At 65.6% G+C, this 42,959-nt stretch carries 38 protein-coding genes; 24 read left to right on the forward strand and 14 right to left on the reverse strand.

From position 1 onward, the window contains the following. Positions 1-331: 331 nt before the first annotated feature. The 3 genes from ACIBW7_RS42415 to argH all read left to right on the forward strand — a co-directional run bounded on the left by ACIBW7_RS42415 (position 332) and on the right by argH (position 3,978). A complete protein-coding gene (locus ACIBW7_RS42415; protein ID WP_397056702.1) occupies positions 332-1,534 on the forward strand; it encodes an argininosuccinate synthase in 1,203 nt (400 codons plus the stop codon). A 120-nt stretch (positions 1,535-1,654) separates the two neighbouring features. Further along, the gene (locus ACIBW7_RS42420) at positions 1,655-2,560 is read left to right on the forward strand and encodes a class I SAM-dependent methyltransferase (protein WP_397056704.1); all 906 of its coding nucleotides are present in this window, start codon (positions 1,655-1,657) and stop codon (positions 2,558-2,560) included. Then, on the forward strand, positions 2,557-3,978 hold the full coding sequence (gene argH, locus ACIBW7_RS42425; protein ID WP_397056706.1) for an argininosuccinate lyase: 1,422 nt from the start codon (positions 2,557-2,559) through the stop codon (positions 3,976-3,978). The genes ACIBW7_RS42420 and argH overlap by 4 nt, the downstream gene beginning before the upstream one ends. 148 nt (positions 3,979-4,126) lie before the next feature. Here the strand turns inward: argH and ACIBW7_RS42430 are convergent, their stop codons facing one another. Beyond that, positions 4,127-4,801 carry a hypothetical protein gene (locus ACIBW7_RS42430; RefSeq protein ID WP_397056708.1) on the reverse strand — a complete coding sequence of 225 codons (675 nt, stop codon included), beginning with the start codon at positions 4,799-4,801 and terminating at the stop codon, positions 4,127-4,129. Positions 4,802-4,911: 110 nt separating this feature from the next. Between ACIBW7_RS42430 and ACIBW7_RS42435 the strand changes: the two genes are divergently transcribed. The 5 genes from ACIBW7_RS42435 to ACIBW7_RS42455 all read left to right on the forward strand — a co-directional run bounded on the left by ACIBW7_RS42435 (position 4,912) and on the right by ACIBW7_RS42455 (position 9,080). Then, a complete protein-coding gene (locus tag ACIBW7_RS42435) occupies positions 4,912-5,235 on the forward strand; it encodes a DMT family transporter (RefSeq protein ID WP_397056709.1) in 324 nt (107 codons plus the stop codon). 47 nt (positions 5,236-5,282) lie between these two features. After that, positions 5,283-6,128, forward strand: a complete 846-nt coding sequence (locus ACIBW7_RS42440; protein ID WP_397056711.1) for a DUF4253 domain-containing protein — start codon at positions 5,283-5,285, stop codon at positions 6,126-6,128. A 115-nt stretch (positions 6,129-6,243) separates the two neighbouring features. Next, positions 6,244-7,020, forward strand: a complete 777-nt coding sequence (locus ACIBW7_RS42445; RefSeq protein ID WP_397056713.1) for an ATP-binding cassette domain-containing protein — start codon at positions 6,244-6,246, stop codon at positions 7,018-7,020. Then, complete coding sequence (locus ACIBW7_RS42450; RefSeq protein ID WP_397056715.1) at positions 7,017-8,051, forward strand: ABC transporter permease; 1,035 nt, start codon at positions 7,017-7,019, stop codon at positions 8,049-8,051. Before ACIBW7_RS42445 ends, ACIBW7_RS42450 begins: the two co-directional genes overlap by 4 nt. A gap of 54 nt (positions 8,052-8,105) precedes the next feature. Next, on the forward strand, positions 8,106-9,080 hold the full coding sequence (locus ACIBW7_RS42455) for an ABC transporter substrate-binding protein (RefSeq protein WP_397056717.1): 975 nt from the start codon (positions 8,106-8,108) through the stop codon (positions 9,078-9,080). 37 nt (positions 9,081-9,117) lie between these two features. Here ACIBW7_RS42455 and ilvA read toward each other — a convergent pair whose 3' ends face one another. Then, on the reverse strand, positions 9,118-10,338 hold the full coding sequence (ilvA, locus tag ACIBW7_RS42460) for a threonine ammonia-lyase (RefSeq protein WP_397056719.1): 1,221 nt from the start codon (positions 10,336-10,338) through the stop codon (positions 9,118-9,120). A gap of 87 nt (positions 10,339-10,425) precedes the next feature. Beyond that, on the reverse strand, positions 10,426-11,601 hold the full coding sequence (locus ACIBW7_RS42465; RefSeq protein ID WP_397056721.1) for a serine hydrolase domain-containing protein: 1,176 nt from the start codon (positions 11,599-11,601) through the stop codon (positions 10,426-10,428). A gap of 163 nt (positions 11,602-11,764) precedes the next feature. Between ACIBW7_RS42465 and ACIBW7_RS42470 the strand changes: the two genes are divergently transcribed. From ACIBW7_RS42470 to ACIBW7_RS42480, 3 genes are all read left to right on the forward strand, one after another. Continuing rightward, positions 11,765-12,487, forward strand: a complete 723-nt coding sequence (locus tag ACIBW7_RS42470; protein WP_397056723.1) for a GntR family transcriptional regulator — start codon at positions 11,765-11,767, stop codon at positions 12,485-12,487. A gap of 85 nt (positions 12,488-12,572) precedes the next feature. Further along, on the forward strand, positions 12,573-14,057 hold the full coding sequence (locus tag ACIBW7_RS42475) for an NCS1 family nucleobase:cation symporter-1 (RefSeq protein ID WP_397056725.1): 1,485 nt from the start codon (positions 12,573-12,575) through the stop codon (positions 14,055-14,057). Next, on the forward strand, positions 14,057-14,788 hold the full coding sequence (locus ACIBW7_RS42480) for an aspartate/glutamate racemase family protein (RefSeq protein WP_397056727.1): 732 nt from the start codon (positions 14,057-14,059) through the stop codon (positions 14,786-14,788). Before ACIBW7_RS42475 ends, ACIBW7_RS42480 begins: the two co-directional genes overlap by 1 nt. A 4-nt stretch (positions 14,789-14,792) precedes the next feature. On the opposite strand, the gene ACIBW7_RS42485 is transcribed toward ACIBW7_RS42480, so the two are convergent. The 5 genes from ACIBW7_RS42485 to ACIBW7_RS42505 form a co-directional block, all read right to left on the reverse strand. Continuing rightward, positions 14,793-15,134: a hypothetical protein gene (locus tag ACIBW7_RS42485; protein ID WP_040689289.1), complete on the reverse strand. Its 342-nt coding sequence runs from the start codon at positions 15,132-15,134 to the stop codon at positions 14,793-14,795. A 364-nt stretch (positions 15,135-15,498) separates the two neighbouring features. After that, on the reverse strand, positions 15,499-16,077 hold the full coding sequence (idi, locus tag ACIBW7_RS42490) for an isopentenyl-diphosphate Delta-isomerase (RefSeq protein ID WP_083897819.1): 579 nt from the start codon (positions 16,075-16,077) through the stop codon (positions 15,499-15,501). 67 nt (positions 16,078-16,144) lie between these two features. After that, positions 16,145-17,017 (reverse strand): geranyl diphosphate 2-C-methyltransferase, encoded by an 873-nt coding sequence (locus tag ACIBW7_RS42495; protein WP_397056730.1) that lies wholly within the window; start codon positions 17,015-17,017, stop codon positions 16,145-16,147. A gap of 51 nt (positions 17,018-17,068) precedes the next feature. Then, entirely contained in the window at positions 17,069-18,631 is a 1,563-nt protein-coding gene (locus tag ACIBW7_RS42500; protein WP_397056732.1) for a family 2 encapsulin nanocompartment cargo protein terpene cyclase, read from the reverse strand. 15 nt (positions 18,632-18,646) lie between these two features. Continuing rightward, positions 18,647-20,053 (reverse strand): family 2B encapsulin nanocompartment shell protein, encoded by a 1,407-nt coding sequence (locus ACIBW7_RS42505; protein WP_397056734.1) that lies wholly within the window; start codon positions 20,051-20,053, stop codon positions 18,647-18,649. A gap of 549 nt (positions 20,054-20,602) precedes the next feature. Here ACIBW7_RS42505 and ACIBW7_RS42510 point away from each other — a divergent pair. The 3 genes from ACIBW7_RS42510 (at position 20,603) to ACIBW7_RS42520 (ending at position 24,660) form a co-directional block, all read left to right on the forward strand. After that, positions 20,603-23,551, forward strand: coding sequence for an acyl-CoA synthetase (locus tag ACIBW7_RS42510; RefSeq protein WP_397056736.1), 2,949 nt, complete (start codon positions 20,603-20,605; stop codon positions 23,549-23,551). Positions 23,552-23,634: 83 nt separating this feature from the next. Continuing rightward, a complete protein-coding gene (locus ACIBW7_RS42515) occupies positions 23,635-23,928 on the forward strand; it encodes a hypothetical protein (protein ID WP_397056738.1) in 294 nt (97 codons plus the stop codon). A 132-nt stretch (positions 23,929-24,060) separates the two neighbouring features. Next, positions 24,061-24,660, forward strand: a complete 600-nt coding sequence (locus ACIBW7_RS42520; RefSeq protein ID WP_397056740.1) for a class I SAM-dependent methyltransferase — start codon at positions 24,061-24,063, stop codon at positions 24,658-24,660. 18 nt (positions 24,661-24,678) lie between these two features. Here ACIBW7_RS42520 and rffA read toward each other — a convergent pair whose 3' ends face one another. Together rffA and ACIBW7_RS42530 are read right to left on the reverse strand one after the other, a co-directional pair. After that, on the reverse strand, positions 24,679-25,818 hold the full coding sequence (gene rffA, locus ACIBW7_RS42525; RefSeq protein ID WP_397056742.1) for a dTDP-4-amino-4,6-dideoxygalactose transaminase: 1,140 nt from the start codon (positions 25,816-25,818) through the stop codon (positions 24,679-24,681). Beyond that, positions 25,808-26,908 (reverse strand): glycosyltransferase family 2 protein, encoded by a 1,101-nt coding sequence (locus tag ACIBW7_RS42530; RefSeq protein ID WP_397056744.1) that lies wholly within the window; start codon positions 26,906-26,908, stop codon positions 25,808-25,810. The genes rffA and ACIBW7_RS42530 overlap by 11 nt, the downstream gene beginning before the upstream one ends. A gap of 258 nt (positions 26,909-27,166) precedes the next feature. On the opposite strand from ACIBW7_RS42530, the gene ACIBW7_RS42535 reads away from it, so the two are divergent. The 4 genes from ACIBW7_RS42535 (at position 27,167) to ACIBW7_RS42550 (ending at position 32,443) form a co-directional block, all read left to right on the forward strand. Continuing rightward, the gene (locus ACIBW7_RS42535; protein WP_397056770.1) at positions 27,167-29,371 is read left to right on the forward strand and encodes a hypothetical protein; all 2,205 of its coding nucleotides are present in this window, start codon (positions 27,167-27,169) and stop codon (positions 29,369-29,371) included. A 70-nt stretch (positions 29,372-29,441) separates the two neighbouring features. Further along, entirely contained in the window at positions 29,442-31,682 is a 2,241-nt protein-coding gene (locus ACIBW7_RS42540; RefSeq protein WP_397056746.1) for a hypothetical protein, read from the forward strand. Then, a complete protein-coding gene (locus ACIBW7_RS42545) occupies positions 31,679-32,188 on the forward strand; it encodes a GtrA family protein (protein ID WP_397056748.1) in 510 nt (169 codons plus the stop codon). Before ACIBW7_RS42540 ends, ACIBW7_RS42545 begins: the two co-directional genes overlap by 4 nt. A 21-nt stretch (positions 32,189-32,209) precedes the next feature. Further along, positions 32,210-32,443 carry a Trm112 family protein gene (locus ACIBW7_RS42550; protein WP_397056750.1) on the forward strand — a complete coding sequence of 78 codons (234 nt, stop codon included), beginning with the start codon at positions 32,210-32,212 and terminating at the stop codon, positions 32,441-32,443. 42 nt (positions 32,444-32,485) lie between these two features. Here ACIBW7_RS42550 and ACIBW7_RS42555 read toward each other — a convergent pair whose 3' ends face one another. The 4 genes from ACIBW7_RS42555 to ACIBW7_RS42570 form a co-directional block, all read right to left on the reverse strand. Next, a complete protein-coding gene (locus ACIBW7_RS42555) occupies positions 32,486-33,133 on the reverse strand; it encodes a TetR family transcriptional regulator (protein ID WP_397056752.1) in 648 nt (215 codons plus the stop codon). Then, positions 33,130-33,921: an ABC transporter permease gene (locus ACIBW7_RS42560; protein WP_397056754.1), complete on the reverse strand. Its 792-nt coding sequence runs from the start codon at positions 33,919-33,921 to the stop codon at positions 33,130-33,132. Before ACIBW7_RS42560 ends, ACIBW7_RS42555 begins: the two co-directional genes overlap by 4 nt. Continuing rightward, the gene (locus tag ACIBW7_RS42565) at positions 33,918-34,649 is read right to left on the reverse strand and encodes an ABC transporter ATP-binding protein (protein WP_397056756.1); all 732 of its coding nucleotides are present in this window, start codon (positions 34,647-34,649) and stop codon (positions 33,918-33,920) included. The genes ACIBW7_RS42560 and ACIBW7_RS42565 overlap by 4 nt, the downstream gene beginning before the upstream one ends. A 77-nt stretch (positions 34,650-34,726) precedes the next feature. After that, positions 34,727-36,244: a multicopper oxidase family protein gene (locus ACIBW7_RS42570; RefSeq protein ID WP_397056758.1), complete on the reverse strand. Its 1,518-nt coding sequence runs from the start codon at positions 36,242-36,244 to the stop codon at positions 34,727-34,729. Positions 36,245-36,424: 180 nt separating this feature from the next. Here ACIBW7_RS42570 and ACIBW7_RS42575 point away from each other — a divergent pair, with 180 nt between their 5' ends. The 6 genes from ACIBW7_RS42575 to tyrS all read left to right on the forward strand — a co-directional run bounded on the left by ACIBW7_RS42575 (position 36,425) and on the right by tyrS (position 42,529). Next, positions 36,425-37,666 (forward strand): NAD(P)/FAD-dependent oxidoreductase, encoded by a 1,242-nt coding sequence (locus tag ACIBW7_RS42575; protein ID WP_397056760.1) that lies wholly within the window; start codon positions 36,425-36,427, stop codon positions 37,664-37,666. 101 nt (positions 37,667-37,767) lie between these two features. Continuing rightward, on the forward strand, positions 37,768-38,658 hold the full coding sequence (locus ACIBW7_RS42580) for an RNA polymerase sigma-70 factor (protein ID WP_397056772.1): 891 nt from the start codon (positions 37,768-37,770) through the stop codon (positions 38,656-38,658). A gap of 31 nt (positions 38,659-38,689) precedes the next feature. Then, positions 38,690-39,838, forward strand: coding sequence for a low temperature requirement protein A (locus ACIBW7_RS42585; RefSeq protein ID WP_397056762.1), 1,149 nt, complete (start codon positions 38,690-38,692; stop codon positions 39,836-39,838). Between the two features lie 22 nt (positions 39,839-39,860). Continuing rightward, positions 39,861-40,472 (forward strand): DNA-3-methyladenine glycosylase, encoded by a 612-nt coding sequence (locus ACIBW7_RS42590; RefSeq protein WP_397056764.1) that lies wholly within the window; start codon positions 39,861-39,863, stop codon positions 40,470-40,472. Positions 40,473-40,579: 107 nt separating this feature from the next. Further along, complete coding sequence (locus ACIBW7_RS42595) at positions 40,580-41,017, forward strand: DoxX family protein (RefSeq protein ID WP_397056766.1); 438 nt, start codon at positions 40,580-40,582, stop codon at positions 41,015-41,017. A 222-nt stretch (positions 41,018-41,239) separates the two neighbouring features. Further along, a complete protein-coding gene (tyrS, locus tag ACIBW7_RS42600; RefSeq protein WP_397056768.1) occupies positions 41,240-42,529 on the forward strand; it encodes a tyrosine--tRNA ligase in 1,290 nt (429 codons plus the stop codon). Positions 42,530-42,959 lie beyond the last annotated feature (430 nt).

The following is a 42,959-nucleotide window of genomic DNA, read 5'->3' on the forward strand; positions in this document are numbered from 1 at the left end:
CTGTGGGCACTGCTGCGAGACGGGCGCGAATTCAGCCTCGACACACCGACTCCCGCCACTGCTACGGCTTGACACGGTCATTGAGAGTCCTTCGCCCGCTCCGATAGTTACCGGATAAAGCGTGACATAGGTGGAAGGGGGTGCCAAGGTGCTACCGGAAGGTGGAACCCGGACCCAGTTGTGAATGGGCTTGCATCATCGTGCATAATCATTTGTATGACGGTACGGGCCGCCTGACGCGCGATTCGGTGCGTCGGTGGGCGCCGCACCTCGCCGCCCGCGGATGCGGGCACGACCTGCAGACAAGCACGAAACCGAGGAGCACAAAGACATGTCCGAGCGCGTCGTACTCGCCTACTCCGGTGGGCTCGATACCTCCGTTGCGATCAGCTGGATCGGCAAGGAGACCGGCGCCGAGGTCGTGGCGGTCGCCATCGATCTGGGCCAGGGCGGCGAGGACATGAATGTGGTGCGCCAGCGCGCGCTGGACTGCGGCGCCGTCGAGGCGATCGTGGTCGATGCGCGCGACGAATTCGCCACCGAGTACTGCCTGCCGACCATCCAGGCCAACGCCATGTACATGGGCCAGTACCCGCTGGTCTCGGCGATCAGCCGCCCGCTGATCGTCAAGCACCTCGTCGAGGCCGCCAAATTCCACGGCGCGAGCACCGTCGCGCACGGCTGCACGGGTAAGGGCAACGACCAGGTCCGCTTCGAGGTCGGCATCGGCGCGCTCGCCCCCGACCTGAATGTGATCGCCCCGGTCCGTGACTACGCCTGGACCCGCGAGAAGGCCATCGCCTTCGCCGAGGAGAACCAGCTCCCGATCAACGTCACCAAGAAGTCCCCGTTCTCGATCGACCAGAACGTGTGGGGCCGCGCGGTGGAGACCGGCTTCCTGGAGGACCTCTGGAACGCGCCGACCAAGGACGTCTACGACTACACCTCGGACCCGACGGTCAACTTCGAGGCGCCCGACGAACTCATCGTCACCTTCGACAAAGGTGTGCCGGTCGCCATCGACGGTCGCCAGGTCAGCGTGCTCGAGGCCATCGTCGAGCTGAACCATCGTGCGGGCCGCCAGGGTGTCGGCCGCCTCGATATGGTCGAGGACCGGCTCGTCGGCATCAAGAGCCGCGAGATCTACGAGGCCCCCGGCGCCATCGCGCTGATCACCGCGCACCAGGCCCTGGAAAACGTCACCATCGAGCGCGAACTGGGCCGCTACAAGCGGCAGGTCGAGCAGCGCTGGGGCGAGCTGGCCTACGACGGCCTCTGGTTCTCCCCGCTCAAGCGGGCGCTGGACGCCTTCGTCGCCGAAACCCAGCAGCACGTCACCGGCGAGATCCGGATGGTGCTGCACGGCGGTTCCGTCGTGGTCAACGGCCGCCGCTCCGAGCAGTCGCTCTACGACTTCAACCTGGCCACCTACGACGAGGGCGACACCTTCGACCAGTCCCTCGCCAAGGGCTTCGTGCAGATCCACGGCCTGTCCTCCAAGGTCGCGGCGCGTCGCGACCTCAATCAGAAGTAGGCGGTGGCCTCGCCTTCGCTCGGCCGAGCGCAAGAGATTCAGCGACGGACTTCGTCCGACTGCGCCTATTAGGCTCGATCGGGTCGGCGCGCAGTGCGTCGCCGACCCGAAAGGAGCGCTATGCGGACCGACGACGACAGTTGGGATATCGAATCCAGCGTGGGTGCCACCGCCCTCGGCGTCGCCGCCATGCGAGCCGCCGAGAGCCGCCGCCCGGACGCACTGTTCCATGACCCGTACGCCGAAGTTCTGGTGACCGCCGTCGGTTCGGAATCCTGGACGCGCATCGTGCGCGGCGAGATCCCGGATCTCGAGGAGGCCGCGACAGCGGCGATGGGCCCCATTATCTCGGCCCTCATCGCACGCACTTGCTACCTCGACGCCTACGTCCAGGAGGCGGGCGCCGACGGCATCCGGCAGCTCGTCATCCTCGCCGCGGGCCTGGACGCCAGGGCCTATCGGTTCGAATGGCCGGTCGGCACAACGGTTTTCGAACTGGATCTGCCGAAGGTTCTGGAGTTCAAGCAGAGCGCGCTGGCGGATTATCCGCCGGCGGCGGACCGCCGCGCGATCGCGGTGGATCTGCGCCAGGATTGGCCGGCGGCGTTGCGGGACAATGGATTCGATCCGGCCGCGCCGACCGCATGGCTGGTCGAAGGCCTCTTGCGTTACCTCCCCGCGGACGCTCAGGACCGGCTGTTCGACAACATCGTGGCAGCGAGCGCCCCGGGCAGTCGCGTCGCGATCTACCGCTCATCCGGTTCCGCGCCGGACTCGAAGGCGTTGCAGGAGGCACGATCGGCCGGGGTCGACGTGACGGTCGATGTCGGCGAACTGTGGTACTCCGACGAGGGCCGCAGCGATCCGATCGACTGGTTCACCGAACACGGCTGGACGGTGTCGCGCGCCGATCCGGCCGAGGTGCTGCGCAGCCGGGGCCGGGAGGTATCCGACGCGGCCGCCGCCCACCTGAAGACCGACATTTTGTTCACCGCCCGACGACCCGGAGGAGACAGCACACGATGACGCAGAGCCGCAGCACCAACGAAGGGGCGCTCTGGGGCGGACGTTTCGCGTCCGGACCGGCCGCGGCAATGGCCGCGCTGAGCAAGTCGACCCATTTCGACTGGGCGCTGGCTCCCTACGATATTCGCGCGTCGAAGGCACACGCGCGTGTGTTGCACAAGGCGGGACTGCTGTCGGAGAGCGACCTCGCCGCCATGCTGGCCGGACTGGATCACCTTGCGGCAGATGTGGATTCGGGTGCGTTCGCCCCCGCCGAGGCCGATGAGGACGTGCACGGCGCGTTGGAGCGCGGGCTGATCGATCGGGTCGGGGCCGAACTCGGTGGCCGACTGCGGGCCGGGCGCTCGCGTAATGACCAGGTGGCCACGCTGTTTCGGATGTGGCTGCGCGATGCGGCCCGCCGGGTCGCCGCCGGACTCCTCGATGTGGTCGACGCGCTGGTCGACCAGGCCGCCGCGCATCCGGATGCGGTAATGCCCGGCAAGACGCATCTGCAGGCCGCACAGCCGGTGCTGCTCGCGCACCATCTGCTCGCACACGCGCATCCGCTGCTGCGCGATATCGATCGGCTGCGCGACTTCGACAAGCGGGCGGCGTTGTCGCCCTACGGTTCCGGCGCGTTGGCCGGTTCCTCGCTCGGACTGGATCCGGAGGCCATTGCGGCCGAACTGGATTTCGATGCCGCAGCGGCGAATTCGATCGATGCCACCTCCGCACGTGATTTCGCGGCCGAGGCGGCCTTCGTGCTCGCCATGATCGGCGTCGATCTGAGCCGGATGGCCGAAGAGGTGATCATCTGGAGCACACCGGAATTCGGCTACATCACCCTCGCCGACGCCTGGTCCACCGGCTCGTCGATCATGCCGCAGAAGAAGAATCCGGACGTCTCCGAACTCACCCGCGGCAAGGCCGGTCGCCTCATCGGCAACCTGACCGGACTGCTGGCCACCTTGAAAGCCCAACCGCTGGCCTACAACCGGGACCTGCAGGAGGACAAGGAACCCCTGTTCGACTCGGTCGCCCAGCTCGAACTGCTGCTCCCGGCCATCGCTGGCCTGGTTTCGACGCTCACCTTCCACACCGACCGCATGGCCGAACTCGCCCCCGCTGGTTTCACTCTCGCCACCGATATCGCCGAATGGCTTGTCCGGCAGGGTGTTCCGTTCCGCGTCGCGCACGAGGCCGCGGGTGCCTGCGTGCGTGCCGCCGAGGCGCGCGGCGTCGGCCTCGACGAGCTGACCGACGAAGAATTCGCCGCCATCGATCCGGCATTGATCCCACAGGTCCGCGAAGTGCTCACCGTGCAGGGCTCGATCGCCTCCCGCAATGCCCGCGGCGGCACCGCGGGCGTACAGGTCGCAGCGCAACTCAACGACATCCGCAACACCGTCACCACCCTGCGCCCCCTCTTCCCGTAGCTCCCCCTCAACGCCCTCGCGCAGGCGCTCCGCCTCAGCGATCAAGATCAGGTGGAACTGGTGGCGGCATCGCCCGAGAAGTCCCCGCCATCAGTTCCACCTGATCTTGATTCAGACCGGTGCTGGGGCGGGGTCCTGTCCGAGAGCGTCAGTGGCCCAGTAGGTCCGCGACGTGTACCAGCGGCGCGGCGATTGCGGGGATCGCGGATGGGTCGCGCAGTTGGCCCGCCCGGTACGTCAGCAACTCCTGTCCGACAAGGCTCCAGTCCGGGACGGTTCCGGCGAGGTGTGCGTCGATCAGTGGTTTGCCGACGAGCCAGCGGGCGAAGTTCGGATCGACGGCATTGATTCGGAAGCGTGAGTCGAACGAGACACTGCCGGTGGCGGTGGGCTTGTCGCCGAACAGTGTGCGGCCCAGCTTGGACAGCACGCCGCGAGTCGACACGTTGACCGATGGAAAGGGGCGGTCCAGCAGCACCATGGTCGCGATGAGGTGGTGCGTTGTCGTCGACCTGTTCGATGAGGAACGTGAGCCGACCGTCGCAGCGACGGATTCCGTTTCGTATGCGTACTCCGCCACTGTCACCCAGCGGCCGCCGATCTGCCCTGTCAATGTCACGCCCAGATAGCGTCCACCCTGGGGCATGCGCGATACCCACCGAGCCCGCGAGCTGTCCGCGAACGTCCACCCGTGCTGGGCTGCCCACTGCCGCAAGATCCTTCGGCGCTCACGCTCGGCGCGAATCGTCAGCGGAACGAACACGACGAGCGCGACCAGTATCAGGATCGGCCCGGCCAGGACCAAGATCACCGCTGCGTCCATTGTCCCTCCTCGATCGACAACCGAATTGTGCGGTGTCGACCTTTCGATCGGGATGGTCGAATGCTTATGGCGCCGACCGCGCCCCATCCGCCCCGGTTTACGCTGCGCCGATGACCCTGCTGTTGCTGGCGCTGGCCATCGCCTCCGAAATCACCGCGACCGTATCGCTCAAAATCTCTGACGGTTTCACCAAATTGGTGCCTTCGATCATCGTGGTCATCGGCTACAGCGCGGCCTTCTTCTTCCTGTCCCGAGCACTGAAGCGCGGCATGCCGATCGGCGTCGCCTATGGCATCTGGTCGGCGGTCGGCGTCGCTGCCATCGCCGTCATCGGTGTCCTATTCCTCGACGAAAGACTCTCGTTGATCCAGGTCGGCGGCATCGCATTGGTGATTCTCGGTGTCCTCGCCCTGGAACTCGGTGGCGCACACTGACATCCGCGCTGCGAGATTGTCGGTGGGTGGCTGTTGAATGACGGCTCATGAAGAGAGATTTCGAGGCGGGGACCTTCACCGCAGATCGACCGGCGGCGCCGGCGGCGGTGCCCTTCGCGGGCAATGATCCGGCGGAAGCGTTGGCGGCGTACGGGATCGAGCTACCGGCGGCGTCGGTGGTCGAGCGGACGGTGTCGGGGGCGCCGGTGTGGGTGGTATCGACCGAGCCCGGTTATGCGGCGGCCGGGCTGTGGGAGCAGGTGCGGGAGGTGCATCCGAAGACCGGATTGTGGCCGGTGCTGACCAAGACCCATACCTGGTATCAGACCGGATCCGAGCGCGGCTGGGAGCAATCGCGTGAGTTGTCGATTCCGGAATTCCTCTCGGGAACCGATGCGGCGGACTGGTTGCGCGAGAGATATCGCGAGCGGTCGGGCGATGACTACGAGATTCCACGAGGCGGACCGGACTGGGCCGAGCTCGATCTCGAGCTCTACGACTACGACGGATTCGATTGGGGCGACGTCTGGAGTATTCGTGGCGATTGCGACGAATTCGATCAGCTCGCCCTGGTTCCCGCCGCGAATTCCTGGCTGGTTCCGCACGAACTGCAATGGTCGGGTGCGCTCAACTACGACCTCGACGGCGCCGACCACGCATTGATGCTGCGCCGGTGGGCGGCCTCGGAGCGCCGATGCGAACTCGTCGCATTGGATTTCGACACGTTGTGGCTCGCCGTCGCACACGAGCCGGAGCTGACCGAAGACGCCGCGCTCGCGCAGGCTTTGGAGGCGTACCTGTACTGCCCGGATGCGGCCGAACAGGATCGTGATTCACTCGATGAACTCGCCGAATCCCTGCTTCGGCAGCTGTGGCGCTTCTGGTGGGACTGACCGTCTCGTTGCGCCCTGCGCATTTTGTCGAATTCGTCCCATGGGAGGTGGCGGCGAACGTAGCATCGGCCGATGGATCGGACGTTTGCTCAGTTGAGTCGACGCGGGTGACGGTATGGCATCGGAACCGGGCGACGTAGTACTCGCGGCCGAGTCGTTGGTGAAACGCTACGGCGGTGTCGAGGCGTTGCGGGGAGCCAACTTTCAGGTGCGCGCCGGTGAGGTCGTCGCATTGATCGGCGATAACGGCGCGGGCAAGTCCACGCTGGTGAAGTGCCTTTCCGGGGCGGAACAACCGGATTCGGGGACCATTCTGCTGGGCGGTTCGAAAACGGTGCTCAGCTCACCGACCGCCGCACGCAGGCTCGGCATCGAAACCGTGTACCAGGACCTCGCCGTCGCACCCGATCTGGACCCGGCCGCCAACCTCTTCCTGGGCCGGGAGCTGGTTCGCCGCGGGTTGGCGGGCAGACTCGGCATGCTCGACAAGCGGGCGATGCGGACCCAGGCAGTCGAACACTTCCGACGCCTCGGCGTGACGCTGCAGAGCACCGATGTGCCGATCGGCGCTCTGTCGGGCGGACAGCGCCAGAGTGTCGCCGTGGCGCGTGCGGTGTTGTGGGCGAGCAAGGTCGTCTTCATGGACGAACCGACCGCGGCCCTCGGCGTTGTGCAGCGCGAAAGGGTGCTCGAGGTGATCCGCAATGTCCGCGACCAGGGCATTGCCGTCGTCCTGATCAGCCACAATATGCCCGAGGTGCTCGCCGTGGCGGACCGGATCGAGGTGCTGCGCCTGGGCAAGCGGGTGGCTCGATTCGTCGCCGCCGATGCGACGTTGGAGCAGTTGGTCGGTGCGATGACCGGAGCACTGTCACACGAGGACGCCGCATGACGAAAGCTGAGCCGAATGGTGGCCCTGATCTGCCGGAACGCACTGTGCTGCAACGACTTCTCGGCGCGAGCACGCTGTGGATCGGTGTGGTGCTCGTCGTATTGTGCGTCGTCTTCAGCATCATCCGCCCCGACGCCTTCCCGACCCGTTTCACCCTGCAGACCCTGCTGATCGAAACCTCGGTGCTGCTGGTGCTTTCGGTCGGCATGACCTTCGTGATCATCACCTCGGGCATCGACCTGTCGGTCGGCATGGTGCTGATCTTCGCCGGTGTGCTCGGCGCGAAAACGATGGAATGGCTGAGCCCCGACGAGAACGCCACCGGCGCGGGGTGGGGGATTATCGGTATCGGTCTCCTGATTTCCATTGCGGGCGGCGGTATCTGGGGATTGCTCAATGGAATTCTGGTGGCAAAGGCCAGGATTCCACCGCTGATCGTCACACTCGGCTCCTTCGGTGCGGCACTCGGTGCGGCACAACTGATCACCGGCGGTGTCGACACCAGGACGGTGCCCGATAAGCTGCGCAATTCCCTGGGTTTCGGGACGTCACTGGGCGGCGTACCGAATCTGGTGCTGGTCGCGGCGGCGGTGACGGTGCTCGCCGCCTGGGTGCTGCACACCACCCGATTCGGTCGCTACACCTTCGCGATCGGCTCCAATGAGGAGGCCGCGCGGCGCTCGGGCATCGCGGTCACTCGCCACCTCGTGCTGGTCTATCTGATGACCGGATTACTCGCCGGACTGGCCGGATTCATGAATCTGGCCTACTTCGGCACCACCACCATCGGCGGGCACGGCACCGACAATCTGGATGCTATTGCCGGTGTAGTCATCGGCGGAACAAGCCTTTTCGGCGGAATCGGCACCATTGTCGGCACGGTCATCGGCGTTTTCATTCCGTCGGTGCTGCGCAAGGGATTCGTCATCGCGGGGGTGCCGGTGTTCTGGCAGCCGATCGCGGTGAGCGCTGTTCTGGTGGGGGCGGTGTGGTTCGACCAACTGCGCCGCCGAGCCCGGGACCGCAAGTAGAGAGGTAAGCAGTTACAGCACTGCGCGATAAGAAAATAAGGCGGAGGTAGCCAAATGAGGGTGGCGAAGCGGACCGCGGTGATGATCGGCGCGATGGCGGCGGTCGGCACGCTGGTGGTGGGATGTGGTGGCTCGGTGAACAATTCCGGCGGCACTGATGCCAAGAAATTGGTGCTGATTCCCGGTGTCGCCGACGAACCGTTCTACATCTCCATGCAATGCGGCGCGCAAGACGAGGCGGGCAAACTCGGCTACAAGCTGGAGACGCAGGCGCCGACGAAATTCGATGCGGGCGCGCAGACTCCTGTGCTGACCGGTGTGGTGGCCAATAAGCCCGGCGGCATCCTGATCGCCCCGACACATGCGCAGGCGATGGCGAATCCGATCAAACAGGCCAAAGATGCCGGGATCAAAATCGTCGAGGTCGATACGGCACTGGACGACACCTCGATCGCGCTGTCGTCGATCGCATCCGATAACAAGAAGGGCGGCGAACTCGCCGCGCAGACGCTGGCCAAACTCATCGGCGACAAGGGACCCGTGCTGGTCATCAATACCAAGGCCGGAACCTCCACCACCGACGCGCGTGCACAGGGCTTCGAAGATGCGGTCAAGGCATTCCCGGGCATCACTTCGCTCGGCGTGCAGTACAACAACAATGAAGCGGCACAGGCGGCTTCGATCGTCACCGCGACGCTGGCCGCCCATCCCGACCTCGCCGGGATCTTCGCAACCAATCTGAGTTCGGCCGAGGGCGCGGCCACCGGATTGCGCAATGCCAACAAGCTCGGCCAGGTCAAACTGGTCGGCTTCGATGCGAGTCCGAAACAGGTCGAGGATCTGAAAGCCGGTACCGTGCAGGCACTTATCGCGCAGGATCCGGCCGGGATCGGCGCGAAGGGCGTCGACGAGGCCGCCGCCGCGCTGGAGGGTAAGCCCGTCACCCGCAATATCCAGACCGATATGGTGGCGATCACCCAGGCCGATATGGATGCCAATTCGAAGTACTTCTACAAGCGGAAGTGCTGACGGGGTCGACGTCGGGTCCGAGCACGCTCGGACCCGACTAATCCTCCACTCGCACCGTGTATCCCGAATTCTCCAGCGCGGCAAGCACATCATCTCGATGCGTGGGACCCCGGGTCTCCAACGTCAGCGACACCTCGACCTCGTCGACCGCGAGCCACCCACCGGTCCGTGAGTGCACCACATCCACCACGCTCGCACCGGTCTTCCCGACCACCGCGAGCAATCCGCTCAAGGCGCCCGGCCGATCCGAAATCGTCACGCGCACCGCCAGATAGCGCCCAGCGGCACCGAGGCCATGACCGATGATTCTGGTCAGCATCATCGGATCGATATTGCCGCCGGACAAGATCGCGCACACCGGCCCCTGCAATCCGAGTTCCGTCGGCTCGCAACTCATCAGGGCCGCCACCGCAGCGGCGCCGGCGGGCTCGACGATCAACTTCGCGCGTTCCAAACACAGCAGCAGCGCCTTGGACAGCGCATCCTCGTCGACCGTCACCACCGCGGGCACATGCGCCGCGACGTGTGCGAACGGCACCTCGCCCGGCAGCCCGACCGCAATACCGTCGGCCATTGTAGACATCCGCGCCACCCGAACCGGCTTACCCGCCGCCAGCGAATCCGGCCATGCCGCCGCCTCCGCCGCCTGCACTCCAACCACCCGTACCTGCGGTGCGACATGATGCAGGGCGATGGCGACCCCGGCGAGTAGCCCGCCGCCGCCGGTCGGCACGAGCACCGTCCCGACCTCGGGCATCTGCTCGATGATCTCCAGGGCCACCGTCGCCTGCCCGGCGACGATATCGGCGTGATCGAACGGATGGATCAGCGTCGCACCGGTCCGCTCGGCGAAATCCAGTGTGGCATCCAGCGAGTCGTCGATGGTCTCACCGACCTGTCGCACCTCGGCCCCATATGCCTTGGTGGCCACCAACTTCGGCAGCGAAGCGCCCACCGGCATGAATACCGTCGAGTGAATCCCGAGCGAAGCCGCGGCCCACGCCACCCCCTGCGCGTGATTGCCCGCACTGGCCGCCACCACCCCGCGCGCCCGATCTTCCGCCGGAAGGTTCGCGATCCGAAAGTACGCCCCGCGCGGCTTGAACGAGCCGGTCCGCTGCAGGTTCTCGCATTTCAGCCGCACTTCGGTCCCGGCGCGCTCGGATAACACCCGTGACGCGACCACCGGCGTCCGCCGTATCACCGGCGCCAATGCCGCCGCGGCCGCCTCGATCCGCTCCAGTCCCAGCAACTCCATGGCCCTATGCTGCCAGTTGCCGTGCACTCGGCGCCCCCCCATTTCGCAACAGCCCGGATCCAGCGGAATCTGCTCAGGAATGGGCGCTCAGGCCGATCCCTCCTTAGCCAAGTTATGCGCAATCGCACCGAGCCGCGCCAAGCGAGCATCGCCCAACGGCGTCAGCTTCCCACCGAGCCGATTGGTGACGAAGGCCAGCGACATACCGGTCGCCGGATCGGCGAACGCCCCCGAACCGCCGAGGCCGAAATGACCGAACGCGGACACGGGTTCGGCCTTCGACGGCTTCATCGGCACACCGTGGTAACCCAGCGCCCACGGAATGCGAAACGCCAGAACGTAATCGGGAGTGAAGACCTGACGCTGCGTGATCAGCTCGATAGTCTCCGGACGCAGCAACTGGAAATTCCCGAGTCGACCATCGGTCGCGAGCGCGCTGTACATCCTCGCCAGGGCACGCGCCGAGAAGACCCCGTTGACGCCGGGCATCACCGAATCATGCAGGCGCGGATCGGAAACCATATCCGCGAACCCGCGCGGCGTGGTTTCAGCTGCCGCCGCGAAACGGGTCCGGCCCATGAGCCGCGCACTGTTCTCCCAACTCATGCCCGCAACGGTGAGCCGAGGAAAGTTGGTGGCGATGCGGCCACGCTCGGATTCCGGCACCCGGAACCAGAGTTCTTCCGCCGCAATCGGTTCCGCGATTTCCGTGCGCAACAGCTCGGTGAAGTCCGAACCGGAGACCCGTCGGATCAGCTCGGCGACCAAATGACCGAAGGAGATACCGTGATAGCCACTGGTCACCAGGTGACGTGGATCGGCGGCGCCGGCCGCGAGCGCGGCGGTGACCTCGGCATCGTCGAAGAAACGCGCTACCGGCCCAGGCAGCAGATCGCGCAGCCGATGCAGACCCGCCCGGTGCGTGAGCATTTCCCGCACCGTAATGCGCTCCTTGCCCGCCGCCCCGAATTCGGGCCAGTAGGTGGCGACCGGCTCGTCGTAATCGAACAGTCCACGCTCGGCCAATCGGTGCGCCAGCGTCGAGACCACACCCTTACCGGTGGAATAGGCCATGGCCACGGTATCGGCGGCCCATGGCACGCCCGGATGCGCGAATCCGGCCCACACATCCACGACCGGTTCGCCGTGCTGATAGACCACGAGCGCTCCGCCGCCATCGCTCGGCCGGCGGAACAGCCTGTCGAATTCGGCGACCAGGCGCACATAGCGACGATCCACCGACTGCGTTGCCGTAAGTGTCATCGGATTACCTCTGTCGTTCGACCAACCAACAGCATGGCATGACGGCGATGCGGCCCCATCGCGGTGCCGAAATTCCAACAGTGAGACCAGTCGGTTCGGTGAACTTTTCCTGACCGTCACATCCGCGACCGAGATCGCAATACAGCTCGCATAGCGTGGCCGCATGCCCCCGAGACGACGATCGGCGCTACTGGCCAGGTTGGTTGTCGACGAACCAGGCCGACCGCAAGTGATCCTCGGCGAACTGCGCCGGGTGATTCTGGATGGGGCCGTGCCGCCGTGCACGGTGATCCCACTGCGCGAGGTCGCCGAATTGTTCGGCGTCAGCCACATCCCGGTGCGAGAGGCGCTCAAGACATTGATCGGGGAGGGACTGGTAACCCATCGGCCGCACGGCGGTTATGCGGTGGCCCAGCTGACCTCCAACGAGCTGCGCGAAATGTACATCGCGCGGGAGACCCTGGAAACCGCCTCGCTGGCGGCCGCGGCGCGCAATGCCACCGACGCCGACCGCGCCCGCTTACTCGAAGTGAATTCGCTACTGGAACAGGCGATTCGAGATGACGACCCGGTCGCATATCACCGCCAGTCGCGCCATTTCCACGTGGCGCTGACCAAACCGTCGCGGATGTTCCGGTTACTGCACATGCTCGAATCGGCGTGGAACGTCACCGAGCCGGTGCAGTCCATGGTGCATATCGGCCGCGGCGATCGGGTGCGCCTGCACACCGATCACGCGTTGATGCTCGATGCATTCATGGCCCGGGATGTGGATCGCCTGCTGCTGGTCGCCGAACGGCATCACCGCAGGTTGGAGACGGTAATCGCGACGCTGCCCACCGATACCGGACTGCTCGCGCCGGAAGATATATCGATCGCGCAATAGCCGGGCAATAACTGCGCAATGGCTGGGCAATGCGCAGTTTCTACCGTCGTTTCGATCACAGTTTCACCCTCGGATGGGAAACACCATGACCGAAACGCTCACCACCGCGGCCCCGCCCGTACCGACGCCACCCGCCTACGACCCACGGCTGACGAATGCGGATCTGGCCCCGCTGCGCAAGCAGACCTGGGGCTCCTACAACATCTTCGCGTTCTGGATGTCGGACGTGCACAGCGTCGGCGGCTACGTCACCGCGGGCAGTCTGTTCGCACTCGGACTAGCCAGCTGGCAGGTGCTCGCGGCGCTGCTGATCGGCATCACCATCGTCTATTTCTTCTGCAATCTGGTCGCCAAGCCGAGTCAGGTGACCGGTGTGCCGTATCCGGTCATGTGCCGCAGCGCATTCGGGGTGCTCGGCGCGAATATCCCGGCCATTATCCGTGGTCTGATCGCGGTTGCTTGGTACGGCATTCAGACTTTCCTCGCCTCGGCGGCACTGGATGTCGTACTGGTGAAACTGTTTCCGAGCCTGGCTCCGTATGCGGTCGTCGACGACTATGGGTTCCTTGGTCTTTCGCTGCTCGGGTGGGGCAGCTATCTATTGCTGTGGGTGGTGCAGGCCTGCGTGTTCTGGCGCGGGATGGAGTCGATTCGCAAATTCATCGACTTCTGCGGTCCCGCTGTGTATGTCGTGATGTTCCTGCTCTGCGGCTATCTGATCGCCAAGGCGGGCTGGAGTGCCATCGACCTGAAGCTCGGCGAGGTGAAGTACACCGGCTGGGCCTCGGTCCCGGTCATGCTCGGCGCGATCGCACTGGTCGTGTCCTATTTCTCCGGTCCGATGCTGAACTTCGGCGATTTCTCCCGCTACGGAAAGAGTTTCGCGGCGGTGCGGCGCGGCAACCTGCTCGGGCTGCCGGTCAACTTCCTGCTCTTCTCGCTGCTGGTCGTGATCACCGCATCGCTGACGGTCCCGGTCTACGGTGAGCTGATCACCGATCCCGTTGCGACGGTGGCCCGTATCGACAGCACGTTCGCGATCGTGCTGGGCGCGTTGACCTTCACCATCGCCACCATCGGCATCAATATCGTCGCCAACTTCATTTCACCGGCCTTCGACTTCTCGCACGTCAGCCCGCAGCGGATCAGCTGGCGTGCGGGCGGCATGATCGCCGCGGTCGGCTCGATCCTGATCACGCCGTGGAACCTCTACAACAATCCGGAGGTCATCCACTACACCCTGGAGGTGCTCGGCGCCTTCATCGGCCCGCTGTTCGGTGTCCTCATCGCCGACTACTACCTGGTGCGCAAACAGCAGGTAGTAGTCGACGAGTTGTTCACCCTGTCGCAGACCGGAACCTACTGGTACAGCAAGGGGTACAACCCGGCGGCGATCGTCGCCACCGCCGTCGGCGCGATCGTCGCGGTGATCCCGGTGCTCGCCAACGACGTCACCGGCATGTACACCGCCGCGCAGTACAGCTGGTTCATCGGCTGCGGCCTCGGCTTCGTCAGCTATTACCTGCTGGCAACCCGAACCCGGTTGGCAGTGAAGGGAGTTACTGCCTGATGCGCATCCGGGTCGTCAACCCGAACACCACCCGGGCGATGACCGATACGATCGAGCAGTGTGCCCAGGCCGTAGCGGGCCGGGGCACACGGCTCGACGCGGTCACCGCCGAAATGGGGCCCGCCTCGATCGAGAGTCACTACGACGAAGCCCTGAGTGTCCCGGGCATTCTCGCTGCCATCCGACGCGGCGAACAGGAGGGTATCGACGGCTACGTGATCGCCTGCTTCGGCGATCCGGGCCTGGATGCGGCCCGAGAGCTGGCACGCGGGCCGGTAATCGGCATCGCGGAGGCGGCAATGCATACCGCGAGTCATCTCGGCCGCGGCTTCAGCGTCGTCACGACGCTCAGCCGGACCATCGGCCGAGCGGACGAGCTGGTGTATCGCTATGGCATGCAACGTTTTTGCCGCGGCATCCACGCCTGCGAAATCCCGGTGCTCGCACTGGAAGATCCGGATGCCCGCAAAATCGTCACCGAGGCATGCGGCGATGCGGTCGACGCCGACGGCTCCGATGCGATCGTCCTCGGCTGCGCCGGCATGGCCGATCTCTGCAACCACATCCGCGACGAGATCGGTGTCCCGGTGATCGACGGCGTCGCCGCTGCCACCCTCACGGTCCAGTCGCTGATCACCCTCGGCCTGCGCAAATCGGGTAGGGGAGAGTTCGCCGCGCCACTACCGAAGCCGTATAGCGGCGTGCTGCGCTCCTTCGGCTCGAATTCCTGAGCTGTCAGGCGGCGGCCAGGGCTTCCATCGCCGCATCGGGATCGTCGACATCGACGACGAGACGGGTGAACCCGGGGCCTGCGAGATCGATGAGAATGGCATGACCGTCGAATCTGGTGTCCCAGAACTCTTTTCGCCCTTTGCCGCGGTAGGTACCCGCCGCGATCACGCCGGGAAAGAAGGTGCCCGGTGCGCGGACCCACGGTGGGCGCAGATCGACCGGGGCGGGGGTCACCTCTTTGATATCGGCCAGATCGAAGGTCACGTGCTCGCGCAAAGCCAGCAGTCGGTGCCCGCCGAGCACATGAACAGTCACCTTATCGTCCGTGACTTCGACTTCGACCATCGTGCACCTCGCTGAATTCAAGACCTCGTACGCGATCCAGGATCCGAGTCGCTCCTGTTCGCACCCTGTGCCGTTCCTGTGATTTCTCGAAGGCTTTGTCCGGTGTTACAAGTGCCGCATTCCTGCACTGAACACTTGCTGAAACGTAGATATGCGCATTGAAACATGTGACCACGGCTGGCAGTCCCGAGAGCTGGCCAAACATGTGTCGAACCAAAAACCAGCAAGGAGTTGGGGGGACTCGGCCGAGGCAGCCACCTACGGATCATCGCGGCGATTACGAGATGACACCGGAGATGATCGTCGGCTGACCCGGCCTACGTACCGAAACCGGCCGGGTCAGCGGGACGACCTTCGATGAGCCTCAGATGACCCGAACCGCTTCTTCCGCGATATCGAGCACACCGAGCAACCACGGGGTATAGCTCCCCGGATCGTCGGCGATCGCATCCCGCAGCGCCTCCGGTTGGATCCACGCGTAGTCGGCGACCTCCGCCGGATCCGGCCGCGGCGCCGCTGTCCGAAGGAACTCGGCGTCGAGCCGTCCGATGAGCACATGATCCCACTCGTGCTCCACCCGACCGGTCGCGGAATCCTGGGCGTGATACCGGAAGATTCCGACCTCGGTCAGCGCGGTGGCCAACCCCAACTCCTCGGCCAACCGGACCGCGGCGGCCGCCACCACCGGCTCATCCGGCGCGGGATGGCCGCAGGCCGTATTGGCCCAGAGCAGCGGGAACCGCGTCTTCACCGCGGCACGCTGCTGCAACAGCACCCGACCCGCATCGTCGTACAGCAGCACCGAGAACGCGCGGTGCAGCAACCCGGGAGCGGTATGTGCCTGCGCTACCGGGCACGCACCGACCGCGCGCCCGGCCGCGTCGACCAGCTCGACGGGCAGGGCCTCGCGATCGGTAATCGGCTTCGCCAGCGTTTCGGTCACAGCCCCGCCTCGCTGGCGCTGGGCTCCGGCACGAGCGAGTGCTCGGCTGTGTTCATTGTTCGCTCGCTCATCGCCCCACCTTATCGGCGGCGATCAGCAGGTATTGGAAGCTGCCCTCCTTGTAGGCGGTCAGGAACGGCTTCTCCACGCCCGTCGCCAGCTCGGATTCGGTGCGCAGCTCCCAGTAGGGAATCGTGGCGGCGGTCAGATCGATGACGTTGACCGGCACCAGATTGTTGTCCGCCAAGGCCCGGAAATACTCGCTGCGCGGATGGATCATGCAACCGTAATGGGCGTCGATCCAGCTGACCGAGGCCGAGCGCCCACCATTGACGTCATTGGAGCAGCCGGTGATGCAGACGTAGCGACCGCCGGGTTCGAGCAGCCGGGCGAACTCCTCGAACAGCTCGCCGAGATCCACATACATGGTGGTTTCGTTGGTCCAGATGCCGCGCCTGGATCCGGTATCGAAACCGGTATCGAGCATATTCCGGAAATGGAAGCGCACCTTGTCCGCGACACCGCGATGGGCGGCCTGATCATTGGCGAAGCCGACCTGATATTCGGAAATGGTGACACCGTCGACCTGACAGCCGAAGCGCTGATTGGCCATAAAACTCGTACCGCCGCGGCCGGAGCCGCCGTCCATCAGCCGATCGCCCGGCCGGATATCACCGAGGTGGTCCAGCAACAGCGACGCCTGCGCGGTCTCCAGGCGGTGCAGTTCCTTGACGATCCGTTCCTCGCGAGAATCCGCCGGCCCGGCCAGCGCCGCCTGATCGGGTTCGCCGATGCCGTAGTGGTGGTGGAACAGCCCGTCGACCTCACCGAGTTTGGTATTGACCCGGTCGTCATTCGGGTTGTTGTTCCAGTACTCGGCAACGGCCTTCTGGTAGCTGGTGCGCAGGACGGACCCCGTGTCGGGATTGAGCATGGTCATGCCTGATCATCCTCTCGTGTTGCGGTACTACTGATTACGTTGCGGTACTGGCTAATTCGACTCGTTGTAGCGCTTGCTCGCGGCGTGCCAGGCGCGGTTGCCGCCCATCCACGCCCAGAGTCCGCCGAGGAACCGGCGCAGTTCGGCCGATCCGGCGGCGGCCAGTGGACCGGCCTCCTGTTCGAATCGGTGCACCAGCTCGTCGTGCACGCCGGCGGTGCACAGCACCGCCGCACGCCGCGCGCAGTGCTCCTCCGCGGCCAAGACCGTCGGCAGGTTGAATTCCCTACCGTCCGAACGGTCTTCGCGCGCCATCGAATACAGGTCGTTCACCATCTGACTGGCGAGTGCGGCCGTGGTGACGACCCGGCGCACCCGCGGATCGGTGTACTCGGCGGCCTGGAGCTCATAGCCGCCGACCACATCGATCGGCGCCATACATGGCAGGAAACTATGCGGCTGCCGAGTGGTGAGGTACTCCCACACCGGTGGCATCCGGTGTGCGGAGCGCCAGCCGGCCTCCGCACCGAGCGCGATGAACCATCCGGCGATCTCGGTACGCAATCGAGCCAGCTGTGCCGGGGTCGCATACCGGGACAGATGCTCGAAGGACGTACGGAACGCGCGCAGGATCGGGTCGGCCTGTAACGCTCGTTCCAGCTGCGGTTGGTAACGAGCCGGAAGATGGACGGGATCCATTGCGGCGGCGGCCAATTCGAGTCGGGGACCGAGTTCGGTCTCGGCACTTGACGGCGTGCCGTCGGGTGCGGTCTCATCGGCTCCTTCCTCGCAGTAGTAATCGTCGACCGACCATTCCGAGACCGCGCATTTCGCGGCCGCGAGCAGCCGGTCGGGATCGTTGCTGTCCGGATGGGCGAGCATGATCAATCGGCCGAAGTCGGCATCGCGCAGTTTGTCCAGGCGCCCGGCATAGAGGCCGATATCCCGCGCCCAGTCGATGAGCCCGTCGTTGACCAGTTCGGCCAACGCCGGGTCATCGCGCAACGGCGGTGGACAATACAGTGGTGGAATCGGTGCCGCGGTGCCGTGCAGGTAGGCCGATGCGGTACCTGATCCGATGGGGCCGAATGGGATTCGACTCCGTGCGGTGTTCGGTTCGGCTGGGGCCGATCCTGCCGGCGCGGCCCCCTGCGCCACGCCGACAGCGATCGATGCGGCGTCGAACGCCACCGGTGGCGGCTGGAGACCAGCCGCCCGGATAGTAGGTGTGCGTGCGGGGTCGGGTACCTCAGTAGTAGGTAATCCCGTTTGGGTGGTGGTGGACGACGGAAGTAGGAGTGCAGCCGCGCCCAGACCGCTGGGTCCGAGCAGGCTGTCCGGAACAATCGTCTCAGGTTGGGTGGGTCGGTCCAGTTCTGACGAATCAGCTTCCACCACCTGGGTTTCGGATGATTCGGGTATTGCTGTGCATTCGGGTAATTCCGTACTTTCCGGTAAATCGGTGTTTTCAGGTGGAGCCGAGGTTGCCGGTTCCGGAACCTCCAGCGGGAGTGTTGGTGGAGCAGTGGTATCGAGGTTGGACAGCAGTGCCGCGACAGCGGCGGCCACCTCGTGGGTGGCGGGTGGTGCCGACGCGCGGGAGAGCACCGACATCGGTCATCACCCCGGTCAGTCCGCCTGCCGGGCGACCAGGACGTTGTCGAGCACGCCAAGTGCGTCCGGCACCAGCACGGCCGCCGAGTAGTAGCAGCTGACCAGGTAGGAGATGATCGACTGATCGTCGATGCCCTTGAAGCGAACGTTCAGGCTCGGCTCGTATTCGTCCGGGATGCCGGTCTGGTGCAGGCCGATGACGCCCTGATCCTTCTCACCGGTACGCATGGCGAGAATCGAGGTGGTCTGGGTATCGCTGACGGGGATCTTGCTGCACGGGTAGATCGGGACGCCGCGCCAGGCGAACACGCGGTGCCCGTCCACTTCGACCGGATCCGGATACAGGCCGCGCTTACTACATTCACGACCGAAAGCGGCGATCGCTTTCGGATGTGCCAGAAACAGTTTCGTGCTACGCCGCATGCTCAGCAGCTCATCCATATCGTCCGGCGTCGGTGCGCCGGACTCACTGTAGATGCGCTGTTTCAGGTCGCAATTGTGCAGCAACCCGAAATCGGGATTGTTGACCAGATCACTCTCGCGCCGCTCGTAGAGCGCCTCGATGGTGAGCCGGAGCTGCTGTTCGACCTGGTTCATCGGATCGTTGAACAGGTCGGCGACGCGGGTATGCACCCGCAGCACGCTCTGGGCCAGGCTGAGCTCGTACTCGCGCGGGGCATCGTCGAGGTCTACGAACGTGCCTGTCAGCAACGGCTCACCGAAGTGGCCCGAGGAGATCTCGATATTCGCCTCGCCCTTGGTGTTTTGCGGTCGTGCCGGAGCTTCGGCGACACGGGACAATTGCTCGCGAAGCGCCGGGGTGTACTCGAGCATTTCTTCGAGCGTTTGCCGGGACAGCACCAGCATGGTGGTCGGGGTGACGGTTTTGACGGTCACCGGCCAAATACCGGACCCGTCGATGAGGGTTTCATCGCCGAAGAAATCGCCGCCGCCCAGCATGCCGAGCTTGGTTTGCTCGCCGAATTCCCCGGTGCCGATCTTGCTGAGTTTGCCGTGCACGATCAGCATGACCTGATTCATCGGATTGCCGAATTCAGCGACCACCGTACCGGGTTCGAGGTCGCGCTGCTCGAAACGCTGGGCGAGCGCGCGCAGCACCTCTTCATCGTCGAAGTTCCGCAATTGCGGAAGTTCGGTGAGTTCCATCGGGATCACCCTGGCTTGCGAGCCGTCGATGACGAACTCGACCTCGCCGTTGCCGACGGTGTGCGTCAGCCTTCGGTTCACACGATAAATACCACCGTTGACCTGCGTCCACGGCAGTGTGCGGGTGAGCCAGCGCGAGGTGATGCCCTGCATCTGCGGCTCGGACTTGGTGGTGTGCGCGAGCTGGTGGGCGGCACCGGTGCTGAGGCTCTTGCGCCCGTTGGTTTCTGTTTGGACTGGCATTTCGATGGTCATGCGTGGTCCTCACCTGAGATGGTCACCGAGACGGTCGATTGTGCTGTACTTGTGGTCGACAGGTGTTTCGAATTCGGCAGTGGTACACAACAATTCGACAGGCGGCAGGCCTGCTGGGGTATGGCGGCATGGTTGCCGAGAGAAGTGGCGCACCGAGGCATGTAAACGGCGACCGATTCTCCCGTGCGAATTGGCTTACGCGACATTGCGTTCCGAACGGCTTCGATCCTAAACCGCGAAAGATGCTGTGCGCACACGAATCTCGAAGATGAAGCCACGAGAATGCTGGTCTGTTTTTCGGATGGTTACGACATGAGCTCGATGCGGATAACTGCGGATAACGACGGGCACGAATCGCCGCGGACCGAGCAGGGCTGTACGGTCGGTATCTTTTGCGCGCCGCCGCCGCGAACATCCCGCATCATCGGCCCGACCTGGCATGGATCCCGTCACAGCCGACCCATAATGGGTACACGGTGTGGGAAGCTCGTCTGAGCACATCGGGGTATGTGATGCGGGTCACTTTGCAGGGTAGGGCCAGGAGCGATCGTGAAGTTGAATGTGGAAAGTGTGGTCGGGTCGGTGCAGCGGTTGATGGCAACGGCCCAGAACGGCCTCGAGGTCATCCGCTTCGGCGGGTTGACCAACGATGTCGAGTCGTCGCCGTTCGAGATCGTCGAACGGCGCAGAATGTATCGACTGCGCCATTACTTCCCCGACGATGCGACGCCGGGTCGCCCGGTCGCGGTCCTGGTACCGCCGCTGATGGTCAATGCCGATATCTGGGATGTCAACGCCGACGACGGCGCGGTCGGCATTCTGCATCGCGGCGGAATCGACTGCTGGGTGGTCGATTTCGGGTCGCCCGCCAGTGAGGAGGGCGGCTGGGAACGGGATCTGGCCGATCACGTCCTCGCGGTCAACAGCGCCATCGATACGGTCTGCGACGCGACCGGCGGCAATGTGCACCTGATGGGGTACTCGCAGGGCGGCATGTTCGCCTATCAAACCACCGCCTACCGCTCCGGTAAGGGAGTGGAAAGTATCGTGACCTTCGGTAGCCCGGTGGATGTGGTCGCGGGCATGCCGTTCGGACTGCCGTACGGCATGGTTTCCGATGTCGCGGAGTTCCTGGCCGACCACGTGGTGACCCGGCTGCCCATCACCGATTCCATGGTCCGGCTCGGCTTCCAGATGCTCGATCCGGTGAAGACCGCCAAATCGCGCATCGACTTCCTGCGCCAGCTGCACGACCGGGAAGCATTGCTGCCCAAGGAACGCCAGCGACGGTTCCTCAATAATGACGGTTGGGTCGCCTACGCCGGTCCGGCGGCGGCGGATCTGCTCAAGCAGTTCGTCGCGCACAACCGAATGATGCTCGGCGGCTTCGTGATCCGGGACCAGCCGATTTCGCTGGCCGAGCTGAAGTGCCCGATCCTGGCCGTCGTCGGCGAGGTCGACGATATCGGCCAGCCCGCCGCAGTGCGCGGCATCGTCCGGGCCGCGCCCAATGCCGAGGTGTACGAAGCCAGTTTGGTGGCAGGACATTTCGGCCTCGTCGCGGGCAGCATGGCGACCAGGCACACCTGGCCGCTGGTACGTCAGTGGATCGATTGGATGGACGGTGATCAGCCGCTGCCGCCGGAGATCGCGCCGATGACCGAACATGTGGCGACCAACCGGCCGAATTCGGCGGCCACCCGGGTCGTGCACACCGCGGCCACCCTGGCCGAGGCGGGCGCGGGTGTCGGCAAGGCGCTGGAGGGCATTGCCAGCAATACCGTGCGCGGGTCGATAGAACTCGCCGGTGAGGCCGCACGTGCCCTGCCGCGGCTGACTCGACTCGGCATGATCCAGCCGCATACCCGCATCTCGCTGGGGCGACTGGTCGCCGAGCAGGCGCGGCGAGCGCCGCTGCGCGATCTGTTCCTCTTCGACGATCGCGTGCACACCAACGCGGCCGTGAATGCGCGTATCGATAATGTCGTGCGCGGGCTCGTCTCGGTCGGCATCCGCCCGGCCATGCGCGTCGGTGTGGTGATGGAGACCCGGCCGAGCGTGCTGGCCACCGTCGCCGCGCTGTCCCGTATCGGTGCGGTGTCCGTATTACTCGCCCCCGGCAGCGAGTTGGAGCGGGCCATCGAACTCACCGGCATCAAAGCCCTGGTCTCGGATCCGGAGAATCTCCGGGCGGCCGCGGCTACCCGTACGCGGGTCCTGGTGCTCGGCGGCGGTTCCGCGCGCGCTCTCGATATTCCGTTGAGCGAAGACGTGATCGACCTGGAACAGATCGATCCCACGCAGGTGGAGTTGCCCGCCTGGTATCGCCCGGATCCAGGTCTGGCACGGGAATTGGCGTTCGTGCTCGTCACCGGCACCGGTGACCGGCTGGAGACCAAATACATCACCAACCACCGCTGGGCGCTGTCCGCCTTCGGCACCGCGACCACGGCCGATCTGGATCGCAAGGACACCGTCTACTGCCTTGCGCCGCTGCATCATTCGTCCGGTCTGCTGGTGAGCCTGGGCGGCGCGATCGCGGGCGGCAGCCGGATCGCGCTGGCCAGGTCGCTGGATCCGATCCGGTTCGGCGAGGAGGTGCACCGCTACGGCGTCACGGTGGTCACCTACACCTGGACCATGCTGCGCGACATCCTCGACGCCGAGGTCTTCCCGTCCGGACACCAGCACCCTATCCGTCTGTTCATCGGCTCGGGCATGCCCGCGGGTCTGTGGCGACGCACCACCGAACAGTTCGCGCCGGCTCGGGTGCTGGAGTTCTACGCCTCCATCGAGGGCGATGTCGTGCTGGCCAATGTGACCGGTGTGAAAGCGGGCTGCAAGGGCCGCCCGGTGCCAGGCACCGCCAAGGTGGAGTTGGTCGCCTACGACCCGGTCGCCGAGCAGATCCGGACCGACGGGTCCGGCTTCGCGCGCCGGTGCGCGGATAACGAGGTCGGGCTGTTGATCGGCAAGGCGACCGAGGGCATCGACCTCTCCGACGGCGGTCTGCGCGGGGTATTCACGGCGGGCGATGCGTGGATGCCGACGGAGAATCTCTTCCGTCGCGACAGCGATGGCGACTACTGGCTGGTCGATCGCACAGATACGGTGATCCACACCGAACGCGGTCCGGTCTTCACCCAGCCGATCGTCGATGTGCTCAACGACATCACCGCCGTCGATATGGAGGTCGCCTTTGCACTGCCCGTCGGCGACCATGCGCTGGCGGTGGCGGCGGTCAGCGTCCGCACGGGCTTCCGGCTGGAACCCAATGATGTGACCGAGGCGGTGCGCGCACTCGATCCGGACCAGCGGCCCGACATCGTGTACGTCGTCGACGAGATTCCGCGCAGCTCGTCCTACCGCCCGTCGACGCGGGCCGTTCAAGCGGCGGGGCGGCCACAGCCGGGACCCGATACCTGGTGGTACAACCGGGAATCCGAGGCTTACGAAATCCGCACCGAGGACGAGGCCGGAACCATCTTGGGCGAATAGGCCCGCGCCCCGTCGTTCCGGTTTCGGTCGCAACGGCGGGGTAGCGTAGATGCCAGGTCCGCGGCGACAACGGAGGTTTCGAGATGTCGTGGAAGGTCAAACTGGGCGTCGGCATATTGGCGCTGTTGGGCGCGCTGATGGTGATCGGGTTCGTGAAGAGTCTGGTGCTGTCCCTGGTGCCACTGGCGATCCTGCTGTTGGCCGGTTACGGCGTGTTCCGGCTCTATGTCGGCAGCCGCGGCAAAGCCACCGAGACCGACGCGCCACAGCTGCCGGCCACCCCGCCGCCCGCGCTCCCGACCCGTCCCACGAAGGATGCGGCGACCAGACTCCGCGAGATCCGCGAGGAAGCCACCCGTCAGCAGGGGCAGCCGTAGGCGGGTACGCTTGGCGCGCCGGATCGTGTTGGCGAGTCGGTTGATTCATTACCAAGAGGGCGGTGCCTCGGCCGGGCTGCCCGGCGCATCCGGGTGGCGTAGTTGCCATATCGACAACTGTTCAGGGGTGCTGTGAGACCGAGCCTTATCTATCGCAACGGAACCATCTACGAGCTGTTGATGCGTGGGCTGTACGGGCGGCACTACCCCGCTCGGTATCGCGCGATCGCCGAACTCGTGCCCGGTGGCGCCAGCGTGGTCGACCTGTGCTGTGGGCCCGCGACGTTGTTCACCCGCTACCTGCGCGACCGGTCCATCGAATACACCGGACTCGACCTCAACAGCCGGTTCGTCGCCAGGCTGGCCCGGGCGGGTGGACACGGTGTGGTGTGGAACTTGCGTTCCGATACCCCACTGCCCGAGGCCGATTACGTCATCATGCAGTCGAGCCTGTATCACTTTCTGCCCGAGCCTGCTCCGGTCATCGATCGGATGCTGGCGGCGGCGGGAAAGCAGGTGATCATCGCGGAGCCGATTCGCAACCTGGCCACCAGCGACAATCGGGTGCTCGCCGCGATCGGCCAGCGGTTCACCGATGCGGGCGACGGCGCACAGGCGCGCCGGTTCAGCGAGGCGACTCTGGACGCGTTCTTCCGCGGTTACGAGCCGCGCGTGGTGCAGCGGTCGCTGATCGCCGGTGGCAGGGAGAAGCTGTTCGTGCTCACCGCGTGAGGAGGGTCCGGCTCTCGCCTAGACGGTGTACGCGGTGACGGCGTCGATGACCCTGGCGATCTGATCGTCGGTGAGGTCGGGCCAAAGTGGCAGGCGCACAACGGTTCCCGAGAATTCGGCACTGCGCAGACAGGGCTTCGGGGTGCGGCCCAGTTTGAGTCCGGCGGGGCTGGAATCCAGCGGAACATAGTGGAACGGCGCCGAGATACCGTGTGCGGCCAGATGTGCGATCAGATCGTCGCGCTGCCGCTCGGTAGGTGTGCGCAAGTAGTACAGATGCGCGGTATGTATCCGGTCCTCGGGTACCGCCATGAGCCGGACATCGTTGCGGCGGGCCCAGTCCGGCAGTGCGGCGGCGTATGCGTCCCAAACCCGGTGCCGTCCGGTCTGGATCGTCTCGAATTCGTCCAGCTGCGCGTCCAGCACCGCCGCGTTGAGCTCGCTGGGCAGATAGCTGGAGCCGATATCCTGCCAGGAATACTTGTCCACCGCGCCGCGTAGGAAGCGGGCGCGGTCGGTGCCCTTCTCGCGGATGATCTCGGCGCGCGACATCAGGATCTCGTCGGTGAGCAGCAGCGCACCGCCCTCGCCGCAGTGCACGTTCTTGGTGTCGTGGAAGCTGAGCGTGCCGAGGGTGCCGAGGGTGCCGAGTGGGCGATCGCGCCACCGGCCGCCGAGGCCGTGTGCATTGTCCTCCACGATGGCGATGCCGTGCGCGTCGGCGAGTGCGAGCAGTCCGGCCATATCGGCGGCCACCCCGCCGTAGTGAATGACCACAACGGCCTTGGTTCGGTCGGTGATCACCGCGGCGACCGACTCGGGATCCAAATTGCCCGTTTCCGGGTCGATATCGGCGAATACGCAGGTGGCGCCGCGCAGTGCCATGGCCGTCGCGGTCGAGGTGAACGCGAAACTCGGCACGATCACCTCATCGTCGGGGCCGAGCTCGAGCAGCAGACCCGCCATCTCCAGTGCGGAGGTGCACGAGGTGGTCAGCAGCGCATGCGGCGCCTCGGTGATGGTCTTCAGCTTCGCGGTGGCCGAGGCGGTGAACCGCCCGTCGCCGTGACTGTGGTCGGAGGCGAGAACGGCCTCCAGATTGACCAGTTCGCGGCGGGCCCGGAACGGGCGGCTGAAGATGACGCGGTCAGTGCTCAACCCGGTCGTTCCCCCTGCTGGCGGTGGTCGTGGTCATTTCTCGGTTATCCGCCGGGCGTGGCGTCGGCGAACCGACGGTCAGATACAACGGCTTGCCGACGAGGATATGCAAAGCCACACCGAGGTATTCGGCGATGAGTCCCAGTGAGAACAAGATCGTTCCCGAACATAGCAGCAGTACGACGATCATCGAGGCCCAGCCCTCGGGCGCCCAATTGTCGGCGGTGAGCGCCTCGTATACGACGAATGCGGCCATCACGCCACCGGCCAGCGCGAGGGTGACCCCGAGCAGGCTGACCAGCCGCAGGCCCCGGGTTCCGCTGCACAGCACCATCTTCCAGAACAGCGAGAACAGTCGGCGGTAGTTGTAGCCGGATTCCTCGCGGCCCTCGGCGCGCAAGGTCACCGGCACCTGGGCGACGGTGCCGACCACCCAGGTCAGCGCGACGTCGAGATAGGCGCCGTTGGAGGCGACCTCGGCGAGTTGGCGGCCGATATCGCCGCGGATGAGCCGGTAGCTTTCGAATCGGGTGGAGTCCGGGAAGGCGAAGATCGTCGCGAGCACCACCTTCGCGCCGCGCGAGGTGATGTTGCGCAGGAATCCGTGCGGCCGGGTGTTGGTCGGCTTCGAATAGACCAGATCGGCGCGCTCGGTCAGGGCCGCGTCCAGGAATGCGCCGATGAAAGCGGGATCGTGCTGGCCGTCCTCGTCCATGGTGACGATCCAGTCGCCCTGGGCGGCCGACATTCCGGCGATGGTCGCGGCGTCCTGCCCGAAGTTGCGGCTGAGCCAGACGACGCGGACCTCCGGATAGGTCTGCTCCAGTTCCTGCAGCACCACATCGGAGCGGTCGGGACCGTGGTCGTGCACCAGGATGATCTCGCCGACCGTGAAGGCGACGCCGCCGGGGGTGTCGGTGGGATCGGTCAGCCGGTGCAGTTCTTCGACGAGTCCACCGATGGTTTCTTCGCCCCGATAGATCGGCACCACGACCGATACCGCGTGCGGCTGGTCGGCGCCCGGTCGCGCGGGGCGTCCGTTGGTCGCACCCGCGGGCGAGCCGTTGGGGTGGGCGGTGGGAATCGGCATCAGCTGGATCGACTTTCGATGACGGTGCGTGCCGGTAATCTCCGCTGGACAGCAGAGCCCGAGCCGCCGTGAACTTTAACACGGTACGCATACGGCATTCCGGAGCAGCTCATCGCACCATCATGGTGGTGTCGGCGGTTCGATGCCAAGCTCGACTGTGCGCTGTAGGGTTTGGAACTCGTGACGGCTGGTGCAGTGACGGAGGCGAAAGAGGCAGGACCCGACGCCCGCGACAGGGGGCCCGATTCGCGTCGGGAGGTGTACCGATGGGGTGCCGTCTGCACGCTCGGTGTCATCGCGGGATACCTGGCGGTACTGCTGGCCAATGCGCGGCACTTCTACACCGACGACACCGAATCGCAGTACACCGGACTCTGGGTGGGATTGGGACGCGCGCTCCGTGACGGCACCTTCCCGGTGCTGGTGCCCGAGCGCTGGATGTCGGGCAACAACACGATGGATGATGCGGGCCTGTTCAACCCGCCGCAGCTGCTGATCGATCTGATCGCGCCGTCAGTAGACAACATGGCGGTGTACGCGACCGTCGTCAAACTGATCTTCGCGATCATCGCTGCGCTCGGTGTCTACCGGATCTGCCTGGTGTACGGCGCGCGGCCGGTGTGGTCCGCGGTCGCGGGTGTCGCGTTCCCGCTGTCGGGCTTCTTTCTGTTCTTCGACGAGGCCAGTTGGATGACCGCGCTCACCGGCACCGCATGGCTGGTCCATGCCTGGGCGTCGTCGGTGCGATACACCCGCGGTCTCGGCGGGCCGATTCCCGTCTTCATCTACCTCTACCTGGCCATCTCCACGCAGTACATCTTCCCGGCCGTCGAGGCGGCGCTGATGTTGCTCGCCGTCGCGGTGGGCGAGCTCGTCTACCAACGCAAATGGCAGCCGGTGGCGCGGTTGACCGTCGCCGCGACGGGTGCCGGTCTGGCCGGATTGCTGACCTTTCTGCCGAGCATGCTGTCGGCGAAGGTGACCTGGCGCGGCACCATGGAGATCAACAACGACCAGTTCTTGACGGTGCCGTGGTCGGAATCGCTGAATGCCAGTCTGCCGAGCACATTGCCCGCGTTCACCTCCTGGTGGGGCTATATCCAGCCGATGCCGGTCACCTATATCGCCTGGTTCCTTATTCCGGCGTTGGCCTTCATCGACTGGCGGCGCGCCCGCGAATCCTGGCGCGAGCTCAGCGGGGTCGCACTGTTCGCGATCATCATGCTGATGTGGAGTGCCGGACCGGGTTCGATCGGTCCGCTGCGCTGGCCGGTGCGGGTGCTGCCGATGCTCGCGCTCGGCCTGCTCGTGCTGGTCTGTGTGTTGCTCGGGCGCTATGCCACCGTCCGTGATCTGAAGAGTCGCGGCGTCGCCGCGGCTCTGCTGATCGGTCTGCTGTGGGTGCGGTCCTTTTCCGCGGATCCGCACAATGTGGTCCGGCACGTACTCGCGGCCGCCGCGATCGGCGCGCTCGTCGCCGGGGTGGTCTGGCTGGGACGTAACCGGAGTCTGGCCACCGCGGGTGTGCTGACCATCGTCGCGATGTTCCCGATCGCGTTCTATCAAGTCAATGCCGCGCAGCCGACGCCGATGACATGGCATCTGCCGACCAACAGGTCCGACGCGCAGACCGCGTTCCCGGACTTTCCCGGTACCACGATCCAACTCGGCGAGCGCGGGCTGCTGCAGCGCGACGATATGAGCCTCGACGGCGCCTACGGATCCCTGGTCTTCGGCAACTACGCCAAATCGCTCGAGCTGACCTATGTCAATGGGTACACACCGACCGGTCACTTCTATTTCGGCGAACTGCTGTGCATGCGCTGGGACAGTAGCGTCTGCCCGGACGCCTATCGGCGGATGTTCGCCCCGGAGCCGACCACCGGCCGTCCCCTTGTCGATCTGATGAAGCTGGACCGGGTGGTATTGCAGCGCGCCCTGTTCCCCGATGCGCGCAATCAGCAGGCACCGGAGGGCTGGAAGTGGGTCGACTATCCCGGCCACGAGCGCTACATCTCGGTGCTCGAACGCGTGGACGGTCCGATCTCGACGGTGAACGGCCGCGTCGCGGATGCGAAAAATGTGACAGCGACATCGATTTCGGAGACCGGTACCACCAGCCGGGTGCGGGTGTCCTCGGCCGGCGGCGGCAAGGTGGTATTCGCGCGCCTCGGCTGGCCGGGCTACCGGGTGACCCTGGACGGTAAGCAGATCCCGATCACCACCGTGGCGAAGTCGTTTGTCGCCGTCGACGTACCTGCCGGCACGCAGAACGCCGAACTGGTGCTGACCTGGCGGCCGCCGGGCTGGAAGATCGGCATCGGCACCACAGCGCTCGGCATCGCCGCCATCGGGGTGCTGCAGTGGCTGTGGGTGCGATCGCGGCGTCGGGATCCGGAGCCGCCGGCGGCGGATCCGAGCCCCGGCGAGCCGGATCGTGAACTGGCGGACGTGGTCTCGTAGCGGTCGATCCGCGCAGGCCCGATCGGAGGTGTCCCTCGACGAGTGCGCCCTGTAGGGTCTGGAACTCGTGGTGGAAAGCAGCGCCCCCGCCCGGCGGGACGTGTACAAGTGGGGATTCATAACCGCACTCGGTGTGATCGCCGGATATAGTGCCGTCCTGCTGGCCAATGCCAGGCATTTCTACACCGATGACAGCGAGTCGCAGTACGGCCCGCTGTGGGTGATGCTCGGCCGGTCCCTGCGCGACGGCCAGTTCCCGGTGCTGGTCCCCGAGCACTGGATGGCGGGCAACTACGCCATCGAGGAGGCGGGCCTGCTGAATCCGCCGCAACTGCTGATTGATCTGATCGCGCCCTCGGTCGACAACATCGCGCTCTACACCACCGTGATCAAGCTGATCTTCGCGGTCGTCCTCGGGACCGGTGTCTACCGCGTCTGCCTGGAGTACGGGGCGCGGCTGCCGTGGGCCGCCGTTGCCGGCGTGTCGATTCCGTTCACCGGTTGGCTGCTGTTCTTCGACGAGGCCAGTTGGTACACCGCCTTCACCGGTACCGCGTGGCTGGTGCACGCGTGGGCATCCGGCGTGCGCTACGCACGGGGACGCGGCGGGCCGATCCCGACCTTCGTTTTCCTGTACCTGGCCATCTCGGTGCAATACATTTTCCCCGCGGTCGAGGCCGGGCTGATGATCGGCGCGGTGGCGGTGGGGGAGGTTGTCTACCAACGGAAGTGGCAGCCGTCGCTGCGACTGCTCACGGTCGCGGGCTGTGCCGCGGTGGCCGGGCTGGCTACTTATCTGCCGAGCATGCTGTCGGCGAAGGTGACCTGGCGCGGCACGGCTCAGATCAATAACGACCAGTTCTTGACCGTGCCGTGGTCGGAATCGCTCAATGCCAGCCTGCCCAGCTCGTTGCCCGCGTACAACTCCTGGTGGGGTTATGTGCAGCCGATGCCGGTGGTCTATATCGCCTGGTTCCTGATTCCGGCGCTGGCTTTCATCGACTGGCGCAAGGCGCGCGCGTCCTGGCGGGAGTTCAGCGCGATCGCGCTCGTCGCGCTGATGGCGCTGATGTGGACGGCGGGGCCGGGCACCATCGGCCCGCTGCGCTGGCCGGCGCGGGTGTTGCCGATGCTGGCCCTCGGACTGTTGGTGCTGGTGTGCGTGCTGCTCGGCCGCTTCGCCACCTTCGAGAATTGGCGCGGCCGCGGTATCGCAGCGGGTGTGCTGATCGGGTTGCTGTGGGTGCGGTCGTTCTCGGCGGCGCCGCGCGAGGTCGTCTGGCATGTGGTGGCGGCGGTCGGGATCGCCGTGCTCGGTGCGGCTGTCGTGTGGCTCGGTATGAAGAAAAGCATGGCCGCGGCCTGCGCGTTGACCATCGTTTCGGTGTTCCCGATCGCCTTCCTGCAGGTGTATGCGGCGCAGCCGACGCCGATGAGCTGGAACCTGCCCGAGCAGCGGTCGCAGATGAAGGCCGCGTTTCCCGAATTTCGGGGCACCACCCTGCAATTGGCCGATCGCGCGCTGATCCGGCCCGAGGATCGTTCGCTGCAGGGCGCGTACGGATCGCTGGTCTTCGGTAACTACGCCAAGGATCTGGAGAAGACCTACGTCAGCGGCTATACGCCCAACGGGCATTTCTGGTTCGGTGAAATGCTGTGCATGCGCTGGGACACCAGCGTCTGCCCCGACGCCTTCCGGCGGGCCTTCGCGACGGAGCCCACTACCGGCAGGACGATCGTCGACCTGATGAAGGTGGATCGGGTAGTGCTGCAAAAGGCGCTGTACCCGGACGCGCGCAATCAACCCGCACCATCTGGCTGGCAGTGGGTCGACTACCCGGGCCACGAGCAGTACATCGCGGTGCTCGAGCGAGTGGGTGGGCTGCTGTCCACGCAGAACGGCCGGGTGTCGGCGATCTCCGGTGGCACCGCGACGTCGGTGTCGGAATCGGAGCTGACCAGCCGGGTACGCGTGAGTTCGGATAATGGCGGCCGCGTGGTCCTCGCGCGGCTGGGCTGGCCGGGCTACCAGGTGACGCTGAACGGCCGGGCGATCCCATTCGACGTGGTCGCGAAAACCTTTGTCGCCGTGGATATTCCGGCCGGCACCAAGAACGGCGACCTGGTGCTGACCTGGCGGCCGCCGGGGTGGAAGATCGGTGGGGTCGCGATCCTGCTCGGGCTGTTCGGAATCGGCGCATTGCAATGGATGTTCACGCGCGGCCGCGAGCGTGACGAGGATGCGACACTGATCGAACCGCCGGTGACCGCGACGGTTTCGGAACCCGATCTGGCGGGAGTATCTCGTTGACAGCTGACCAGCAGGCCGAATTCACGGCGGATCGTGCGGGTGCGACCGGTGCCGAGGATCCGGGTCTGCTGCTGCGGCTGGTGCGTCGGCAGGAGATCGCCTTCGCCGTGGTCGGTGCGTTCAATACCGCGCTCGGTATGGGGCTGACCGTGCTGTGGCTATCGGTGCTCGGTAGCAATGTGCCGCCCGCGGTCGCGGTGGTCGCCGCCTATGCGGTCAGCATCGTCATCGCGTTCGTGCTGCATCGCACGCTGGTCTTCCGGGTGCGCGGACATATGCTGCGGGATTTCGTCCGCTTCGTGGCGGTCAATTCCGGGGGTCTGCTGATGAATATCGCACTGCTGTCGCTGGCCGTCTCGGTGCTGCATCTGCCGAGTAGGCCTGCCGCGGTGGTGGTGATGGGTCTGGTCGCCATCGCCAGCTTCTTCGGGCATCGCTACATCTCGTTCCACCGGGGGCCCGTGCCCGAGCCGCCATCGGCCGGTTCGGGTGCGGAACGGTTCTAGGCGCCGGGTAAGTTATCGATCATGCCGGAGGAAACCGCCTTGGACGCCACCCTGTTGAGCCTGCTCGCCTGCCCGCAGGACAAGGGTCCGCTGCTGTTGGTCCGCGACGACAAGGGCGCCACCGCCCTCTACAACCCGCGCCTGCGCCGTGCCTACCCGATCGAGAACGGCATTCCGGTGCTGCTGATCGATGAGGCCCGCGATGTCGCCGACGCCGAGCACGCCGCCTTCACCAGCCAGCACGCCGACGCCTGAGCAGCCATTCGCTCGGTGGCGTACGATAGGCGCCACCGCGAATTATGGTGCGGGAGTGTCGATTTCACCGGTGAGATAGCGCTGCAGCGTGGGGCCGACGGCTGCGACCAGTTCGGGACCCGGCATCGAGGCCAGCGGTTCTATCTCCAGGATTTTGCGCGCGACCAGCACGCCGATCATCTGCGTACCCACCAGCGCGACCCGGGCGCGGCCGTCGTCCTCGGGCTTCGCGATCCGCATCCGTACCCGTTCCAGGACGACATCCAGGACAAATGTCCTGGCCAGCGCGGTATCGCCGCCCGCGAGAATGCTGCGCACCGCCGCGACGATCCCGGGACCGGCGGGGGAGTCCCACACCGCGAGCACCGAGCCGAGAATGGTTTCGCCGAGCCGATCCAGCGGCGCGGCCTCGATCCGGCGCAGTGTGGCTTCCGGATCGATCGGTAACTCGACCACCGCGGCGAACAGTTGCTGTTTGGTTCCGAAATAATGGTGGACCAGCGCGGGATCGACCCCGGCGTCGGCGGCGACGGCGCGGATCGAGGTCTTGTCGAAACCGATCTCGGCGAAGCGGGCGCGGGCGGCTGCGAGGATTTCCTCGCGTGTGTCGGAGCGACCCGGCCGGCGACCCGAGCGGGTGCCCCGGTCGCCGTTGGTCGTCGGGTCCTGTGCAATCTCCTCGGCCGTCACGCGGTCCGCCGTCGTAGCGTGGCCGCGCCCAGACAGAGCGCGACGATCGCGAAACCGGCAACGACGGCCAGGTCACGCAGCATCTGACCGGTGACGTCCGAATGTGTCGAAACCTGTTGCAGCGCATCGACCGCATAGCTCAGCGGCATCACATTGCTGATCGCCTCCAACCAGCCCGGCAACTGTCCGCGCGGAACAAGCAGGCCGCACAGGAAGATCTGCGGCGCGACCACCACCGGCATGAACTGCACGGCCTGGAATTCGGTGCGTGCGAAGGCACTTGCCAATAGCCCGAGTGCGACGCCGCAGACCGCATCGATCATGGCGATCACCACCACCCAGAGCGGACTGCCCGCCGAATCCAGGCCGAGCAGCCCGAAGGAAACCAGGCAGGCCACCGCCGCCTGCGCCGCCGCGGCCACCGAGAAGGCGGTGCCGTATCCGGCGAGCAGATCGAGTTTCGACAGCGGCGTGGTCAGCAGCCGCTCCAACGTGCCGGAGGTGCGTTCGCGCTGCATGGCGATCGCGGTGATCAGGAACATCACGATGAACGGCAGGATGCCGAGCATGCTGATGCCGACGCGATCGAAAATCGGCACAGGGTTGAACGGGTTGGGCGGGGTGTCTTTGTAGATGAAGTAGAGCAGCGCCATCAGGACCGCGGGGACCACGAGAATCATTGCGACAGTGCGGTGGTCGTTGCGCAGCTGACGCAGGATGCGTCCGGTCGTCGCGGCATAGGGGCGCAGTGTCGGCGTCCGGCGGCGGGGTACGAGGGTGGTGGTCATGCCGCACGTCCCATCGTGATCAGAGTGAGGAAGGCTTGTTCGAGGTTCTGCTCACCGGTTTCGGTGCGCAGCTCGTCGGGGCTGAGTTCGGCGAGCAGGTCGCCCTCGCGCATCAGCAGCAGTTTGTCGCAGTGCTCGGCCTCGTCCATCACATGGCTGGAAACCAGCAGCGTCGTTCCGTTCGCGGCCAATTCGTGGAACTGCTTCCACAGGTCGACGCGCAGCACCGGATCCAGGCCGACCGTCGGCTCGTCCAGGATCAGCACCTCCGGCTGTGCGACCAAGGCGCAGGCCAGAGACGCGCGGGTCTCTTGGCCGCCGGAGAGTTCGTCGCCGCGCTGGTGGGCGTTGTCCAGCAGGCCGACCGCGCCGATGGCCTCGTCGATGTCGTCGCGGTCGCGGCCGTAGAGCGCCGCGAAGTAGGCGACGTTCTCACGCACGCTGATATCGCGGTAGATGCTCGGTGCCTGGGTTACGTAACCGATCCGATGCCGCAGTTCCGCCGCGCCTGCGGGCAATCCGAGCGCGGAGATCTCGCCGGACGCCACGATCTGGGTACCAACGATGCTGCGCATGAGCGTGGTCTTGCCGCACCCCGACGGACCGAGCAGTCCGGTGATGGAACCGCGCGGGATGGTCAGCGAGATGTTGTGCAGGACTTCGCGGCCGCCGCGGCGCACGGTGAGGTTGCGAACCTCGACGGCATGGGATGAGTGCAGGTCCGTCATGGGACGCCTCAATTCATCGAGTGTTGAATTCACTGTGTGATGAATTTAGCGCGCTCGGAACTTTTGGGCAAGGCCCGTCAGTGGTGATGTGCCGGTGCTCCGGCCGGCTGACCGGGCTCGACCACGACAAACTGGCCCATCATGCCTTGATCCTCATGCCAGAGCAGGTGGCAGTGATACATGTACGGCGAGTTCGGATCAGCGGGTCCGTCGAACCGCATGGTGAGCTTCGCGGTGGCACTCGGCGGCAGGAAGATGGTGTCCTTCGGTCCGGTCAGTGCGTCGGGTGGTGGTGCGCCGTTCAGTTCGAGGACGCGGAACTGCACATCGTGAATGTGGAAGTTGTGCGGCATGCCGTCGTTGTTGTGCACCACCCAGGTTTCGGAGGTGCCCCGGGTGACCGTCAGATCGATCCGATCCATCGCCATCGGGCTGCCGTTGATGCCACTCAGATTCAGTTCGAAGCTCCGCTCGCGCACCGAATCGGAGCCAGCTGGCGTGGACGGATGTGCCAGTGCCGCAGGCAATTCCGGCGATGGCCGCAATGTCGATGCCGCACGCAGTTCGAGGACGTCGAAGCTGTCGTCACCGCCCGCGAATCGCTGCGTCCAGAAGTTCAGTCCCGCATCGAGTTTCGTGCTGCGCAGCACGGTACGTTCACCGGGCCGCACGCGAACCACGATTTCGGCGCGTTCGCCCGGTGACAGCCGCACCCGATCGAGGGCGACAGGACGTTCCAGCAGTCCGCCGTCGGTGCCGACCAGTGAGAAGCGGCGGTCGTCGGCGAAGCCAAAGGTGTAGACCCGCGCCGTCGAAGCGTTGAGCAGTCGCAATCGCACGAGCTCATCGCCGACATTCCGATACGGCGTGAGGGTTCCGTTCACCATGGTCCGGTCGCCGAGAAACCCGATGTCCCGGAACATGCCGTGCGACGAATCGAGCTGATTGCCACGGAATTTCACGTCCTGGACGATGACCGGCAGATCGTCGACGCCATAGTTCTTCGGTAGCGAAAGTCCTTCGGACACTTCGTCGTCGAGTAGGAACAGCCCCGCGAGCCCACGTCGGAGGTGCTGTTCGGTCGCGCCGTGCGGATGCGGGTGGTACCAGAGCGTGGCGGCGGGCTGGTCCACGGTCCAATGTGGTGTCCACGTGCCACCGGCCTGCACCATCTGATGTGGTCCACCGTCCATCGCCGCGGGCAGGTGCATTCCATGCCAGTGCACGGTCGACTGCTCCGAAAGATTGTTCCGGACTTCGACTTCCACCTTCTCGCCACGGCGCGCTCGCAGCGTCGGTCCGAGGTAGTCCCCGTTGAACCCCCACGTTTCGGTTGCCTGCCCAGCGCGGAATTCTCGTTGCCCCGAACGCATTTCGAGTTCGAAGACCCGCGTGCCATCCGCTCGCACCCGCGACTGTGCCAGCGGCGGAATCGCGAGCTCATTGTTGAATTCGCCGCTGCCGACAGTAGATACGGAGGCACTGCTGTACACCCACGTGACGCAGCCGCCAACCGATAGCAGCACCACCGCAGTGACCGCCGTGACGATCAAGAGCAACCGCCGCAACCACCGCGGCCGGGAAACCGAAGACATGCCGCTGACGGTATGGATCACGGGCCCTCGACCACATCCGGGAGCGTCCCTATTTCACCCCTGATTCCGCATGTGCCCCACGTCACACCACATGGCTGTCACGTCCGGCGGCGGTGCTTTGTCCGATGGTCGTCACCAACCAACAAACCTGCCCCGGTGACACCGACCATGGGAGCAATCATGAGTACAGCACCGCGTAGCGATTCGATGAGGGGCGGCGGCCGGGTGACGGGTGGGCCCACCACGCATCGGATCGTCGTACTCGGCGCGGGCTACACCGGCATGTTGGCCGCCATCCGGCTGGCCCGGCGGACCCGCAAACTCGACGTCGAGATAACCATCGTCAACCCGTCCGCCCGTTTCACCGAGCGGCTGCGCATGCACCAGGTCGCCGCGGGTCAGGAGTTGGCCGATAATCGGATCCCGGAGATCCTGGCGGGTTCTGGCGTCGAATTCGTCCAGGGCTGGGCGACTTCCATCGATCCCGAGGCACAGCGGGTCTACGTCGACGGCACCGGCACCGGCACCGGCACACTGCGCTACGACGAGCTGATCTACGCGCTCGGCAGCAGCACGGACGCCGACATCGTGCCCGGCGCCGCCGATCATGCCTGGACCCTGAACGATCCGCGCACCGCGCACCGTTTCTCCGAACACCTTGCGGTGGTCGCGGCCGAGGCCGGCACCGTCGCGGTCTGCGGCGGCGGTCTGACCGGCATCGAGGCGGCGGCCGAAATCGCCGAGAGCTACCCGGGGCTGCACCTCACGCTGATCAGCAGCACCGAACTGGGCGCGATGATGGGCGAAAGGGCCCGCGCCCACCTGAACAGGGTGCTCGATCGGCTCGGCGTTGCACGCAAGGTCGGCCAGGCGGTCACCAAGGTGCTGCCGGATGCGGTCGAACTCGCCGACGGCGAACTGGTTTCGGCCGACCTGACCCTCTGGACCACCGGCGTCCGCGTCTCGCCACTCGCCGCACAGGCCGGCATCGAAACCGACGCGCGTGGGCTGATCGTGGTCGATCCGACCCTGCGGTCGGTTTCGCATCCGAACATCCACGCCATCGGCGACGCCGCCGCGGTCCGCCAGGCCTGGGGGCAGATCCACGGCACCTGCCAGTCCGGTATGCCGACCGCCGCCTACACCGCCGACTCCATCGCTCGCCAGCTGAAGGGCAAGACCGTCAAGCCGTTCCGGTTCGGTTACTTCCACCAGCCGGTCAGCTTGGGCCGCAAGGATGCCGTCATCCAGTTCACCAAGGCCGACGACACCCCCGGCCGGTTCTACCTGACCGGACGCGCGGCTGTCTTGTACAAGGAAGGCGTGAGCAGCAGCCCGGTGCCGAGCTTCGAGCTGAGCAAGAAGATGACGGTTTCGGTCCAGCTGTCCAAGGGCGGCAAGGCCACGCGTCGGACCGTATGAACCGGCCCGGATCGGCCGTCCGCCACCCAGGCGGGCGGTTTCGGCATTCGTCCGGAAAGTTGGATTGCCAAATCCGGACATGCACTAGGAGCATGGTTCAGATGGTCGACGCCACGCCCGCGCAGGATCCATTCATCGAACACCGGCGGCTGCTCTTTTCCACCGCCTACCGGATGCTGGGCACCGTCACCGATGCCGAGGACATCCTCCAGGACACTTGGCTGAAGTGGAATGAGACCGATCAGTCGAGAGTCCAGCATCCCAAATCCTATCTGGTGCGCACGGTCACCAATCTGTCGTTGAACCGGCTCACCTCGGCCAAGGCCAAACGCGAAACCTACGTCGGCCCTTGGCTTCCCGAACCCCTGCTGACCTCACCGAATATCGCCGAGGAGACCGAATTGGCCGACACCGTCTCCACCGCGATGCTGGTGGTCCTGGAGACCTTGAATCCGGTGGAACGCGCGGTCTTCCTGCTGCGCGAGGTGTTCGGCTACAGCCACGCCGAAATCGCCGACACCCTCGACAAACCCGAGGCCACCGTACGGCAGATCGCGCATCGGGCCCGCTCACATGTGCAGTCCCGGCGCCCGCGCTTCGATACCGACAAGGCCGAGCGCACCCACATCACCGAACAGTTCATGGCCGCCTGTGCCGGTGGCGATCTCAATGCCCTGATGGATTTGCTCGCCCCCGATGTCACCTCGTGGTCCGATGGCGGCGGTGTGGTCACCGCGGCCCGGCGTCCGCTGTACGGGCCGGATCATGTGGCGCGCTGGGTTCTCGGCGTGCTCGCCAAGCCGTCGGTCGCGGGCATTGTCCTCGAGCCCGCGCATATCAACGGGGAACTCGGCGCGCTCGCGCGCATCGACGGAAATCCGGTGGCGGCGTTCACCTACGACATCATCGACGGCCACATCCACAACCTGCGCTTCCAGGTGAACCCGGGCAAGCTGAAGGGGCTGTACATGGGGACCGACGTCATCGGGTGACCACTCCGGCGTGTTGCTTTACGATCCTGCCGTGACCAGCCAGACCACGGAACCGAACGTGGACGGAGGACAGGTTCGGGTTTCCACCCTGGAGTTGTTCTTCGATCTCGTCTTCGTCTTCACCATCACTCAGCTCACCCACGTCTTCACCCACCATCCCGGCTGGGAGGCGCTGGCTCAGGTGGTGGTGCTTTTCGGGGTGATCTGGTGGATGTACAGCGGCTACGTCTGGCTCACCAACGAAGTGGCGCCGAGCAATTCGCAGCGCCGCACGCTGCTGCTGATCGGAATGTTCGGATTCTTCGTGCTTGCGCTGGCGATCCCGGACGCGTTCCACGGCACGGGTCTCGCGTTCGGTCTCGGCTACGTCCTGGTCAACACCGTGCACACGGCGCTGTTCTGGGTCAGTGGCGGCACCTCGGCGAGCCAGGCGATCAGGCGCATCGCGCCGCTGAACGCGCTCGCGGCTGCGCTCGTGCTCGCGGGCGGCTTCGTGCACGGCTGGTGGCAGTACCTGTGCTGGGGGCTGGCATTCGTGGTGCAGGTACTGAGTCCGTACCTTGTCGACACCCGCGATTTCGTGGTGCGGGCCAGCCATTTCTGCGAGCGCAACGGGTTGGTGATCATCGTCGCCATCGGTGAGTCGGTGGTCGCGATCGGTCTGGGCCTGGCGGGGGAGAAGCTGACCGTGCCGCTGACCGCCACCGTCGCGCTCGGACTCTGTCTGGCCTATGTGCTGTGGTGGGCCTATTTCGGGATCGATGACGACCGTGGCGAGCATGCGCTGGCCGCGGTCCCGGATCGGGAACGCTCACGTCCCGCGGTGCTCGCCTACGGCTACGCGCTCTACCCGCTGCTGATCGGCGTCACCGTCACTGCGGCGGGCATCAATATGACCATCGCGCACGGCAACGAACCCGCCTCCATCGCCGCCGCGTCCGCGCTCTCCGGCGGCGTCGCGCTGTACTTCTTCGGCCAGTTCTGTTTCCGGCTCGCCCTCGGTCTGCCGCGCCCGTGGTCGCGGCTGCTCGCCGCCGCGGCGGTGGCCGCGACCATCCCGATAGGTATCGCGTGGGTCGCCTGGGCGCAGCTCGCGGTGCTGGTCGCGGTCGGCTATGCCGCCGTGATCATCGACGATCTCGTCACGCTGCGCTCGGGCCAGCACAGTCGCTACCTCTGACTTTCGGGAACAATAGAGAGTCGTGCGCAATGAGGAACTCGCGGTCGAACCACCCGCCGCGGCTCGCCGACTGCTCGGCTCGACACTGTGGTCCGGACCGGTCGGCGTGCGAATCGTCGAGGTCGAGGCATATGGCGGCGATCCGGCCGGACCGTGGCCGGATCCCGCATCGCATTCCGGACGCGGGCGGACCAAGCGCAATGCGGTGATGTTCGGGCCCGCCGGCGTGCTGTACGTCTACCTCAGCTACGGCATGCATATGTGCGTGAACGTGACCAGCGGTCCGGACGGCACCGCGAGCGCGGTACTCATCCGGTCGGGCGAGGTGATCGCCGGGTCGGATACGGTCAGAAAGCGACGACCCGCAGCCCGCACGGACGCCGATTTGGCAAGGGGCCCTGGGAATCTCGGCAGCGCGCTCGGAATAACGCTGAGCGACTATGGAACTCCACTCTTCGACCCTGCCTCGCCGATCCGGTTGGAGCTGAACGGCGCGATCGACCCCGCCGAGATTTCCGACGGACCGCGCGTCGGGGTCAGCAGTGCCGCGGATGTGCCGTGGCGATTCTGGCTCGCGTCGCCTGCGGTCTCGGTCTACCGGCGCAGCCCGCGTGCCCCGATCGAGGCGATATAACACCAGGTCACAGGAGTTTTCGGGATCGGCGATGAGTTTTCGGCGCGGTGTCCGTCCTATCTGTTGAACGCGCTCCACCCGGCGCGACCGACCCGAAGGAAAGACAGATGACCGCCATCGCCCCCGCCGCCCCGATCACCACCGCCACCGTCGCCCACCGCCCCGGCAAGAAGATGACTACCGCGCTCTGGACCGTGCAGGTCCTGCTCGCGCTGTTCTTCATCATCGCCTCCGCCGCCCCCAAGCTGGTCGGCGCACATGCGGCGATCGAATCCTTCGACACGATCGGCTGGGGCCAGTGGTTTCGTTACTTCACCGGCGTCGTCGAACTCGCCGGTGGTATCGGCCTGCTGGTGCCTCGCCTGACCGGCCCCGCGGCCGTCGGCCTGACCATCACCATGGTCTGTGCCGCACTGACCCAGGTGTTCCTGCTCGGCGCGCCCGCCCTGGCGCCTTTCCCGCTGGTGCTCGGCGTGGTGTTCGTCTGGATCGCCTGGCAGCGTCGCGACAGCATCATCGCGGTGCGGGAGCTGCTGGCTCGCTGAACATCTGAACAACGCACACGATCGGCAGACCGCGGTCTGCCGATCGTCGTCGCGTTCAACGAAAATCATTCGCCCTGCGTGGCGGCGCGCGGCGACACTGAGGGCCATGCCGGTCGCGGGGACCGGTGCGGAAAGATGGGAAAGCGTGAGCGAACGAAGTGAGCGAACCATGTGCCGGCGCGCCTCGCGCACGCTGGAGTCGAGCGCCAGCGAGGCGGAGGCGTGAGCGGCGACATCATCGACGAACTGACCTGGCGCGGACTGATCGCGCAGTCCACCGACCTGGACGCCTTGCGCGCGGCGGCATCCGCCGGGCCGCTGACCCTCTATGCCGGTTTCGATCCCACCGCGGCCAGCCTGCACGCCGGACATCTGGTCCCGCTGCTGGCGCTCAAGCGGTTCCAGCGCGCGGGCCATCGCCCGATCGTGCTGGCCGGCGGTGCCACCGGACTCATCGGCGATCCGCGCGACGTGGGCGAGCGCACCATGAATTCGACCGATACCGTCGCGGAATGGGCGGGCCGGATCCGCTCGCAGCTCGAGCGCTTCGTCGACCTGGACGACTCACCCACCGGCGCGATCATCGCCAACAACATGGACTGGACCGGCCAGCTGTCGACCGTCGACTTCCTGCGCGATATCGGCAAGCACTTCTCGGTCAACGTCATGCTGGCACGCGACACCATCAAGCGCCGCCTGGACGGCGAGGGCATCTCCTACACCGAATTCAGCTACATGCTGCTGCAGGCCAACGACTACCTGCAGCTGCGCCGCAACTACGGCTGCACGCTGCAGGTCGGTGGTTCGGATCAGTGGGGCAACATCATCGCGGGTGTCGAGCTGAACCGGCGCGTCGACGGTGCGGCGGTGCACGCGCTGACCGTCCCGCTCGTTACCTCGGCCGACGGCAAGAAGTTCGGTAAGTCGACCGGCGGCGGCAGCTTGTGGCTCGATCCGGAGATGACCAGCCCATACGCCTGGTACCAGTACTTCGTGAATACCGCCGACGCCGATGTCGTGCGGTACCTGCGCTGGTTCACCTTCTTGTCCCGCGAGGAATTGGCCGAGCTGGAACTGGCCACGGCCGAGCGCCCGCACGCACGGGAAGCCCAGCGCAAGCTGGCCGAGGAAATGACGAATCTGGTGCACGGCGAGGCGAATACCCGGGCCGTGCAGTTGGCGAGTCAGGCCTTGTTCGGACGCGCGGATCTGCGTGAACTCGATGAGCCGACGCTGTCGGCGGCCCTGCGTGAAGCCGCAGTAGACGGCACGGTCGCCGAGGTCGGTGTGGGTGAACCGAGCACGATCGTCGATCTGCTGGTCGCCACCGGACTGTCGGAGAGTCGCGGCGCCGCACGGCGCGCGGTGAACGAGGGCGGAGCGTCGGTGAACAACGAGCGGATCTCGGATCTGGAATGGACGCCCGCCGATGCCGACTACCTGCACGGTCGCTGGTTGGTGCTGCGCCGCGGAAAGCGGAACTTCGCGGGCATACTGCGGGCGGGCGCATAAAGATCACGTGGCTCGGGTCACATTCGGGGGGCCCGAGCCCGTTTTTCGGGGTGTCAGATGGCCTCTGACCTGCGAAATGACATGCGTGTAGTGCGGATTTGACTCGTCGTTCTCCGCCGCGTAACTTTGTCCAAGTCAGAGCGACACGGACACCGACCCGGAGCCCAAAGCGCAGCGGAAACGTTGAGCACAGCGGCCTGGGAAACGAGGTAGGACGGGGAGCGCCTGGCGATCAGCATTGCCGGATCGGACGAGCAGACTTGACTCTGCGCGAGCGGTTGGGTAGGCTAGGAAAGTTGCCTCAACAAGCCCCCCGAGAGAATCTGGGGTTGAGTTGTGTGCGTGTGTTCTTTGAGAACTCAATAGTGTGTCGATGAATGTCAGTGCCAAATATTATTTTGGTTCCGGCTCCTCAAACCCCCGTTTGGGT

Origin of the sequence: Nocardia sp. NPDC049526 (assembly GCF_044465765.1) — a bacterium.
GTDB lineage: Bacteria > Actinomycetota > Actinomycetes > Mycobacteriales > Mycobacteriaceae > Nocardia.

What these genes read in the sequence shown, in the direction of transcription:
- ACIBW7_RS42415 (WP_397056702.1), top strand. Translation starts at nt 332, where the DNA reads ATGTCCGAGCGCGTCGTACTCGCCTACTCCGGTGGGCTCGATACCTCC.
- ACIBW7_RS42420 (WP_397056704.1), top strand. Translation starts at nt 1,655, where the DNA reads ATGCGGACCGACGACGACAGTTGGGATATCGAATCCAGCGTGGGTGCC.
- argH (WP_397056706.1), top strand. Translation starts at nt 2,557, where the DNA reads ATGACGCAGAGCCGCAGCACCAACGAAGGGGCGCTCTGGGGCGGACGT.
- ACIBW7_RS42430 (WP_397056708.1), bottom strand. Translation starts at nt 4,801, where the DNA reads ATGGACGCAGCGGTGATCTTGGTCCTGGCCGGGCCGATCCTGATACTG.
- ACIBW7_RS42435 (WP_397056709.1), top strand. Translation starts at nt 4,912, where the DNA reads ATGACCCTGCTGTTGCTGGCGCTGGCCATCGCCTCCGAAATCACCGCG.
- ACIBW7_RS42440 (WP_397056711.1), top strand. Translation starts at nt 5,283, where the DNA reads ATGAAGAGAGATTTCGAGGCGGGGACCTTCACCGCAGATCGACCGGCG.
- ACIBW7_RS42445 (WP_397056713.1), top strand. Translation starts at nt 6,244, where the DNA reads ATGGCATCGGAACCGGGCGACGTAGTACTCGCGGCCGAGTCGTTGGTG.
- ACIBW7_RS42450 (WP_397056715.1), top strand. Translation starts at nt 7,017, where the DNA reads ATGACGAAAGCTGAGCCGAATGGTGGCCCTGATCTGCCGGAACGCACT.
- ACIBW7_RS42455 (WP_397056717.1), top strand. Translation starts at nt 8,106, where the DNA reads ATGAGGGTGGCGAAGCGGACCGCGGTGATGATCGGCGCGATGGCGGCG.
- ilvA (WP_397056719.1), bottom strand. Translation starts at nt 10,338, where the DNA reads ATGGAGTTGCTGGGACTGGAGCGGATCGAGGCGGCCGCGGCGGCATTG.
- ACIBW7_RS42465 (WP_397056721.1), bottom strand. Translation starts at nt 11,601, where the DNA reads ATGACACTTACGGCAACGCAGTCGGTGGATCGTCGCTATGTGCGCCTG.
- ACIBW7_RS42470 (WP_397056723.1), top strand. Translation starts at nt 11,765, where the DNA reads ATGCCCCCGAGACGACGATCGGCGCTACTGGCCAGGTTGGTTGTCGAC.
- ACIBW7_RS42475 (WP_397056725.1), top strand. Translation starts at nt 12,573, where the DNA reads ATGACCGAAACGCTCACCACCGCGGCCCCGCCCGTACCGACGCCACCC.
- ACIBW7_RS42480 (WP_397056727.1), top strand. Translation starts at nt 14,057, where the DNA reads ATGCGCATCCGGGTCGTCAACCCGAACACCACCCGGGCGATGACCGAT.
- ACIBW7_RS42485 (WP_040689289.1), bottom strand. Translation starts at nt 15,134, where the DNA reads ATGGTCGAAGTCGAAGTCACGGACGATAAGGTGACTGTTCATGTGCTC.
- ACIBW7_RS42495 (WP_397056730.1), bottom strand. Translation starts at nt 17,017, where the DNA reads ATGACCATGCTCAATCCCGACACGGGGTCCGTCCTGCGCACCAGCTAC.
- ACIBW7_RS42500 (WP_397056732.1), bottom strand. Translation starts at nt 18,631, where the DNA reads ATGTCGGTGCTCTCCCGCGCGTCGGCACCACCCGCCACCCACGAGGTG.
- ACIBW7_RS42505 (WP_397056734.1), bottom strand. Translation starts at nt 20,053, where the DNA reads ATGACCATCGAAATGCCAGTCCAAACAGAAACCAACGGGCGCAAGAGC.
- ACIBW7_RS42515 (WP_397056738.1), top strand. Translation starts at nt 23,635, where the DNA reads ATGTCGTGGAAGGTCAAACTGGGCGTCGGCATATTGGCGCTGTTGGGC.
- ACIBW7_RS42530 (WP_397056744.1), bottom strand. Translation starts at nt 26,908, where the DNA reads ATGCCGATTCCCACCGCCCACCCCAACGGCTCGCCCGCGGGTGCGACC.
- ACIBW7_RS42550 (WP_397056750.1), top strand. Translation starts at nt 32,210, where the DNA reads ATGCCGGAGGAAACCGCCTTGGACGCCACCCTGTTGAGCCTGCTCGCC.
- ACIBW7_RS42560 (WP_397056754.1), bottom strand. Translation starts at nt 33,921, where the DNA reads ATGACCACCACCCTCGTACCCCGCCGCCGGACGCCGACACTGCGCCCC.
- ACIBW7_RS42565 (WP_397056756.1), bottom strand. Translation starts at nt 34,649, where the DNA reads ATGACGGACCTGCACTCATCCCATGCCGTCGAGGTTCGCAACCTCACC.
- ACIBW7_RS42570 (WP_397056758.1), bottom strand. Translation starts at nt 36,244, where the DNA reads ATGTCTTCGGTTTCCCGGCCGCGGTGGTTGCGGCGGTTGCTCTTGATC.
- ACIBW7_RS42575 (WP_397056760.1), top strand. Translation starts at nt 36,425, where the DNA reads ATGAGTACAGCACCGCGTAGCGATTCGATGAGGGGCGGCGGCCGGGTG.
- ACIBW7_RS42580 (WP_397056772.1), top strand. Translation starts at nt 37,768, where the DNA reads ATGGTCGACGCCACGCCCGCGCAGGATCCATTCATCGAACACCGGCGG.
- ACIBW7_RS42595 (WP_397056766.1), top strand. Translation starts at nt 40,580, where the DNA reads ATGACCGCCATCGCCCCCGCCGCCCCGATCACCACCGCCACCGTCGCC.